This is a genomic window from Amycolatopsis sp. NPDC059657 (assembly GCF_042734395.1).
Taxonomy (GTDB): domain Bacteria; phylum Actinomycetota; class Actinomycetes; order Mycobacteriales; family Pseudonocardiaceae; genus Amycolatopsis.
This window is the reverse complement of record NZ_JBHWEB010000060.1, coordinates 1-56,345: the sequence shown is the minus strand read 5'-3', so window position 1 is coordinate 56,345 and position 56,345 is coordinate 1. Positions and strand designations below refer to the sequence as shown.

Sequence of the window (56,345 nt, the reverse complement as noted above, 5' to 3'; positions counted from 1 at the left end):
TCCTTTGCCCGCCCTCATCGCGGGCTGGCTTCGCGGGCAGGCAGGCGCCGAATCCGTCGACGTCCGCATCGTGGACGCCACCGCCACTCCGGCCCGCTGCGCCGAACTCGGCGAGCAGATCACGACCGAGCACACCGGCCTGCTCGTACTCGGCGACGGCTCGAACCGCCATGGGCCACGGTCACCCGGCAACGAGGACGGCCGCGCGCCCGGCTTCGACGAGGCGATCGCCGCGGCACTCGGGAAGGCCGACATCGAAGCGTTGAAAGCGCTGGACCCCGCGCTGTGCGCCGAGCTCGGCGTGGGCGGGCGCGTGCCATGGCAGGTGCTCGCCGGGCTCGCCGACGGCGCGACGTGGCGCGCGGAGCTGCTCTACACCGGCGCGCCGCACGGCGTCGGCTATCACGTCGCGGTCTGGGAGCGCGGGTGATCCGGCCGATCGCGGTGGTCGGCCCGACGGCCACCGGCAAGTCCGATCTCGCCGTCGACCTCGCGGCCGCGCTCGGCGGTGAGGTGATCAACGCCGACGCCATGCAGCTCTACCGCGACATGGACATCGGCACAGCCAAGATGACGCTCGAGGAGCGCCGCGGCGTCCCGCATCACCTCCTCGACGTGCTCGACGTGACCGAGACCGCGTCCGTCGCCGCGTACCAGCGCGAGGCGCGCGCGTGCGTCGAGAAGCTGCTCGACGCCGGTCGTGTCCCGGTGCTCGCGGGCGGTTCCGGTCTCTACGTCCAAGCCGTGCTCGACGATCTCAAGTTCCCCGGCACCGATCCCGCGATCCGCGCACGCCTCGAAGCCGAGGCCGAGGAGGCGGGCACCCCGGCGCTCTACGCCAGGCTCACGCGGGCCGACCCGGTCGCGGCCGAGGCGATCCTGCCCGGCAACATCCGCCGGATCGTGCGTGCGCTCGAGGTCATCGAGATCACCGGCGAGCCGTTCTCGGCGAACCTCCCCAAGCCGGGCCCGGCGCGCTACGACACGCTCATGATCGGCGTCGACCGTGACGTCGCCGAGCTCGACGAGCGCGTCGACCTGCGTGTCGAGCGGATGTTCGCGGCCGGGCTCGTCGACGAGACCCGCATGCTCGCCGAGCGTGGCCTGCGCGAAGGCAAGACGGCGTCACGCGCGCTGGGCTACCAGCAGGTGCTCGCGGCGATGGACACGGACGGTGACTACGAAGCGGCCGCACAGGCGACCGCGCTCGCCACCCGCAGGTTCGTCCGCAAGCAACGTTCCTGGTTCCGCCGCGACAAGCGGATCCACTGGTTCGGCGGTGCCGATCGTCACCTGGCCGACAGCGTGTTGACATTGGCAGGCAAGTAATCTTGCCCCCATGGGCGGCATCGCATTCCTCAAAGGGCACGGCACACAGAACGACTTCGTGCTGCTGCCCGACCCCGACGGCCGCCTGGACCTGACCGAAGCCAGGGTGGCAGCGCTGTGTGACCGGCAGCGTGGCCTTGGCGCGGACGGTGTCCTGCGCGTGGTGCGATCGAAGGCCATCGGAGAGAGCTCCGAGGGCGAATGGTTCATGGACTACCGCAACGCCGACGGCTCGATCGCCGAGATGTGCGGCAACGGCGTCCGCGTCTTCGCGCGCTACCTGGTCGACGAAGACCTGGTGACGGGCGACTTCATCGTCGGGACCCGCGCCGGTGACCGGCCGGTGCAGGTGCATCCCGACCGCACCGTCACCGTCCAGATGGGACCGGCGACCATCATCGGCGCCTCGGTGACCATGGTCGCGGGCAGGCCGTTCTCCGGTGTCGCGGTGAACGTCGGCAACCCGCACCTGGTGTCCGTGGTCGACGACGACGTCGACACGCTCGACCTGCGTGACCAGCCGGACTTCGACAAGGACTTCTTCCCCGAGGGCGTGAACCTCGAGTTCATCAACCCGCTCGGCGAAGGCGTGCTCAAGATGCGCGTGCACGAGCGTGGTGTCGGCGAGACGCGCGCGTGTGGCACCGGCACGGTCGCGGCCGTCGCGGCGCACCTGCACAACGCGGGCACCGACACCGGCGCGGCGACCGTCGAGATCCCCGGCGGTGTCGTGCGGGTGACCATCTCGAAGGGTGCTTCGACGCTGACCGGCCCCGCCGAGATCGTCGCCCGTGGTGAGCTGGACGAGAAGTGGTGGGCTAACGCATAGCCGGCTCTGGAATGTCTCGCAGCTTGCGAAGCGGTGAGAAGACCATCCAGAGCACGCTGACGGCCGCGATCCCGGTGCCCGTGATGACCGTTGCGCGGATCCCGATCACCTCGCCGAGCACACCGCCGATGAGCCCGCCGACCGGGAACATGCCCCACACGACGAACCGGATGCTCGCCGTCATGCGGCCGAGCATCCGGTCGGGGCAGACGGCCTGGCGGTAGCTGACATTCGCGACGTTGAAGACCACCAGGCCGTAGGAATAGATCCCGTACCCGGCGGCCGCGAACGCGACCCGCCAGCCCGGTTCCGCCAGCGCGACGAGCATCCCGCACGGCCACGTGCACAGGGGGACCAGCCAGATCGCCCGCACCTGGCCGACGCGCCGGTTCACGATGCCCGCGGTGACCGCACCGAGCACCCCGAAGGCCGAGCCGATCGCCAGCACCAGGCCGATCCCCGCGGCGGGCAGCCCGAGCGTGCGACTGAAGAAGATCATCATCATCGCGAGGAAGATCCCGTTGCCGATGCTGCCGCTCGCGGTCGAAATCGTGATGGCGCGCAGGATCCGCTCGCGGAAGACGAACCGCAGTCCTTCGGTGATCTGGACGCGCAGCTTGGCCTTCTCGTGCGGCGCGGGCGGTGGTTCGACGGCCCTGATCCGCAACAGGCACAGCGCCGAGCCCAGAAACCCGAGTCCGGTGGCCAAAACCGAGTTGGCCGCGCCCACCAGCTGGGTCAGCACACCGCCGAGCCCCGGCCCGGCCACCTGCGCCACCGACATGCTCGCCTGCAGCTTGGAGTTGCCTTCGAGCAGATGCTCGCGGCTGATCAGCGACGGCAGGTACGACTGGTACGCGACGTCGAAGAACAACGTGCCCGTGCCCGCCAGCAGCGCGACCACGATCAGCTGGGTGAGCGTCAGCGCGCCCAGCCACCACGCGACCGGGACCGACACCAGCAGTGCCGCCCGTGCGAAGTCCGCGGCCAGCATCACCGGACGCCGCCGCAGCCGGTCGACCCACACCCCGGCCGGCAGGCCGAGCAGCAGGAACGCCGCCTGCTCCGCCGCGGTGAGCAGGCCCATCTGGAACGGGGTCGCGGCCAGCGCGGTCACCGCCAGCAGCGGCAGGACGGTCACGCCGACCTGCTGGCCGAGTTGGCTGATCGTGTCGCCTGCCCAGAGCCTGCGGAAATCGGAGTGCCTCAGTAGAGCCATGATCTCTAGCCTGGCTTAACAAGCTCCGGCACGTCACGCAGTTTTCGAATAGGCGAGACAATCAGCCACAGCACCGCCGAGGCCTGCACCGCGGCGCCCGCGAACACCGCGCCGCGCACGCCGATCAGCTCGCCGAGCAGGCCGCCCAGCAGCCCGCCGATCGGCTGGATCCCGTAGACGAGGAAGCGGATGCTCGCGTTCATCCGGCCCAGCATCCCGTCAGGGCAGATCGACTGGCGGAAGCTGAGCTGCGCGACGTTGTAGACGACCACGCCGTACCCGAACAGCAGCAGGCCGAACGCCGCGAGGCCGATCCGCCAGCCCGGCGCGGCGAACGGCAGCAGCAGCTGACCGGGCAGGCTCACCAGCGAGACCAGCCAGATCGAGCGCACCTGCCCGATCCGCGCGATGCACCAGCGCGCGGTGAGCGCGCCCGCGACCGAGCCGATCCCGGCCACGGCCAGCAGCGCGCCGACCGCCGCGGGCGAAAGCCCGACCTCACGGGTCAGGAACAGCACGGTCACCGCGCCGAGCATCAGGTTGCCGAGGTTGGCCGTGCCGGTCGCGCAGGTGATCGGGCGCAGCAGTGGATTGCCGAACACGAACCGCAGCCCCTCGGTGATCCGCGGCCACAGTTTTTCGTCCTCATGGCGCACCGGCTCCGGCTCCACGGTCTTGATCCGCGCCAGGCACAGCGCCGAGCAGAGAAAGCCGATCCCGGTGGTGAGCACCGCGTTCGCCGCGCCGGCCAGCTGGACGAGCGCGCCGCCCAGGCCAGGCCCAGCGACTTGGGCCACCGACAGGCTGGACTGCAGCTTCGAGTTGCCTTCGAGCAGATGCTCGCGGCCGACCAGCGACGGCAGGTACGACTGGTACGCGAGGTCGAAGAACACCGTGCAGACGCCGGTGAGCAGCGCGACCACGATCAGCTGGCCGAGCGTGAGCACCCCGGCCCACCAGGCGATCGGCACCGAGATCAGCAGCGCCGCGCGCACGAAGTCGGCGCGCAGCATGATCGGGCGTCGGCGCCACCGGTCCACCCAGACACCCGCCGGCAGGCCGATGACCAGGAACGCGGCGGTCTCGGCGGCGGTCAGCACGCCCATCTGCATCGGGGTCGCGGCGAGCACCGTGGCCGCGAGCAGCGGGATGGCCGTCTCGCCGATCTTCTGGCCGAACTGGCTGAGCGTGTCGCCCGCCCACAGCCTGCGGAAGTCGGCATGCCGGAGTAAAGACATGCGTTCAGCCTGGCCGAGTGATTGGAAACTGTCAATCACTCGGGTTATGCTCGGTACCGTGGTGAAGGAACGGCGGCCGTCCACGGCGGCGGAGGCGAACGCGCTGGCGTCCGGAATACGCCTGCGCATCATCCGGTTGACCCTCACGGAGGCGTTGACCAACAAGGAACTCGCGGACCTGCTCGGCAAAGACCCGGCGACGACCCTGCATCACGTGCGCAAGCTCGTCGACACGGGCTTCCTGGAGCCGCAGCCGCCACGCAAGGGCACCCGTGGCGCCAAAGAGATCCCTTATCTGTCGACAGGGCTTTTCCGTGATCTGTCGAACGCCGGTCAGAGCCAAGTCGGTGAGGCGATGCTCGAGGCCTATCTCGCCGAGATCGCCGAGATCGACATCGCGGACGTCGACCAGACGGCAGGCGTGCTCCGGCTCGGCAAAGCCCAGCAAGAAGAGCTGATGAGGCGGATGCTGGAACTGGCCGAAGAGTTCCGTGACCGGCCGGTTGACCCGGACGCGGAACCCATGGCCATCTACATCGCGACTTACCCGGCCCGGACAGTGCCTCTTCACTAATGGATTCGGCACCCGCGTCGAATCGTGGGACAATTGAAGGACGATGACAGAACTGACACACGAAGACATGCTCGACGGAGACCCTTCCATCGGCGAACTGGAGCTAGAGGATCGCGCCTCGCTCCGCCGCGTCGCGGGGTTGTCCACCGAACTCGCGGATGTCACCGAGGTCGAGTACCGGCAACTGCGCCTGGAGCGCGTCGTGCTGGTCGGTGTGTGGACCGAGGGGACACCCGCCCAATCCGAGGCTTCGCTCGCCGAACTGGCGCGCCTGGCCGAAACCGCGGGCTCCGAGGTGCTGGAGGGCCTCGTGCAGCGCCGCATGCGCCCTGACCCGGCCACCTACATCGGGTCGGGCAAGGTACGCGAACTCAGGGACATCGTGGTGGCGACCGGCGCCGACACGGTGATCTGCGACGGCGAGCTGTCTCCCGGCCAGCTGCGCCAGCTGGAGGAGAAGGTCAAGGTCAAGGTGATCGACAGGACCGCCCTGATCCTGGACATCTTCGCCCAGCACGCGCGATCGAAGGAAGGCAAGGCCCAGGTCGAGCTGGCGCAGCTGCAGTACCTCATCCCGCGCCTGCGCGGCTGGGGTGCGGCGCTGTCCCGGCAGGGCGGTGGCGGTGGCGCCAACGGTGGTGTCGGCCTGCGTGGTCCCGGTGAGACGAAGCTGGAGACCGACCGCAGGCGCATCAGCAAACGGGTGTCGAAGCTGCGGCGCGAGATCGCCGCGATGGACACCATCCGCGAGACCAAGCGCGGGCGCCGCGTCGCCAACGAGGTGCCCAGCGTGGCCATCGTCGGCTACACCAACGCAGGCAAGTCCAGCCTGCTCAACGCGCTGACCGGCGCCGGTGTGCTGGTGGAGGACTCGCTGTTCGCCACGCTGGACCCGACGACCCGCCGCGCGGCGACGCAGGACGGCAGGACGTACACGCTGACCGACACCGTCGGTTTCGTGCGGCACCTGCCGCACCAGCTGGTCGACGCGTTCCGCTCGACGCTCGAGGAGGCCGCCAACGCGGACCTGCTCGTCCACGTCGTCGACGGTTCCGACCCGGCCCCGGAGGACCAGGTCAACGCGGTACGCGAGGTGCTCAACGAGATCACCCGCCGCCGCGCCGACCCGCTCCCGCCGGAACTGCTGGTGATCAACAAGGCCGACGCCGCCGACGAGCTCGCGCTCGCCAGGCTCCGCCACGTCATGCCGGGTTCGATCCAGATCTCCGCGCGCACCGGCACCGGTGTGCAGGAACTGGTCGAGGCGATCACGGACCGGCTGCCCCGGCCCGAGGTCGTCGTCGAGGTGGTCATCCCGTACGCGCGGGGTGAACTCGTCTCGAAGGCACACGCCGACGGCGAGATCCTCGAAGAGGAGCACCTGCCCGACGGCACCAGGCTGCGCGCCAGGGTCCGCCCCGAGCTCGCCGCCGCACTGCAGCAGTTCGTGACCGACGGCTCACCGGCTTAGGTCGTGTTTCTCGGCTCTGGTGCGTGAGAGTCGTGATCCAGGTTGTTCCTGGCGGTGCCGCCAGGGGCGACCTGGGCGCGGCTATCGCGTGCCCGATCCGAGAACCGCGACCTCACAGCGGTCCATACCGGATCCTCGGTACCTTGGTTTCACGATGAAGGTACTGAGGATTCCGGTGTGCGCCGGATTGTTGCTGTTCACAGCCGCTCCGGCGCTCGCCGCCGACGTGCCGGCGCCCGAGAACGTCTGCACCGTCAAGGACTCCCGGCTCAACGAGCTCTCGGGCCTCGTCTCGGACGGCAAGCAGTGGTACGCCATCAACGACGGCGGAACCAAGATCCAGGTGTTCGTGCTCGGCCGCGACTGCGCGGTCAAGAAGGTGATCAGCAACCCGACCGATCCCTTCGACGTCGAGGACCTGGCCCGCGCGTCAGACGGCACGCTGTGGCTGTCCGACACCGGCGACAACAAGAAGGCCCGCGAAACGGTCGCGCTGCACGCGGTGACGCCCGCGGGCAAAAGCACGCTCTACCGGCTCAGCTACCCGGACGGCCAGCACGACACCGAGGCGTTGCTGCTGGACAAGAAGGGCGTGCCTTATCTGATCACCAAGGACGTCCTCGGCGAAGCGAAGATCTACCGGCCTTCGGGGGAGTTGCAAAGCCCCGGCCCGACTCCGCTGGAGAAGGTCGGGTCTTTGAAGATCCAAGCGACCGACACGCCCGGCAGTCCGGTGGGATCTTTTGGATCGGTGCTGGTCACGGGTGCCGCGTCGAGCGCGGACGGCACGATCATCGCGGTGCGCACTTACACGGACGCGTATCTCTATTCGGCGCCGGACGGCGATGTCGTCGCCGCTTTGAAGCGGCAGCCGGTGCGAGTGCCGCTGCCGAATGAGAAACAGGGCGAAGCGATCGCTTTCGAGCCCGACGGGACTTTGCTTTCGGGCAGCGAAGGCGTCGGCGAGCCGATCCGCGCGATCGCCGGAGCCGCCGGGCTGGTCACGCCTTCTTCGGCTTCTTCGCCCGCGGGGGAGTCGTCCTCGTCGGCTTCCGGTGCGCCGGAGTCGTCCGGAGTGCCCGCGGGGCCCGCGATCGCGATCGCCGTGGCCGTCGCCGCGGGTGGCGTTTTCGGACTGAGTCGCTTGCGCCGCCGGAGGCATTGAGAGGTCGTGAGTGGTACGACCGGTTCTAACCGGCCATACCACTCACGAGCCCTGACCTGCTAAAGCCTGCGGAGGACCGCGACCACCTTGCCGAGGATCGTGGCGTCGTCACCGGGAATCGGCTCGTACGCCTCGTTGTGCGGCATCAGCCAGATGTGGCCGTCCTTGCGCTTGAACGTCTTGACCGTGGCCTCGCCGTCGATCATCGCCGCCACGATCTCGCCGTTGTCCGCGGTCGGCTGCTGCCGGACCACGACCCAGTCGCCGTTCGTGATGGCCGCGTCGATCATCGAGTCACCGGTGACGCTCAGCAGGAACAGCTCACCCTCGCCGACGATCTCGCGCGGCAGCGGGAAGACGTCCTCGATCGCCTGCTCGGCGAGCACCGGGCCACCGGCCGCGATCCGGCCGACCAGCGGCACGTACGCGGGCTTCGGCCCCGGCTGGATGTCTTCGTGCTGCTCGATCCCCATCGGGTTGTCGTCGTGCTGGGCCAGCACGCCGACCGCCCGCGGCCGGTTCGCGTCGCGGCGCAGATACCCCTTGCGCTGCAGCGCGCGCAGCTGGTGCGAGACCGACGACGTCGACGTGAGGCCGACGGCCTCCCCGATCTCGCGCACACTCGGCGGGTACCCGAAGCGGCTGACCCAGGCCCTGATCACTTCCAGCACCTGCTGCTGCCGAACGGTCAAGGTGTCGTCGACGTCGTAGACCTCGGGCATGGAGTGCACCTTGCCCACTTGCTTCTCCACCGCCCCGGCCTTCTTGTCGTCTGCCACTGCGTCGCCTCCCAGATGATCATCGCCGGCTCTCGCCGGACGCCGCCGAGCCTGTGCTGACCGGCGGTTTCGCACGCGGCCGCAGGCGGGAGCCCGGGCCGCGGATGTCCTGTCGACGACGTTAGCCCGCGCGGTAAAAGATATCAAACATCTGTTCGAGCGACACGCCGTGGCAACTCGATTTTGTCGGGGGTAGGTGGTAGACATTCGCCCAGGCGTTCGATAGAACGAGTGTTCGATCTTGGTGGCACACCAGCCACGACGCCGAGCAGTGGGACTGCGAGGAGGTTCCGGGATGTCGATTCTCGTGGGTGAAGGGCTGATCCGCTCCGCGGCGCGCAGGCCGGTCGCGGCGCCGGAGCGTGTCGCGCCGCCGAGGCGCCGCACGCGCAGGCTCGGTGAGACGCGCCGCCCGCCGACGCGAGCCAGGGTCGTCGCGGGCCGCAAGGCGGGCATCGTGGCCCCGTGCGCGCCGCGCCGGATCGCGGTGCGGTGGCCATGGCTGGTCGCACTGGCGGTCGCGGCCGGGCTCGGGGTAACCGGTTTGGGTGTTCTTGCGAACGGTGTTTCGCCGTCCGCGGTGCCCGAGCAGACCGTCACGGTGTCCGTCGCGCCGGGCGAAACACTGTCGGATATCGCCGCCCGGTTCGCGCCAGGCAGCGAGACCGGCGCGGTCGTCGACCGCATCAGGCAGCTCAACGACCTGCAAGACGCCGCGATCGTGCCGGGACTGCCGCTCACGGTCCCCGTCGCGCAGGGTGTCGTGCCCGCCAGGCCATGAGTGCCAGCGCACCTTCCGCGGCGAGTGCGGCACGCGCCGCGTCGCCCGATCGTGGCGGTTGCGCGCCGTTCGGCCCCGATCTACTGTGCACCGCTATATCTAGTAGTTACACGGCTGTAGTTGGTCCACAAGTTGGGGTAGAATCGGCAGCAGTTGTCCACAGCTCGTCGGTGTTCACCCACCGGATATCCACAGAACCATCCCCAGGGGCCGGTGCGCACGGCACCGCCCCCACCGGACACAATGTGGGTGTTCCCGGTGTTTCCGGCGACGACCGGCATGGAGTGGAAGGTGATCGGCGGATGAGGTGCCCGTTCTGCCGTCATGCGGACTCCAGGGTCGTCGACTCCCGTGAGGTGGATGAGGGACAGGCCATCCGGCGCCGGCGCTCCTGCGCCGAATGCGGCCGGAGGTTCACCACGTCGGAGACGATGGTGCTCGCCGTCGTCAAGCGGTCCGGCGTCACCGAACAGTTCAGCAGGGACAAGGTCGTCCGTGGCGTGCGCCGAGCCTGTCAGGGCAGGCCCGTCGACGACGACGCGTTGCAGCAGCTGGCACAGCGGGTGGAGGAATCGATCCGCTCCGCCGGGCTCGCGGAGATCCCGAGCCATGAGGTCGGCCTCGCCATCCTCGGCCCGCTCCGTGAACTGGACGGGGTCGCGTACCTCCGGTTCGCCAGCGTCTACCGCTCCTTCTCCTCGGTAGAGGATTTCGAGAAGGAGATCTCGGACCTTCGCCAGGCGATGGCAGGTTCGGCCGAGCCGAACGACGGCGAGAAGAACGCGGGCGGCGACTAACAGGTCGTTTCACGCCGCGCGGGGAGCGAGGAAACCCATGACCGAGACCCCTCTGTCCGACAACATGGGTGCCGGCGTCAAGCCCGGCAAGGAACAGGGCAAGCGCGGGCTCAAGGTCCAGCGCGTGTTCACCACCGAAGGCGTCCATCCCTACGACGACGTCAGCTGGGAAAGCCGCGACGTCGTCATGACCAACTGGCGCGACGGCACGGTCAACTTCGAGCAGCGCGGCGTCGAGTTCCCCGACTTCTGGTCGGTCAACGCCACCAACATCGTCACCAGCAAGTACTTCCGCGGCGCCGTCGGCACCCCCCAGCGCGAAAAAAGCCTCAAGCAGCTCATCGACAGGGTCGTCAAGACCTACGTCAAGGCGGGCACCGACCACGGCTACTTCACCACCGCCGCCGACGCCGAGATCTTCGACCACGAGCTCACCTGGATGCTGCTGCACCAGGTCTTCAGCTTCAACTCCCCGGTATGGTTCAACGTCGGCACCGCCTCGAAGCAGCAAGTCTCGGCGTGCCAGCCATACGACGCGCTGGTCACGACTCCCGCTGGCTCGATCCCGATCGGACAGCTCGTAGAGCAGGACGCGGTCGGTACCAAGGTATTCGACTCCCATGGCCTCACGACGGTGGTCGCGACGAAAGCCAACGGTGTCAAAGAAGTTCTTCGCATCATGACCAAATCAGGGCATACGCTCGATGTGACGGCCGATCACCTCGTCTGGCGAGCGACCGGAACCAGCACCGGCCGTTTCGTCCCCGCAGGCGAATTGCGGGTGGACGACAAGCTTGAATGGCATCGTGCCGCGTCGTTCGGAGAATGCGAAATCGACCAGAAGGACATCGCCGAAGCCGCACTCGCGGGCTGGCTGCAGTCCGATGGTTTCGTCGGTCAGTACACGGGGACGAATCGATCTCTCACGATCGAGGCCATGACAGTCAACGATGCCGAGCTGGCCTGGGTGTGCGATGCGCTGGACCAGGTGTTCCCCGAGGTCCATCGGCATGAGCGCGAAGTCGCGACTCAAGATTCCACTCTGGATTGCCGCAGGACGAGGCTTTACGGGAACGCGCTCGAACCGTTCGTGAGCCGCTGGGGTCTTCGAGCTCGCGGGTGTGACATGGAAGTGCCGGCCTTCCTGCACACAGCTCCGCTGCCTGTCGTAGCGGCCTACCTGCGAAGCATCTTCCAGGCCGAGGGTTACGTTTCGCGGCGGGAGCGATCCACTTTAGTCGCGCTCGACATGATCGGCGAAAAGCTGGTGCGTGGCTTGCAGGCTCTGCTCTCCCGCTTCGGTATCTTCGCGCGAGTGGGTCACAAGACGGATCCGCGCCCGGACCGGCACGACCTGTGGGGCATCCGTATCCAGAATGCCGGAGAGCGCCGCATCTTCGCTGATTCCATCGGGTTCATTGATCCGGTCAAGACGGCCAAGCTGGAGGCTTCATTCGAGATTCCCGGCCGGGCGGCGCTGGACGTCAAACGACTGGAGATCGCAAGCATCGAGAGTCGCGGCGAAATGGCCGTCTACGACATCCAGACGGAATCCGGCGAGTACCTGTCGTCGAATCTTCGAGTCCACAACTGCTTTATCCTCGCCGTCGATGACACGATGGAGTCAATTCTCAACTGGTACCGCGAAGAAGGCCTGATCTTCAAAGGCGGTTCGGGCGCGGGCCTCAACCTCTCCCGCATCCGCTCCTCCCGCGAACTCCTGACCTCCGGCGGCACCGCCTCTGGCCCGGTCTCCTTCATGCGCGGCGCCGACGCCTCCGCGGGCACCATCAAGTCCGGCGGAGCCACCCGCCGCGCCGCCAAGATGGTCGTTCTCGACGTCGACCACCCCGACATCGAAGAGTTCATCCAGACCAAGGCCCGCGAAGAGAAGAAGATCAAGGTACTCCGCGACGCCGGCTTCGACATGGACCTCAGCGGCGCCGACATCTCCTCGGTCCAGTACCAGAACGCGAACAACTCGGTCCGCGTCTCGGACGAGTTCATGCGCGCCGTCGAATCCGGCGGCGGCTTCGGCCTCCGCGCCCGGCTCACCAACGAGGTCATCGACACCGTCGACGCCCGCCGGATCTTCCGCTCGATGACCACCGCAGCCTGGGAATGCGCCGACCCCGGCATCCAATACGACGGCACGATCAACGATTGGCACACGTGCCCCGAATCGGGTCGTATCACCGCATCGAATCCATGTTCCGAATATCTTCATTTGGACAATTCTAGTTGTAATCTCGCATCGCTCAACTTGCTGAAGTTCGTCAATTCCGATGGCACTTTCGACGCGCCATTGTTCGTGAAGGCCGTCGAATTCGTCATCACGGCGATGGACATTTCCATCTGCTTCGCGGACTTCCCGACCGAGTCGATCGGCGACACCACCCGCAAGTTCCGTCAGCTCGGCATCGGCTACGCGAACCTCGGCGCACTGCTGATGGCGCTCGGCCACGCCTACGACTCCGATGGCGGCCGCGCGCTCGCGGCCTCGATCACGTCCCTGATGACCGGCGTTTCCTACCGTCGCTCGGCGGAACTCGCCGGAGTCGTCGGCCCCTACGACGGCTACGCCCGCAACGCCGAGCCGCACCAGCGCGTCATGCGCAAGCACGCCGCCGCCAACGACGAGATCCGCACCCTCCACGCCAACGACGCCGCGGTCCGCTCGCTGGCCACCGAAGAATGGAAACGCGGAATAGAGATCGGCGCGCAAAACGGCTGGCGCAATTCGCAGGCCAGTGTATTGGCACCGACCGGGTGTTTGACCGCGGACACCATGGTGACCACCGATCGTGGGCTGGCCAGGCTGTCCGAGCTTGGCGATCTCTATGGCGACCGCTGGCAAGACATCGAGCTCGGCGTCGGCACCGATGAGGGCCCGCGAGTTGCCACGAAGTTCTTTGTGAATGGGGAAGAACCCACCCGTCGTATCGTGACGAAGGGCGGCTATCGGCTCCAAGGCACGCTCGCGCACCGTGTGAAGATCCTGGATTCGGAAACCGGTTCCTGGGTGTGGCGGCGGCTCGCGGACATTCAGGAAGGCGACGTGATGCCGCTCCAGTTGAGCGGCATGGTCGGAGAACTCCGTACGATTCCGCTGCCGGTTTTGGATCAGGCTTACTATACCGGCGACCGTGCGCTTCGCGCCCCGGAAGTGGTGGACGAAGACCTGGCCGAGCTTGTCGGCTACTTCATGGGCGACGGTAGCCTGCATGCCAAGGGTATCCGCCTCTGTGTCGCCAACACGGACCTCGATGTAGTGGACCGCTTCCGTGTGCTCTCCAAGGGATTGTTCGGCGTTGAGCCGGTCGTTCGCCCTTGCGATGGCTATCAAGAGGTCACACTGCAGTCTGTGCGGCTGGCGCGGTGGTGGCAGGCGGCTGGTTTCGCGAAGGACCTTCCCGGGGTTGATCACACGGGAAAGGGCTGGACACCAAGGATTCCGGCGGCGATCCGCGAGACTAACACTCCGGCTATCTATGCCGCGTTCTTGCGAGGCTTGTTCGAAGCGGACGGAACTGTGCAAGAAGGCGTGCCGAGCCTTTCGACGTCCTCGGAGCTGTTCGCTGAGGATGTCCGAACCCTGTTGCTCGCCTTGGGAATGGTTACCACCACACGGGTGACCACGAGCGGCTGGGGCGGCCCGCAGTTCCAAGTTCGGCTACGCAATGTCGATCATGCGATGACCTTCGACGAGGTCATCGGGTTCGTCGGTGAGCGCAAGGCCAAAGCGCTCGCCTGCGTTGAGCCACGAGGCTCAGCAAAGGGCGACCGGATCCACCTGCCAGCAGAGGTCTGGGACGAACTCGTACCGGTCGGCCACCAGTACCGCGGGTTGGTCGTGCAATCGCTCCGCAAGAGCGGTGGCGTCGCGAGGATGCTCGCCCGCAGGATTTTCAGTGAATCTTTCGATGCCAGGCTTTGTCATGCCTTGGGGTATCTCTTCGAGCCGGTCGCGTCCAATGAGGATGGTGGTATCCAGCCCACCTTCGACCTCTCGGTGCCGGAAAACCTCACCTACGTCGCGAACGGGTTCGTCAGTCATAACACCATCGGTTTCATGATGGACTGCGATACGACGGGAATCGAGCCAGACTTTTCCTTGGTGAAATTCAAGAAGCTCGTCGGCGGCGGTTCGATGCAAATTGTGAACCAAACCGTTCCCCGCGCGTTGACAGCTCTCGGCTACCCGAATGAGCAGGTCGAGGCGATCATCGAATACGTCGCGCAGAACGGCCATGTCGTCGACGCCCCCGGCCTCAGGCCGGAGCACTACGAGGTGTTCGACTGCGCGGTCGGCGAGCGCTCCATCAAGCCGATGGGCCACGTCCGGATGATGGCCGCGGTCCAGCCGTTCCTGTCCGGCGCGATCTCCAAGACCGTCAACATGCCCGAGTCGGCGACGGTCGAAGAGGTCGAGGAGATCTACTTCCAGGGCTGGAAGCTCGGTCTCAAGGCGCTCGCCATCTACCGCGACAACTGTAAGGTCGGCCAGCCACTCTCCACCGGCAAGAAGGAAAAGCAGGAGGAGCAGCCCGCCGCCGAGTTCCGCCCGGTCCGCAAGCGCCTGCCGAAGCGCCGCCCCAGCCAGACGGTGTCCTTCACCGTCGGCGGCGCCGAGGGCTACCTCCACGCCGGGTCCTATCCGGACGACGGCCTCGGCGAGATCTTCATCAAGCTCGGCAAGCAGGGTTCCACACTGGCGGGCGTGATGGACGCCTTCTCGATGTCCATTTCGGTCGGTCTCCAGTACGGAATCCCGCTGGAGTTCTACATCTCGAAGTTCTCCAACCTCCGCTTCGAGCCGGCGGGCATGACCGACGACCCGGACATCCGCATCGCCACCAGCGTCCTCGACTACCTGTTCCGCCGCCTGGCCCTGGACTTCCTGCCGTACGAAAAACGCGCCCAGCTCGGCATTTTCACCGCCGACGAGCGCACAGCCCAGGTCGAAACCGACTATGGGACACCCGCCTCCGAAGGCGTGGACCTCGAGGACCTGCGCACCAGTGTCGAGGCGACCCAGCCCCGTCAGATCGAGGAGGCCGCCCACAGCACGGCCGAGCTGATGGAGTTGCACCTCGGCAAGGCGGCCGACGCGCCCTTGTGCATGACCTGCGGAACCAAGATGCGCCCGGCCGGTTCGTGCTACGCCTGCGAAGGATGCGGCGCGACCTCCGGCTGCAGCTGATCCGGGGTCGTGAGTGTTGCCGACGGTTCTAGCTGACCGGTCCTTGGTTGCCCACCGTTGGGGCTCGGCGCGAGTGGAAGGTTTGCTCCGTTGGGTGCAGGAATCCTTCCACTCGCTCGACGTACCCCCTCTTGTCACCCAGAACGCGGCCTGGTGAGTGGGAAACAGGTCGTTCAACGCCTCAAAACCCACTCATCAACCACACAAACGCCGCGCTCATCACCCGGACCGACCCCAGCCAGTTCTTCGTGCTGGCTGGGGTCGTGAGGTGTTGCGTGACTGGTGAGCCATGCGTCGCGGGCATGGCGGGTATGCGGATTGGTCGCTGGTGGGGCAGGCCTGCACGCGCGAGGATCAGCGCATGCGTTTTGGATTGTTCGGCATCAACAATGGTGCGCTCGCCACGAATCCCGCCGATGCGATACGGGTGGCCGTCGCGGCGGAACAGGCAGGCTGGGAAAGTGTCTGGGCCAGCGAGCACTACGTGCTCCCCGACCCGCCTGTTCCCGCGGCACCGCTGCCGCCCGATGCCCTGATACTCGACCCCTTCGTCGCGCTCTCGAATGTCGCGGCGCATACGAAGAACCTGTCGCTGGGGACGGGAGTACTCGTCCTGCCACTGCACAATCCGTTGATACTGGCCAAGAAGGTCGCCTCGCTGGACCGGGTCTCGAATGGACGATTCCAGCTGGGAGTCGGGGTCGGCTACCTCGAACCCGAGTTCCGGGCGCTCGGGGTCCCACTCGCCGGCCGTGGTGAGCGGACGGTCGAATGTCTCGACGCGATGGAAGCGGTGTGGGCCGGTCTCGATTTCAAGGGGCATCACGTCGAGTTCGCGCAGGTGCGGGCCGAGCCGAAACCGGTGCAGGCGCACGTTCCGGTGCACTTCGGCGGGCATGTCGCGGCGTCGTTCCGGCGGGCCGTGACGCGCGGGAGGGGCTGGTACGGGTGGTCGCTCGATCTGGAGGCGGCCGGGAAGGCGATCGCGGAGGTGCGGAAATTCGACCGGCCCGCCGAGTTGGGGCCGCTGGAGATCTCCGTGACGCCGCCGCCCCGAGACCGTATCGATAAGGCTGTCGTCGACGCGTATGCCGAGCTGGGTGTGACCAGGCTCGTCCTGGTGCCGCGGTGGGCGCAGGTCGGCTCGGTGCTCGAATTCGTGGATGACGTGGCGGCCTTCTTCTAGTAGTGGCAGGCTGCTTGGCGTGAGCACTCTGGTCAACGGTGGCACCGGGACACTCGGCCGGGAGGTCGTGAGCAGGCTCGTCGGCGCGCGTGTGCTGAGCCGTCGCGGGCCGTTGCCCGTCGCAGCTACTCGAACGGTCAGGGCTGGGCGTGACGATCCTGCGGGCCGGGGTGATGACATGGGCGGGCCTGAAGATCAAGACGGGGCGGTCACCTTGTCCGTGGGCAGGCCGTGGGCAAGGTGACCTTCGCCGAGTTCACGCGCGAGCGAAGTCCATGATCCAGTTCGTCTCCCAGGTTTTCTCGCCGTCGGCCGAGAACGCCTGTGCCCAGCGCGGGGCCTCGCCGACCGTCCAGGTGTAGCGCACGCGGACGGGGCGGCCGTCGTGCTCGTCCTCGCCGTAGAAGAGGCCGACGCCGTCGGTGAAGCCGCCGTGCACCGGTGGCTGGAGAAGACCGGTGCGGCTGTTGGCCCAGTAAATCGACCATTGGCCGGTTTCCGGAGCGAACAGCCGCAACGTCATGCCGGAGAAACCCTTGGTGGGAAAGGAGATCTCGTCGAAGTTGCCCGCTCCGCCGAAGACGGTGTGGCAGGTGGACGTGGCGGGGAACTTGTCCCACTCGTCGCTGCCGGTGAGGGGTTTGACGAGCCGCCGGTTGACGACGGTCCAGGTGCCGAGGAAGAAGTCGAAGTCGTTCACCCGGTGATCATGGGCCCACTTCACTGACACCCTATGTCAGCGAAGATGCCATATCTCGCAACGTCGCGGCGATACGGTCCGGGCTGATGCCGAGTTGCTCGGTCTGGAAGCGGAACACCTCGGGCGCCAGTGGGGCGAGCAGAGTGTCGGTCAGGGCGTCCGGGTCCGGTTTGCCCGCCGCGACGAGCAGTGAGCGGACGTGTGCTCGCCAGAATCCGTAGGCGCCGGTGGTGAAACGAGACTGGCCGACTTCGCTGCCGAGCACGAGGTGGCCGTGCGTGCGGAGCAACTCGATCATTTCCGTGTAGAACGCGGCCAGGCGTTCCGGCGGTGGCGCGCCGGGGCCGAGCGGGGGTTCGCCGCGCATCAGTTTCTCCTGCAGCGCGCGTTCGTGCTCGTCGAGCAGGGCGACGGCGATGGACGCGCGGTCGGGATAGCGGCGGTAGAGCGTGCCGCGGCCGACGCCCGCCGCTTTCGCGATGTCGTCCATGGTCACTTCGGCGGCGTCGCGCTCGGCGAAGAGGATGGCGGCGGCGGCGAGCACCTTGGCTCGGTTCTTGGCCGCGTCGGCCCGTTCCGCTGACGGCATTTCTGGATCTTAAGGAATAACTGGACGCGATGTCCACTTGAAGCTACCGTCAGGGTAACTGGACACGACGTCCACTTCTGGGAGGAATCGCGATGACCCACTTGCTGCACCTCGACTCCAGCGCGCGCCGGGCCTCGTTCTCGCGTGAGCTCGGGCAGCGGCTCGTCAAGGGCTGGACCGGTGGCTATACCTACCGTGACCTGGCGAAAGACCCGGTTCCGCCGATCGGTGAGGCGTGGACCGAGATCTGCGACCGGCTGCTGGCCGAGCGCATCACCGACCCGGCGCGATACGCCGACGTCGTCACCACGCCGGAGCGGCGGGAGGCTTGGCGGATCGTCAGGCCGCTGCTGGACGAGTTCCTGGCCGCGGACGTCGTGCTCTTCGGCGCGCCGATGTACAACTTCTCGATCCCGGCCGCGCTGAAGGCGTGGATCGACCAGGTGACGTTCCCGAAGATGTCCTTGCGTGGCAAGGCTTTCGTGGTCGTCGGCGCGCGTGGCGGCTCGTACGCGCCCGGCACGCCGCGTGCGCCGTTCGACCATCACGAGCGTTATCTGCGTGACTTCTTCGCCGGGCACTACGACGTCGAGGATGTCACGTTCCTCAACGCCGAACTCACCAACGCGCTGGTCGACCCGAGGCTCGCCGGTTTCGAGGCCGCGCGCCTGGCCTCCTACGAGGCGGCGCGCGACCGTGCCGACGAGTGGGCGCTGTGATGGGCTGGCTCGTGCTGATGGCGGCCGGGCTGGTCGAGATCGCCTGGTCGCAGAGCATCAAACCGACCGAGAACTTCACCAGGCCGCTGTCGACCGTGCTGTGCGTGGTGCTCGGCGTCGCCGCCGTCTATCTGCTTTCGCGCGCGATGGACACCGTGCCGGTGGGCACCGCCTACGCGGTGTTCACCGGCATCGGTGCCGTCGGCGCGATCGTGCTCGGCGTGGTGGTCAACAAGGATCCGCTGGGTGCTGGACGGATACTCGCGCTGAGCCTGATCGTCGGCGGGATCGTGCTCGCGAAGGTCACTTCGTGAGCTGCTCCCAGAGGAATTCGAAGACCAGTGCCCATTTGAACGCGAGCTGCTCGTTGTCGGCCGCGCCGCCGTGGCCGCCTTCGATGTTCTCGTAGTACCGGACGTCGTAGCCCAGGTCGCTCATCTTCGCGAACATCTTGCGCGCGTGCCCTGGGTGCACCCTGTCGTCGCGGGTCGAGGTGACGAACAGGGTCGGCGGATAGTTTTGTCCACTGTGGACGTTGTGGTACGGCGAGTACTTCGAGATGTACTCCCATTCGGCTTCCTCGTCGGGGTCGCCGTACTCCGCCATCCACGACGCGCCTGCCAGCAGCTTGTGGTAGCGCTTCATGTCCAGCAACGGGACCTGGCTGACGATCGCGCCGAACAGCTCGGGGTAGCGGGTGAGCATGACGCCCATCAGCAGCCCGCCGTTGCTGCCGCCCTGGATGCCGAGCCGCGCGGCGGTGGTGATGCCGCGCGTGACCAGGTCGGCGGCGACGGCCGCGAAGTCCTCGTACACCTTGTACCGGTTGGCCTTGATGACCTGGGTGTGCCAGTCCGGCCCGTATTCGCCGCCGCCGCGGATGTTCGCGACCACGTATGTGCCGCCGCGCGCGAGCCAGCCGCGGCCGGTCACGCCGCTGTACGCGGGCAGCATCGCGGCTTCGAAACCGCCGTAGCCGGTCAGCAGCGTCGGCCCGTTCTCGCTGCCACGCGGGCGGACCACGAAGTACGGGATGCGGGTGCCGTCCGTGGAGGTCGCGAAATGCTGCTCGACCGACATGCCCTCGGCGTCGAACCGTGCCGGCGACTGTTTGAGCACCTCGATCTCCGCGCCGACCTGGCCGTAGCTCAAGGTCGCCGGGGTGAGGTATCCGCTGATGTTGAGCAGGTACTCGTCGCTGACATCCGGGTCGGTGTCGAGGATCTCCGCGGTGCTGAACGTCGGCGCGCCCGCGAGCGGCTCCGAATCCCACGTGCCGTCACGCGGCGTCAGTACCCGCAGTTCGGTCTTGACGTCCGAAAGCGTTGCCAGCAAAAGGTGATTGCGCGTCCACGCGTGGTATTCGAGCGAGGTGTGCGCGTCCGGCTCGAACAGCACGGTGAAATTCCGGTCGCCCGCGCGGAAAGCCTCGAATTCGATACCCAGCAACGCACCTGCGGGATGGTCGCCGCCACCGACGCTCCACGGCGAGCGGGTGCGCACGAGCAGCCACTCGCGGTAGATCGACGTCTTCGCGTCTTCCGGGACGTCGATGCGCTCCAGCCGGCCTTCCGGGGTGCGCAGGTAGCGCTCCGCCCGGTAGAAGTCGATGCTGCGGTGCACGAAATCGCGCTGGTAGCCCTCGGTCGGGTCGTGGTAGCCGGTCACCGAAACGTCGTCGGGCTTGCCCTCGAACACCGTCTCCGCCTCGGCCAGCGGCGTGCCACGGCGCCACACCTTGGTGATTCGCGGGTATCCGGAGCTGGTCAGCGAGCCGTCGCCGAAGTCGGTGCCGACGTAGACCCGGTCCGCGTCGATCCAGCCGACGCTGCTCTTCGCCTCGGGCAGCTCGAATCCGCCTTCGACGAACGCGTGCGCGTCGAGGTCGAACTCACGGACCACGGTCGCGTCCGCGCCGCCGCGCGACAGCTCGAGCAGGGCGAGCCGGTAGTCCGGCCGCAGCACGGTCGCGCCCTGCCAGACCCAGTTCTCGCCCTCGGCTTCGGCGAGCGCGTCGATGTCGAGCAGCAGTTCCCAGTCCGGCTTGTCCTTGCGGTATTCCTCGAGCGTGGTGCGGCGCCAGAGTCCGCGCGGGTGGCTGGCGTCCTGCCAGAAGTTGTAGAGGAACTCGCCGCGCCTGCGCACGTACGGGATGCGATCGTCGGCGTCCAGCGCTTCGCGGATTTCGTCACGCAGCGTGCTGAAGCGTGCGGCCTCCGTGAGTTCCGCCGTCGTCGCGGCGTTGTGCTCGCGCACCCAGTCCAGTGCCTGGTCTCCGCTCACGTCTTCCAACCACAGGTACGGGTCCTCTTCGTTCATGCCCCTAGTCTGTCATCGGCGGCGTTCCCTTTTCGTGATCGTGGTCGAATCGGGCGATCCGTATGCTTGACTTTCGACGCCGGAGTCGGGGGACGTACCGGTGTGTCATTGTCACGGGGGAGTAATGAGTCTTTCGGGGAACGAGCCTGCCGAGGGAGCCCGGCCGGAACCACCACCGCCCACGGTGGTCGCCGAGTTGCCTCGCGCCACCTATGCGCCGCTGGTCTCCGATGACTACCTGGCGTGGGCGCCGCCCGCATACGCGCAGCCGAAGCGTGGCGGGCTCTCGACCGGCTCGCGCGTCATCATCGGGCTGTTCAGCGCCGCGCTCCTGTTCGTCGCGGGCGCCGTCGTCGTCGACGCGTCACGCACGGTGAGCGGGCACGCGCTGCCCGCGCCCGACGCCGAGTCCGAGCTCGCGAAGTCCAAGGCGGGGGAGAAACCGGGCGCGAAGGTCGGCAAGGTGCTCGAGACCGACAAGAACCCGATTCTCGGCGAGGGTGTCGCGCTGACGACGGTCACCTGCACCCTGCCGCAGATCAGCAAGAACGACGCCGAGCTGCTCGCCTTCTACAAAGCCGCGCTCGTCTGCCTCGAGGAGGCGTGGAAGCCGGTGCTGGACCAGGTCAACGAGCCGCATATGGGCGTCAACCTGGAGATCGAGCTGCCCGCGTCGAGCCGCTGCGGCGAGGCGCCGGACAGCAAGAAGGCCATGGCCTACTACTGCCCCGGCGACCTCACCATCTACCTGCCGCGCGAGTGGATGCTCAGCGCCGTCGGCACCAACAAGGGCGCGCACCTCGCGACACTGGCGCACGAGTACGGCCACCACGTGCAGCACGAGAGCGGCATGCTGGCCGCGATCAGCGACCAGATGACCACCAAGGACGAGTCGAGCCCCGACGACAAGCAACGCGTCCGCCGCATCGAGCTCCAGGCGAACTGCTTCGGCGCGCTGTTCATCGCGGCCGCCGCCGGGCGCGGTGGCATTTCGGCGGCGACCGCCAACTCCGCGGTCGCCGACTACGGCAACACCGGCGACAGCGACACCCACGGCAGCCGGGTCAATCAGGGCAAATGGGGGCGGATCGGGTTCTCCGAGAAGAAGACCGCGGCGTGCAACACCTGGTCGGCTTCGGAGAGCGCGGTCAGCTGACCCAGCCGGGGTCGCGGCCGAGCAGGCCGAGGAACCGGTCAAGACCGGAAGCGGCGGGCGGAGTCGGCACGACCGGGGCGAAACTTCCGCCGGGTTCGCGTTCCGTCGGGATGTTCGCGACGAACCGGAGCGCTTCCTCAAGTGCTTCCCGGTCGGGTTCGTAGGGCTGGCCGAGCGCGCGTGCGATGTCCCAGCCGTGCGCGACCGAGTCGACCAGGTGCATCCGCAGCGCGATCTCGGCGGGGAAAGCGCCGAATTCACGGATGGTCATGGTCGGGGCGGGCCCTTCGTCGAACGCGGTGAGCGCGTCTTCGACCGAGCGGGTGTAGGACGCGAAGGCGTCATCGCCGAGCGTGCCGCCGTCCCAGCCGGGCGCGGACCCTTCGCGCGCGGCGGTGGCGAAGGCGTGGTTTTCGCTGATCTGGTGGCGGAGCAGCTCGGCGAGATCCCAGCCCGCGCAGGGGGTGGGGCGGCCGAGGTCCGCCTCGGTGGCGCCGGTGAGGAGCTTGTCGATGACTTCGAGTGAGCGGCGATCCAGGTCTCGGATATCCATGCCGTCGACGCTAATGCCGGAGATCGGCCCAGCAGAGAGCCAAAATCAGGCCGATCGAAGTGGGCCAATCTACGATGGGCCCGGTGGACATCCACATCGAGTTCGAATCCGGCCGTGGGCGGCGCGACGAGATCTACCGGCAGCTGCGGGCCGCCATCCTCGACGGCAGGCTGCGTGCCGGTGATCCGCTGCCGCCGACCAGGGAGTTGGCCAAGCGCGTCGAGGTCTCGCGCAACACGGTCAGCGCCGCGTACGACCGGCTGACCGCGGAAGGCTTCCTCGACGCGCACGTCGGATCGGGCACCTTCGTCCGTGAAGGCGCCGGGCGCGTCGACCGCCCGGAGCCCAGCTCGCCTGCCTCACTGCGGCCGGTCGAGGTCTGGGACGCCGTGCCGGACGCGCCGCGCAGCTTCGTGACGACGGCGGAGTTCGACTTCCGGGCGGGCGTTCCCGATGTCCGCCGGTTCCCGTTCGACACCTGGCGGCGGCTCGTCGCGAACCAGCTGCGCGAGTCCGCCTCCGATGTGCTGACCTACGGCGACCCGCAGGGGCACCCCGGACTGCGCGCGGCGATCGCCAGGCAGGCCGGGCTTTCACGCGGGGTCCGCGCCGAGCCGGACGACGTGCTCGTGACCGGTGGCGCGCAGCAGGCGATCGACCTGGTGGCGCGGGTGCTGCTGCGGCCGGGCGAGCACGCTGCCGTCGAAGATCCCGGCTACCCGCCGCCCCGGCTGCTGTTCGAGACACTCGGGGCGCGGGTGCACGGGGTGCCCGTCGATGACGAAGGCCTGGTCGTCGACGCGATCCCGGCCGGGTGCCGTCTGGTTTACGTGACGCCGTCGCACCAATACCCGCTCAGCACCGCGATGTCGTTACGGCGACGGCTCGCGCTGCTCGACTGGGCCGAACGCCATGACGCCGCGATCATCGAAGACGACTACGACACCGAGTTCCGCTACGCCGGGCGGCCGCTGGAACCGTTGCACAGCCTCGATTCCGCCAACCGGGTGCTCTACCTCGGATCGTTCTCGAAGGTGCTCGCGCCAGGGCTGCGGCTCGGCTTCCTGATCGCGCCGCCGTCGCTGCGCGCCGCGCTCACGAAAGCCAAGTCGCTGACCGATTGGCAGACGTCGAATCCGATCCAGGCCGCGCTCGCGCAGTTCATGGACGAAGGCGGTTTCGCACGGCACATCCGCGCGAGCCGGCGTGAATACGAGGCCCGCCACAATCTCGTCCGCCAGGTGCTCGAGCGGGATTTCGCCGGGCTGCTGATGCCGATCCCGTCTTCGGCGGGCCTGCACATCAGCGCGTTCGCGTCCGCCGACATGCGCCCGGTCGTCAAGGCGGCGCGGCGCGGCGGGATCCGGCTGTACTCGCTCGAGGGCTTCACGGCACGGAAGGACGAGGTTCGCGGACTCGTCTTCGGCTACGGCGCGATCCCGCTCGACCGGATCGAACCAGGGTTGCGCCGGTTGCGCGGACTGATGGGGGAGCCGCGGCCAAGCCTCTGACCTCGGTGTCCGCTTCGCGACTTTCGCACCCGGCCATCTGCCCATAACCTGGTGTGAACTGGCTCACGAGAACCGGGAGGATCGCGATGCGCATATCCGATGTGTTGCGGAGCAAGGGCGCGGCGGTGGCGACGGTATTGCCGGAAACGCTCGTGACCGAGTTGCTGCGCAGACTGGCGGACAACAACGTCGGCGCCATGGTCGTGGTGGGCGTGGACGGGATCGCGGGCATCGTGTCCGAACGGGACGTGGTGCGGCGGCTGACCGAGTACGGACCGGAGCTGCTGTCGATGCCGGTCTCGGCGATCATGACCACGATGGTCGCCAGCTGCCGCCCCGAGGACTCGGTCGACTCGCTGTCGGCGCTCATGACCGAGAAGCGGATCCGGCACGTGCCGGTGGTCGTCGACGGCAAGCTGGTCGGCATCGTCAGCATCGGCGACGTCGTCAAGATCCGCATGCAGGAGCTGGAGCAGAGCCAGGAGCAGCTGCAGGCCTACATCTCACAGGGGTAAGCCGCCCCAGCCGACGAGCACGGCGCTGATCTCGTCGCGGATGCGCTCACGCGCGTCCGCACGAGGCACGCCGGACATCAGCAGGTCGTCGTACGGCGTGTCCTCATGCCGGATCGAGGCGATCACCGCGAGCCGGACCGCGTTCTCGTCGAGCGCGCGGCCTGCCGCGGTCCGTCCGACACGTCCGCTGCCCCGGGTTCCGGCGTGCTCGGCGATGGACCGCGCCCGGTCTTCGGGGCAGCCGGGGAACGACCGGACGATCGCCATTGCCATCGCGGCCTGGAACTCGACGTCCTGCACCGCGCGCCGTTCAGCGTCGCGCTCACGCCGTCGTGACCGGACCTCTTCGTCGGCGAAGCACTGGCTTTCGGCGGCTTCCAGCGCGGCCTGCTCTATCAGGATGCCTTGGCGCTCATAGCGTTTGCGGCGCTTGTTAAACCGCATCACCAGCGCCGAGAGCGTGCTCTCCTTCTTGGCGCGCCGGGACAGTGCCGCGTTGCCCGCGGGCAGGAACAGCAGGTGGTTGAAGTCCGCGCAGGTCAGGCACAGCGGTTTGCCGTCCTCCATGTAGAGGAATTCGCCCTCCGCGCTCGGCATCCGGCAGCTCGCGCACGTCCACTCGTTCAGCGGCGAGATGACCACGAGATCGGGCGCCTTGTTCTGCCGTGCCTCAAGCTGTTCACGCCGTTTTTCCGTCAGGTCCGGCGAAAGCCAGTGCCGTTGGAAGGCGCGCTCGATCGATTCCTCGGCGCTCGCCGTGAAACGCAGCTGGTGATGATCGCGCGTCGCCGCGAGATAGGCCGTGTCACTCGGCCGCAAGCCCTGCTGCCGCGCCCATTCGTTCAAGTGCTCCAACGCTTCGGCGAGCTTGGGCGTGTCGACGGCGATCGCCGAGTCGAGGTGGCGCAGCCTGCCCTGGCGCCATTCCTCGACGCGCGCCGACTTGAGCCAGCCGAGGCTGCAGACCACCGTCACGGGTGCGACGAACTTGTTGCGCGCCAAGCATTCCTCGGCCGCAGTGACGACACGGGTGCGCAGCTTGCTCATTCGTGCCAGCCGCTCAGTTCGACCCCCTTGCCGACGGTGACCCGGAACGCCAGCGTCACCTCGGCCGTCGCGCCGGGCGCGACCGTGAGCTGCCAGGTGAGCTCGCCGAGCTCGGTCGACTCCGACGGCTCCGGCGACGTGCGGACGTCGCGGACCTCGATCGCGTCGTCGCGGGACACCGGGACCTGGTCCAGCACGGTGATCTTCGCTTCGCGCGGGCCGTGGTTGGCGATGGTCGTGCGGTACTCGGCCTCGCGCCGTTTCGTGCCGGACAGCGTCGCCTTGCCCGCGCTGCGGCGGACGAGCTTGCGCTCGACGCGGACCCGGTCGTCGACGCCGAGCGCCAGCTCGATCTCCTCACCGGGAGCCCACGGGTCGAGCCAGGTGGTTCCGACGAATTCCGCGTCGTGGAAGATCGAGGCGTTGCCGGGCCGCAGTGTGTGCTCCGAGGTGTTGACGACGACGGCGCGCAGGTACGCCTCCTCCGCACGGACCGGCGCGGTCACGTAGCCGAGCGTCGACTCCGGTTCGAGCACGGCCACGGTCGTCCGGTGAGCCGAGCCGTCCGAAGGCACCGCGACCGGCCGCGACGGCCGGTATGTCGCCGCGGCCACGCCCTGCTCGACGGTCGCCGTGCTGTAGGCCATGTCCGCGGCCTTCTCCATCCGCGCGCCCGCCGGCGCGGCGCCGCCGAAGCCCCGCATCGGCCCGGCGGCAGCGGCCAGCGGCACGATCGGCTGCACGCGGTCGAGGAACCACGGGTCGAGTTCGGGCACCGAAACCGTCGCGGCCGGGCGCGCGGTGGACAGCGCGAGGTCGCACTCCGGCCAGTCTTCGCCGGTGCTCTGGCTGATCAGGCCATGCCAGGTGAGCGTGACCTCGTCACCGCGCACCCGCACGTCGTAGGTCGACTCCCAGCTGGCGCCGAAGACCACATAGGACAGTTCGAGGGTGATCTCGCCGGTCTCGGCGGACGGCTCCAGGTCGACCGTGACCCGGATGGTGTCCGGCGTTCCGCTGTGGCGCGCCTGCATTTCCCGGTCGAGCGCGGCCATCGCCTCGTCGAGCTCGGCGTGCTTCACCGCGAGCTCCCGGCGCCGCTGCAGCACTTCGCTGAGCTGCTCGGCGATCGCGTCGCCGACGCCCGCGACCCGCTCGGGCCCGGCCTTGCCGTTCGCGAGCGCCTTCGCGAAGGCGACGCCGCTGCGGCGGTTGAGCGAGGCGAGCAGGTCGGCGCGCGACTGCTCGACCGTTTCGGCGTCGGCCAGCTCGTCGAGGTCGGCCTGGAGTTCCTTGCGCCGGTCCAGCAGCTCGCGGATCGCGTCCTGGATCGGTTCGGCGTGGCGTTCTGTCGACACGTCGACACCCACGATCGACGCGGGCCCGGTGCCGTTGACCCGCACCGACTCGGGGGCGAGGCCCTGGGGTAGCCCGGTGAACACGAACCGGCCGTCGAGCGCGGCCGTCGCCCGCCTGGTGATCCTGGCCTGCTGCGGGTAGACGGTGACGGCGGTGATCGGGGCTTCCAGCTCGGTGGGCATGGCGCCGACCTTAGTAGGTTGACACTGCGAAGGTGCCCCGGAAGGGTCGGGCGAGGTGTCATCCGGCCCGATTTGCCTTGGGGGTTCTGTGAGAACCATGTCCGTTCTCGTCGCCGCCGCGGTGGCGTTGCCGCTGCTTTCCGTTGCCGCGCAAGCGGATCCACCGCCCGCTCCGGTATTTCAGGACGGCCAGGCGCAGCCGGTGTTCTCCGCCACCGACGTGGTGCGCGACGACGTCTGGGTGACCGCGCCGGTCGACAGCGACCACAACGGCAAGGACGACCTCGTGCACACCGAGGTGGTGCGCCCCAAGGCCACCTTGCAGGGCATGAAGGTCCCGGTCGTCTACCAGGCGAGCCCGTACTACGCGGGCGGCAACGACGTCGCCAACCACAACGTCGACGTCGAGCTCTACGAGCCGGGACGCCCGCACGGCCCGGCGGGCCCGCGCGTCAAGGCCAACGGCGTCGGGCCCGCGGCCATCACCTGGCGCTACGAGCAGTACTTCGTCTCGCGTGGTTTCGCCGTCGTCTACGGCGAGTCGCTCGGCAGCGGCAAATCCACCGGCTGCCCGACCACCGGCGACGTCAACGAGACCATCGGCGCGAAGGCCGTCGTCGACTGGCTCAACGGCCGCGCCACCGCGAAGGACGCCACGGGCAAGGCCGCCAAGGCCGACTGGAGCACCGGCAAGACCGGCATGATGGGTGTGTCGTACAACGGCACGCTGCCCAACGCGGTCGCCAGCACCGGCGTCCGCGGCCTGGAGACGATCGTCCCGATCGCCGCGATCTCCAGCTGGTACGACTACTACCGCAACGACGGCGCGACCGTCGCGGCAGGCGGGTTCCAGGGGGAGGACGCCGACGTGCTCGCCGAGTACGTCTACACCCGCGCCGACCGGGCGATCTGCCGCCCGGTGATCGACCAGCTCGTCAAGGACCAGGACCGGATCACCGGCGACTACAGCCGCTTCTGGGACGTCCGCAACTACCGCAACGACGCCGCCAAGGTGCGTGCCTCGGTGCTCGTGGTGCACGGCCTCAACGACTGGAACGTCAAGACCAGCCAGGCCGCCGAGTGGTACGAGCTGCTCAAGCGCACTGGTGTCGAGCACAAGATCTGGCTGCACCAGTCCGGCCACGCCGACCCGTACAACCTCCGCCGCGACGCCTGGCTCGTCACGCTGAACAAGTGGATGTCGCACTACCTCTACGGCGTCCAGAACGGCATCCAGAACGAGCCGAAGGCGACCGTCCAGCGCGAGGACCTCTCGTGGACCGACGAGGCCGAATGGCCCGCGCCCGGCACCTCGGACGTACGCGTGTACCCGTGGTCCGGCGGTGCGTCGAAGGGCACCATCGACACCCGCAACCCGATGCCGGGCAAGCCCGTCGTCGAGAAGCTCGCGGATGACTCGAGCAAGACCGTCGAGCAGCTGATCGACCTGCCGAGTTCTGGCAACCGCCTGCTCTACTCGACGACCGCGGCCAAGCAGGCCGTCCGGTTGTCCGGCACCGCGAAGGTCGACCTGGCGATCGCGTTCGACCGCCCGGCGGCCAACGTCACGGCGGTACTGGTCGACCGGGGCCCCGACGGCAAGTCCCACGTCATCAGCCGGGGCTGGACCGACCCGCAGAACTACACCGACCCGGCGGTCACCCTGCCGATCCGGCCGGGCACCACGTATCACGTCGAGGTCGGCCTGATCGCCAAGGACTACGTGCTGGCCGCCGGCCACAAGCTGGAGTTCGCGCTCCTTTCGAGCGACCACGACTACACGCTGCGCCCGAAGCCGGGCGCGGGGCTCGCCCTCGACCTGGGCCGGACGTCGATCACGCTCCCGGTCACCGGCGGCAAGCAAGCACTGCGCGCGGCCTTCTGACGGGCTCGTGAGTGGTATGGCCGGTTCTAACCGGCCATCCCACTCACGACCTCTGACCTGGGCAAATGGGGTCGTGAGTGCTCCTGACGGTGCTAACCGTCGGCAACACTCACGACCCCATTTCGCGCGTCTCGGGTGGTCGCTCATTCACGAAGACCTGGGTTTGTACGGAAAATGTAGTCGTGGGCGTTTCGCTGGGGGTCCGTTCAGCCACACCGCTCACGGAGGTACCAGCCCATGTCCAGGTTGCGACGTCTCGCGGTGCTCGCCGCGGCCGCGATCATGCCCGCGCTCGGCATCACGCTCGCTTCGACCGCGACGGCCTCCGCCGCGCCGAACTTCCAGGTTCCGTTCAAATGCGGGGTCACCGTCACGGCGGCGACCTTCTCCGGGCACAACCCCGCCAACTCGGTCGACTTCCAGAAGAGCGGGATCACCGGGATGCCGGTGCTCGTCGCCGCGCCGGGCACGGTGACCAGGGTCGAGAACCTGGGCGGCGCGAGCTACGGCCGCTGGATCGAGGTCGACCACGGCGGCGGCTGGCGTACCCGGTACGCGCACCTTTCGCGCCAGGACGTCTCGGTCGGGCAGTCGCTGGGCGCGGCCAAGCAGATCGGCCTCGCGGGCGGGACCGGCAACGTCAGCGGCCCGCACCTGCACTTCGAGGAGAACCTCAACGGCGTCACGCAGAAGGCCGTGCTGAACGGGGTCGCGGTGCCCTACTACGCCCACAAGGACTTCACCAGCAAGAACGGCTGCGGTGGCAACCCGTACACCCCCGAAGAGGCCTGCGGCGACGGTTTCTCGGTGATCGACCAGCAGAAAGTCGGCACCTCGGGCACGACCTACCTGCTCTACAACGCCTCGACCAAGCAGAACTGCGTGACCACGCTGAAGTCCGTCTCGCTCGGCACCGCCAGCCCGGTCTCGGCGTTCCTCGAGGTCCAGGGCTCCGCGAGGGTCACCGACAGCGGCAACTTCACCTACTACGCGGGACCGGTGAAGAAGGCGGCGGGCTCGACCTGCGTCAAGTGGGGCGGCTCGGTCGGCTCGTCCACCTACGAGAGCCCGTTCGAGCACTGCGGCTAGCGAGCCGCACAGGATAGCCCACCCCACCGACAGAAAATCAACTTCAAGATCATCCGGACCCGGGTTGTCCCCACCCGCCCCCGTTGTCCACAGATTCCCCATGCCTCCACCACGCGACCATTCCCCGTCGCATGGTGGAGGCATGGTCACCTCAGCGATCCCCCGCCCCACCCGTCCCGTCATCAGGCTCAAGGACCCGGGCACCCTGCTCGCGGCCCTCCCGTACCTGCTCGGCTTCCACCCCGAAGACTCGGTGATCCTCATCGGCCATCGGGCGCCGCGGCCCGAACGCATCGGCCTGGTGCTCAGAGCCGACCTGCCGCCACCCGAACACCACGCCGACCAGGCGGCGCAGCTGGCCGCCACGCTCGCGTCCTCAGGGGACGCGGGTGCCACGATCGTCGTGGTCGGGAGTCATCCGGCCTCGCCACCGGACGGCCGGCCGCCGCATGTCGAACTCGCCGAAATGCTGCGGGAAGAGCTCTTCGCGGCCGGGCTGGCCGTGTTCCACCTGATGTGGGTGCCCGAGATCAGCTCAGGCGCCCCCTGGCAGTGCTACGTCGACTCCGAGTGCGGAGGGACGCTGCCCGATATCGAGTCCACGGTCGCCGCCGCTGCCGTCACGGCGAGCGGCAAGGTCACCCACCGCAGCCGTGCCGCGCTGGAACGCTTGCTCGATCCACCCGACGAGGTGGCCATCGAGCGAAGACGGGCGCTGCTGGCCGAGCCACCGGAGTACGAGGACCTGACCGTCGACCCCACCGAAAGGGGTTTCGCGGTGGTCAGAGCCGGATTGCTGCTGGCCGACCAGCGGGACCTGCGGCTGGACGATGCCCAGGTCGTCAGCCTCGCGAGGGCGCTGGCAGACCCGAACGTCCGGGACGCTTGCCTCACCACGGCGGTCTCGCCTGGCAGCCGGACAGCCAAGGCGGCGGAACGGCTGTGGCTGGCGCTGGTGCAGGCGCTGCCCTCACCCGAGTACGTGGATGCGGCCTGCCTGCTGGCCTACGCGGCGTACGTGCGAGGCGACGGCGCCTTCGCGAGAATGGCGGTGGAGCGGGTCCGCGCGACCGTGCCGGACTGCGGCCTGGCCGAACTCATGCTGACCGCGCTCGACCACGCGTACCCACCGGACCAGATGGCCCTGCTCGGCAGGCTCGACGGGTTTCCCGATCTGAGCCTGCCGGAGGACACGTCCTAGCCCTTGGCCGCCCGCCGCGCCTGGGCGAATTCCCAGGCGTCGCGGGCGATGCCGATCAGGTCGGTGCGCTCGGGCTTCCAGCCGAGCTCCTCACGGGCCTTGTCGCTCGCCGCTACGAGCACGGCGGGGTCGCCGGCGCGGCGCGGCGCGACCTCGGCCGGGATGTCGAGGCCGGTGGCCTCGCGGCAGGCGTCGATCACCTGGCGCACCGAGAAACCGGTGCCGTTGCCGAGGTTGTAGATCCGGTGCTCGCCCTCGGCCGCGTGCCGCAGCGCGAGCAGGTGCGCGTCGGCGAGGTCGACCACGTGGATGTAGTCGCGTACCGCGGTGCCGTCGTCGGTGGGGTAGTCCTCACCGAAGATCGAGATGTGCGGCCGCTCGCCGGTGGCGGCCTGGAAGACCAGCGGGATGAGGTGCGTCTCGGTGGTGTGGCGCTCGCCGTACGCGCCGTAGGCGCCGGCGACGTTGAAGTACCGCAGGCTCACGGCCGCGAGGCCGTGCGCCCTGGCATAGGAGGTGATGGCGTGATCGATGGCGAGTTTGCTGGCGCCATAGGTGTTCGTCGGGTCGGTGGCCGCGGTCTCCGCGATGGGGGACTCCTTCGGCTCGCCGTAGGTGGCCGCGGTCGAGGAGAAGACCAGCCGGGGGGTGCCGTGCTTGCGCATGGCGTCGAGCAGGCGGATGGAGGTGATCACGTTGCCGTGCCAGTACTTCGCCGGGTCCTGCATGGACTCGCCGACGAGCGACTTCGCCGCGAAGTGCAGCACACCGTCGAATCCTTCGCCCAGCAGGGTTTCCGCCGTCTCCGCGGCGTCGCCCTCGATGAACCGGGCCTGCGGGTGCACGGCGTCACCGTGCCCGGTGGAGAGGTCGTCCACGACGGTGACCTCGTGCCCGGCCTCGATCAACCGGGCGGTGCAGACGCTGCCGATATAACCGGCGCCGCCCGTCACGATCAGTTTCAGGGCCTTGCTCTGGTCGGTCACATTCGGGCCTTTCTCATCAAGGGTGCGCGAGTGGGCCATAGTCTCCCCTCACTGCGACGTTCGACGACGCACGGGGGTTGCCTCAAGCCCGGGTGGTTCCCGGCGGCACCGCCAGGAACCACCCGCGAGTCCGCGGGCCTAGATGACCGAATCGCGCCCGGCGCCGCGCGAAGGCACGGCCACGAACGCCCGCGGCTTCCGGTAACCCGCGGCCTCGAAAGCGCTGACACAGGCTGCTTCCACACTGTCCACATCGGACTCGCGGACCAGCGCGATCGCCGAGCCGCCGAAACCGCCGCCGATCATGCGCGCGCCCAGCGCGCCCGCCTTCCTGGCCGAGTCGACCGCGAGGTCGAGTTCGGGGCAGGAGACGCGGTAGTCGTCGCGCAGGCTTTCGTGCGAGGCGTCGATCAGCGGGCCGATGTCGGCGAGCCGGTCGGCGCGGAGCAGCTCGACCACGTCGAGCACCCGCTGGTTCTCGGTGACCACGTGCCGGGCGAGCGGGACGAGGTCGGCGGGCAGTTTGTCCAAAGCGGACGGCAGCCCGTCGAGCGTGATGTCGCGCAGTGCCTTGACGCCCAGCTGCTCGGAGGCCAGCTCGGTGCCGCGGCGGCGTTCACCGTAGGCGCCGTCGTTGTGCGAGTGCTTGGTGCGCGTGTCGATGACGAGCACCGCCAGCCCTGCGGTGGCGGCGTCGAACGGGACCTGCTCGCTCTCGCCGGTCCGCACGTCGTGGAAGAGCACGTGCGCTTCGGTGCAGCAGAGGGAAGCGGTCTGGTCGAGCAGGCCGGTGGGCGCGCCGACGAAGTCGTTCTCGGAGCGCTGGACCCAGCGGGCGACCTGATGCCTGGTCGGCGTGCCTGGCGCGGCACCGTCGAGTTCGACGCCGGACAGGCCCAGCAGGGCCAGCGCGACAGCGCATTCGAGCGCGTGCGAAGACGAAAGCCCGGCGCCGGAGGGCACATCGCCCGCGATCACCAGGTCGGCGCCGCGGTCGAAACCCTCGTCGCGCAGCACCCAGGCGACCCCGGCCGGGTACGCGGCCCACCCGTCGATCCGGCCCGGTTCGAGGCTCGGGATCTCGAGCGGCCCGGTTTCCTGGATCTTGCCGTCGGAGCCGAGCGTCGCGACCGTCAGCACCTGGTCGTCGCGCCGCGACGCGGCCGCGGCCAGGCGGTGCGGGAGCGCAAAGGGCAGCACGTAACCGTCGTTGTAGTCGGTGTGTTCGCCGATCAGATTGACGCGGCCCGGTGCCGACCACACGCCCTCCGGCGCGCGGCCGTGCACCGAACGGAACGTCTCCGCGGCTTCGGCGGCGGGGCTCACCTGGCCTGCGCCAGCACGGCGTGCAGGACCGAGGTGGCCACCGCGACGGTGTTGTTCTCGCCGGAGATCTCGATGGTGGAGCCGGTTCCGTTCGCCTTGGCGACCGTCACGGTCCGCCCGGGGAGCAGCCCGACCGACTTGAGCTCGGTCATCAGCGCCTCGTCGAGCTGGAGGTGCTCGGCGATTCGCCGGATCTCCACGTCGCCGCCGCCCGCGCGGGCGAACTCGTCGAGCCGGACCAGGTCCGCCTCGGCCGGGGGAGCGGGCTCGCCGCCCTCGCCGAGCTTGTCGAGACCGGGGATCGGGTTGCCGTAGGGCGAGGTGGTGGGGTGATCGAGGAGCTTCACGAGCTTGCGCTCGACGGCCTCGCTCATCACGTGCTCCCAGCGGCACGCTTCGGTGTGCACGTGCTCCCACTCCAGGCCGATCACGTCGACCAGCAGGCGCTCGGCGAGCCGGTGCTTGCGCATCACGGCGATGGCCAGCTCGCGGCCGTGGTCGGTGAGCTGGAGGTGCCGGTCGTCGGCGACGATCACCAGGCCGTCGCGCTCCATCCGGGCGACCGTCTGGCTCACGGTGGGGCCGCTCTGCTGCAGGCGTTCCGCGATCCGAGCGCGCAGCGGGACGACACCCTCTTCTTCGAGCTCGTAGATGGTACGCAAGTACATCTCTGTGGTGTCGATGAGATCGTTCACGCTGTCCCCTTCGTCCGCGTTGCTTATCGTAGTCGCTTGACCCGAGCGCGGCGGCAGCCATGGGGTTAACAAGCTCCGAGGCGGAAAAAGTCCGCACTACCTGGCCGGTTGACGGCCGATGGGGAGAAGATGGCCGCATGCTTCCCTTGATCACCACAACGGCACTCTCCGTGATGCTCGACGGTCCGCCGGAGGGCCGTCCGACGCTGCTCGACGTGCGCTGGCGGCTGGGCGGACCTCCCGGTATCGAGGCGTATCAGGCCGGTCACCTGCCGCAAGCCGTGTATGTCGACCTCGACACCGCGCTCGCGGCCGCGCCGGGCGAAGGCGGGCGGCACCCGCTGCCCGAACCCGGGCAGCTGCAAGCGCATCTGCGCGCGGCGGGTGTCCACGAAGGTCACCCGGTCGTGGTCTACGACGACGCGGACGGGTCGATCGCGGCTCGCGCCTGGTGGCTGCTGCGGTGGGCAGGGCACACGGAGGTCGCGGTGCTGGACGGCGGATTCGCGGCTTGGCAGGCCGAAGGAAAGCCGGTCACCACCGAGGTTCCGGTTCCGGAGCCCGGTGACATCGAGGTCCGGCCGGGGCAGATGCCGGTGCTCGACGCCGACGAAGCGGCCGAACTGGCCCGCGAAGGCGTTCTGCTCGACGCACGCGCGCGCCCGCGTTACGCGGGTGAGGTCGAGCCGATCGACCCGGCGGCCGGCCACATCCCGGGTGCGCTGAACGCCCCGTTCAGCGCGCACGCGGCGGAAAACGGACGCTGGCGCACGCCGGACGAGCTCAAGGCGCATTTCGCCGAACTGGGTGTCACCGAGTCCGGAAATGTCGGTGCCTACTGCGGATCGGGCGTCACCGCCAGCTCGGTCGTGCTGGCGCTCGAAGTCGCGGGGCACCCTGGCGCGGCGCTCTACACCGGTTCCTGGTCGCACTGGTCCCGTGACCCGAAGCGCCCGGTCGCCACCGGAGACGCCCCCGGATGATCGGCGCGACGGGTGGTCGAGGGCACTAAAGTGCGGGGTATGCGGGCACCGGCGGTCGTGTGGGACTCCTCTCTGCTGGGTTACGACCTGGGCGGCGAACACCCGTTCAATCCCGTCCGGCTGGAGCTGACCATCCGGCTGGCGACCGAGCTCGGGGTGCTCGACGGGGTCCCGCTGCTGGTGCCCGATCCCGCCACCGACGACGAGCTGCGCCGGGTTCACACCGACGAGTACCTCTCGGCCGTGAAACAGGCGCCGCTCGCGGGCTGGGACGTCGGCCACGGGCTGGGCACCGAGGACAACCCGGTGTTCAGCGGCATGCACGAGGCGTCCGCGCTCGTGGTCGGCTCGACCATGCTCGCCGCGCGCAAGATCGCCGAGGGCGAGGCCACCCGTGCGGTCAACATCGCGGGCGGGCTGCACCACGCGATGAAGAACAACGCGTCCGGCTTCTGCGTGTACAACGACTGCTCGGTCGCGATCTCGTGGTTGCTGGACAACGGGTTCGACCGGGTGGCCTATGTGGACACCGACGTGCACCACGGCGACGGCGTGCAGACGGCGTTCTACGACGATCCGCGGGTGCTCACCATCTCGCTGCACCAGCACCCGTTCACGCTGTGGCCAGGCACGGGCTTCTCCGGCGAGACCGGCGAGGGCGCGGCCGAGGGCACGTCGGTCAACCTCCCGCTCCCGCCGCGCACCAAGGACGCGGGCTGGCTGCGTGCGTTCAGCGCGGTCGTGCCCTCGCTGCTGGCCGGGTTCCGGCCGCAGATCCTGGTCACCCAATGCGGTGTCGACTCGCACGACGAGGACCCGCTCGCCGACCTCGCGCTGTCCGTCGACGGCCACCGCACGATCTACCGGCTGCTCCGCGAACTCGCCGATGAGCACGCCGGCGGGAAATGGCTGGCCGTCGGCGGTGGCGGTTACCAGCTGATCCGGGTGGTGCCCCGCTCGTGGACCCACCTCATCGCCACCGTGCTCGACCGTGACGTGGCACCCGAAATCCTGCTTCCGCCGGACTGGGTGAGTACCGTGAAAAGGGCCGCGCCCCAAGCCGAGATCCCGGCGGCGATGACCGACGGCGCCGACACCACGTTCAAGGAGTGGGGCGACGGCGAGGACGACCCGGTCGACATCGCGATCCGGGAAACCCGCCGCGCCGTGTTCCCGTCGCACGGCCTGGATCCCGACGATCCGAGGGACTGACCCGATGAGGCTGGACCGATGAGCGCCGACGAACATCGCGACCCGTTCGACTATCCCCGGCACTGGGAAGCCGACGTCCTGCTGAGCGACGGCGGCACCGTCCACTTGCGACCGGTGATCCCCGACGACGCGGACGGTCTCGTCGCGCTGCACGGCAGGCTCTCCGAGCGCAGCCGGTACTTCCGCTACTTCGGCGCGTATCCGCGCATCCCGCAGCGCGACCTCGAACGCTTCTCGGTCGTCGATCACCACGACCGGGTCGCGTTCGTCGCGCTGCTGGGTGACGAGATCATCGCCGTCGGCCGCTACGAACGCCTCGACGACGGCCCGTCCGCCGAGGTCGCCTTCGTGGTCGACGACGCGCACCAAGGCCGCGGCCTCGGCTCGATCCTGCTCGAACACCTCGCGGCCGCGGCCGCCGAATGCGGGCTCAGCCGGTTCGTCGCCGAGGTGCTCGCCGAGAACTCGCCGATGGTCCGCGTCTTCCGCGACGCCGGTTATCAGGTCAGCCGCGAGATCGAGGAAGGCGTGCTGCACCTCGAATTCGGCATCGACCCGACCGAGGAGTCGCTGGCCGTCGCCCGCTCACGTGAGCAGGCCGCCGAGGCGCGCAGCGTCTACAACCTGCTGCACCCGCGTTCGGTCGCGGTCATCGGCGCGTCGACCGATCCGACCAAGATCGGTTACGTCGCACTGACGAACCTGCTGTCTGCCGACTTCGCGGGCACCGTCTACCCGGTCAACCCCGAGCACCGCTCGGTGCGCGGCGTGCGTGCCTACGCGTCCGTTGTGGACATCCCCGATCAGGTCGACCTCGCCGTCGTCGCCGTGCGCGCCGAGGTCGTCGAGTCCGTTTTGGACGGTGCGCTCGCCAAGGGTGTCAAGACCTTGCTCATCGTCTCCGGCGGGTTCGCCGAGGCGGGCCCGCTCGGCCTGCACGCCGAACTCCGCCTCGTCGGCGAGGCCAGGGCGCACGGCATGCGCGTGGTCGGCCCGAACGCGCTCGGTGTGCTCAACACCGACGGGAACGTCCGCCTCAACGCGACGCTCGCCCCGCGCCTGCCCGCGCGCGGGCGCACCGGGTTCTTCTGCCAGTCCGGCGCGCTCGGCACGGCGATACTCGCCGACGCCGAAGCACGCGGCCTCGGCCTCTCGACGTTCGTGTCGGCGGGCAACCGCGCCGACGTCTCCGGCAACGACCTGTTGCAGTACTGGGAAACCGACCCCAACACCGACCTCGTGCTCCTCTACCTCGAGTCGTTCGGCAACCCGCGCAAGTTCGCCCGCCTCGCCAGGAGACTCGCCCGCACCAAGCCGATCGTGGCGGTGAAATCCGGCCGCCATGCCATCCGCCCGCAGCTCGCCGCGACTTCGATCGAGGTCGACGAGGCCAGTGTGCAGGCGTTGTTCGAGCAGACCGGTGTGGTCCGCGTCGACACGCTCGCCCAGCTCTTCGACACCGCGCTCGTGTTCGCACACCAGCCGCTCCCCGCCGGGCCGCGCGTCGGCATCGTCGGCAACTCCAGCGCCATCGGCCTGCTCGCCGCCGACACCGCCCGCGCGCAAGGCCTCAAGCTCGCTTTCGACCCGGTCGACGTCGGCCCGCAGGCAGGCCCGGAAGAGTTCGCCGCCGCCGTGCGCGAGGCGCTGAACTCGCCCGAGACGGACGCGCTGGTCGTGGTCTTCGTGCCGCCACTGGCGATTCCCGGCACCGCGTTCGCGCGCGCACTGCGTGAAGCGGTCGTCGAACTGGCCAGGGACAAGCCGATCGTCTCCACGTTCCTGGCCGCCGAAGGCGTCCCGGCCGAGCTGGCGGTGCTGTCGGAGGACGGCGCGCCCACCCGCGGTTCCGTGCCCTCGTACTCCAGCCCCGAGCGCGCGGTCAACGCGCTCGCCCGCGTCGTCCGCTACGCCGCCTGGCGGCAGCGCCCGCAGGGCAGTCTCGTCCGCCCGGCCGGCCTGCACGTCGAAAAGGCGCAGGACATCGTCCGCGAAATCCTCACCGCCGAAGACGGCAAGACCACCCTGCTGAGTGACGAGGACGTGGTGCGATTGCTCGGCTGCTACGGCGTCGACGTCGTCCCGTTCAGCGTGGTGTCCACTGAGGACGAGGCCGTCTCGGTGGCCGCGGGGCTCGGCTACCCGGTCACGCTCAAGGCCGTCGACGAACGCCTGCGCGGCCGTCCCGACCTGGCGGGCGTCCGGCTGGACCTGGGCTCAGAAGACGCCGTCCGCACCAGCTACCGCAACCTCGTCGAGGTCTCCGGCGAGGAGGACGTCTACGTCCAGCGCATGGCGCCCAAAGGCATCTCCTGCGTCATCGGCCTGCAGGATGACCCGTCCTTCGGCACGCTGGTCTCGTTCGGGCTGTCCGGCCTCGTCAGCACCCTGCTCGGCGACCGCGCGTACCGGGCGGTGCCGGTGACGGACATGGACGCCGCCACCCTCGTCCGCGAACCCCGCACCGCGCCGCTGCTCACCGGCTACCGCGGCGACGAGCCCGCGGACCTGGCCGCTCTCCAGGACCTGGTGTTGCGGGTGGCCGCGCTGGCCGAGGACAACCCCGAGATCCGCTCGCTCACCCTCGACCCGATCCTCGCCTCGCCCGACGGCGCGTTCGTCGCGAACGCCCGCGCGGTGCTCGGCCCGCCGCCGTCCCGCCCGGACACCGGCCCGCGCAGGCTGCGCCCGATCACGGCGCCGGACTAAGCCCGTGGGATGAGTCCGGGGTTCAGTTCCCGGTCCGATGTGGAGCAGCCGTGATCCGGCGATTCTTGCCGCATGACAACGATCGCCCGGCCCGCCATCCTCCCGATCGACGCCACCGAGGCCGCCCGCTTCCCCGGCCGCTGGGCAGGCGGCGTATCGATGATCCTCGGCCCGCTGCTGATCCTCACCGGCGTCCTGCTGCGCAGCGGCTACGAGTTCTTCTACCCGCATCAGCTCGCGGCCTACGCGGAGCAGCCGACACTGATCTTCGCGTCCTACAGCGCGTTCCTCGCGGGCACCATGCTCTTGTGGCCCGCGATCGTCACGCTCGCCCGGTCCATCGGCGCGGTGAAGCCGGGCCTGGCACTCTGGGGCGGGATCTTCACCGTCTTCGGCTTGTTCGCCAGGACCTTCCACGCGGGTATCGACCACCTGGCGTTCCAACTGGTGGACGTCCAGAACGTGGACTCGGCGACCAAGGCCGTCTCCGGCGCGTACGGCGCGGTCCACATCGTCAGCACGCTCTCGTTCGCGATACTGGCGGGCTGGATCATCCTGGCCATCGGCGCCTACCTGTCGCGCACGCTCGGCCTCGTCCAGTCGATCGCGCTGGGTTTGATGGCCGCGCTGCCGCTCGGCGTGCTCAAGGGCACCACGGTGCTGGGGATCGTCGCCGTCGCGGGGCTGTGCGTCGCGCTCGTGCCGCTCGGGGTCAAGACCTTGCGTGAAGGCCCGAAGCCTCGGCCGGGCTCGATCGCACGCTGGTCAGTGCTGATCGTCGCCGCCGCCGGCGCGATGTTCCTGCTCGGTCAGGCGGGCTGACGCAAAAAAAGCGGGTGCGCCCCCACGAGGGGAGCGCACCCGCTTTCGGTTCAAGCGAAAATCAGATGGCAGTCACGCCGGTGGCCTGGGGGCCCTTCTGGCCCTGACCCACCTCGAACTGCACGCGCTGGTTCTCCTCAAGGCTCTTGAAACCGTTGCCCTGGATCTCCGAGTAGTGCACGAACACATCGGCGCCACCGTCGTCCGGCGCGATGAACCCGAAGCCCTTTTCGGAGTTGAACCACTTCACGACACCCTGAGCCATCTTTACTTCTCCTAGATCAACTGCGGAATAGCGGGAGGTCGCTGTCCCGAACGAGAACTACTCCGCAGGTGGGAGAATCACACGCCCGCAACCGGTCTCGCGAGCGTGGAGCACACGAACACAAAACTCAGACGACCGAGGTAAGTCCAGCACACCTGAAGTTCGGGCGCAACCACGACTCACCGCTGTGCGGAAATATACCGTGCCAGTTTTCCCGCCAGTCGGGCGCGGTCCCCGGTGACCGCGAACTGCGGCCTGGCCTGCCCCCGGTCGCGCCCGCCGATGACTTCCGCCACGAAGAGGGCCACTTCCGCGGGCTCGGGGACGAGGTCCTCGCCGCCGAAATACGCCGCCCGATCGGGTTCGGCTTCGACGGCGACCGCCCAGCCGTGCCGTTCACTCCAGATCAGCATCAGATCCCGGTCCGGCCGGTCGTTACGCCGTTTGCTGAGCCCGACGTACGCCGTCGCCGTGTCGCTGACCTCGTAGGTGACGGCCTCGCGTGCCACGTCGACGGCCGATGCCACCTCGCTGACATAGCCTTTGAGCCCGCTGACCACGGTCTGTGCGTTCATGACAGAGACCTAGGCCTCCAAGCCGAGCATCGCGAGCAGGCGGACGCGGTCGTCGCCGTCCGTCGCGTTCTTCGTCACACGGATGGCCGCCCTGGTCCGCATCACGTCCTCGTGGTCGCGTGCGGCGACCCGTGCCTTGGCGAAGTGGCCCTGCTCGTGCGTCCTGGATGTCGGCTGTGACCGGGTCATGTGATCCCTTCGAAGGCGCCAATGAGCTGCGTCAACGCTACAGCACCCGTCTCGGCCCACCCCCGGCGTAACGAAGGTCACTTCTTTTCAGTGCTGGGTGGCGAGCAGTGACCCGAGCGCGCGGAGGTGGGAGATCCCGCTGCCGAGCGTGAACTCGAGGCGCTTCGCGGCGGCGAAGTAGCGGTGCAGCGGATGGTCGACGTCGATGCCGACCCCGCCGTGGACGTGGACGGCGGTGTGGGCGACGCGATGCCCGGCCTCGGCGGCCCAGAACTTCGCGGTCGCGACGGTCTCGGCGGCGCCCTGCCCGCCGTCGAGCACCTGCCAGGCCGCTTGCCACAGCGTCAGCCGGACGGCGTCGACGTCCATGTAGGCCTCAGCCAGCCGCTGCCGGACCGCTTGGAATGACCCGATCGGGTGGCCGAACTGCCGCCGTTCGCGTGCGTACGTGGCCGTGAGCTCCAGCGCGCGCTCAAGCACGCCGAGTTGCTGCGCGCACACGCCGACCGTGCCCCGCAGTCGGACCCACTCCGGCGAGCCGGGGAGCGGCTCGGCCCGGACCTCGTCGAGTTCGAGCAACGCGGCGTCGGCGTTGTCGATGGTCTGCTGCGCGGAGACGGTGACGCCCGGCGCGGACCGTTCGACCAGGAAGAGCCGGTCGGACGCCGCGACGAGGAAGCCGTCCGCGAAGGCGCCGAACGGCACGGCCGTCTGTGAACCCGAGAGCACCGATCCGGAGGCGGTGAAGCCGTCGAGCGCGGCCGCCAGCGTCTGCTCACCTCGCAAGACCGGCACGACCCACTTCTCGGTCAACCGGCCGTCGCCCGCTTCGGCCACCGCGGCGGCCGCCATCACGACGCTGGTCAGGTACGGCACCGGCGCGACCGCCCTGCCGATCTCGATCAGCACCGAGCACTGCTCCAGCAGCCCGAAACCGCCGCCGCCCGCCGAAGACGGCAGCGCCGCGTCGACGATGCCGGAGCGCGCCAGCGTCGCCCACAGCGCCGCGTCGAACCCGCCGGTGCCGTGCGGCTCCCAGGTGGTCACCCGGTCGGCGAGGATTTTGCGTGTCAGGGCGCTCAGATCGCTCTGGGCTTCGGTGAGGGAAAAGTCCACTGGAGTCCAATCTGCGGCGCGCAGCGCCTCCGTTGAGGGTGGTGGTGGGCGACGGGAGGGGTCCTATCGGGTGACGGGGAGGCCGAGCGCGGTCGCGGCGATGATGTCGCGCTGGACCTCGTTCGTGCCGCCGCCGAAGGTCAGGATCAGCGCGGACCGGTGCAGCCGTTCGATCCGGCCGCGCAGCAGCGCGCCTGGCGAGCCCTCGCGGACGACCGCGCCGGCGCCGAGCACCTCCATCAGCAGCCGGTAGGCCTCGATCGCGAACTCGGTGCCGAACACCTTCGTCGCCGACGCGTCCGCCGGGCCGAGATCGTCGGCCGACGCGATCTTCCAGTTGCGCAGCTTCAGGTACTCCGCGCCGGCGTGCACCCGCGCGAGATGGGTCCGCACCCATTCCTGGTCGATCACCCTGCTGCCGTCGGGGAGCTTCGCCGAGCGGGCCCACTCGAGCACCTCGCCGAGCGAGGTCTGGATCGGCGCGGAGGAGGTCAGCGCGACGCGTTCGTGGTTGAGCTGGTTGGTGATCAGCGGCCAGCCCTCGTTCTCGCCCGCGATCCGCGCGTCGACCGGCACCCGCACGTCCGAGTAGTACGTCGCGCTGGTGCCGGGACCGGCGACCGTGCGGACCTTCGTCCACGAGAAGCCTTCCGCCGTGGTCGGCACGATGACGATCGACAGGCCCTTGTGCTTGCGCGCCTCGGGATCCGTGCGCACCGCGAGCCATACGTAGTCGGCGTATTCGATCAGGCTCGTCCACATCTTCTGGCCGTTGATCACGTACTCGTCACCGTCGCGGACCGCGCGGGTGCGCAGCGACGCCAGGTCGGTGCCCGCCTCCGGCTCGGAGTAGCCGATCGAGAAATGCAGCTCGCCCGCGGCGATGCGCGGCAGGTAGAACGCCTTCTGTTCCGGGGTGCCGAACCGCATGATCGTCGGGCCGATGGTGTTGACCGTCAGGAACGGGACCGGCACACCGGCGGCGGCCGCCTCGTCGGTGAAGATGAGCTGATCGAACAGTGGCCGCGCCTGCCCGCCGTACTCCTCGGGCCAGCCGATCGCGAGCCAGCCGTCCCGGCCGAGGTCGCGGACGATCTGCTTGTACACCAAGCCATCCCCGTACTCCGCGCGTCCGCTGCCCAGCGCCTCGCGGCGCTCCGGGGTCATCAGCCCGGCGAAGTACGAGCGCAGCTCGTCGCGGAGCTTCTGCTGCTCCGGCGTGTAGTCGATCCGCATCCGTTACCTCCACGCGCCGCCGCTCGTTATGGCGGGCATGCCGCCACCGGTACTACTGTAGAACCTGTTCTAGTTGTACCAGTACGGCCGGACTGGAGGAAGCGTGGAGATCGGTGTCGATCGCGACCTGTGTGAGGCCAACGCCGTCTGTGTCGGGCTGGCGCCGGAGGTCTTCGATCTGGACGACGACGAGGAGCTGGTCATCGATCAGGCCGCGGCCAAGTCTGAAGTAGAACGTGTTTCCGCTGCGGTGCATGGTTGCCCCAAGAACGCGCTGTTCATACGCGATTAAGTGGACCTTGCTATCAACGAGAACAGATTCTAGTGTGGGTGCCGGACTGCGAGGAGGCATCCCGGGTGAGAGCGGCCGTACTGAACGCGATCGGTGACGACGAGCTGGAGTTGCGCGACGACGTGACCACCGTCGACCCCGGTCCGCGCGAGGTCCGGATCCGCGTGCGCGCTTCGGGAATCTGCCAAAGCGACCTGTCCGCCATGAACGGCACCCTGCCCGCGCTCGCGCCGGGCGTGGTCGGCCACGAAGGCGCGGGCGAGGTGCTCGAAGTCGGCTCGGCGGTGGACCATCTCGTCACCGGCGATCACGTCACGCTGTCCTTCGTCCCGCCGTGCGGTTCCTGTTCGAGTTGCCTGCGCGGCGAGCCTTACCTCTGCGCGGTGCACGCGATCGCCGCGTTCACCACGCCGCGTTTCCGCGTCGGCACCACGCCCGCCTTCGGGTACGCGGGACTCGGCACCTTCGCCGACGAGGTCGTCCTCCCGGCTTGCGGCGCCGTCAAAATCGACCAGGACGTGCCGTTCGAGACGGCCGCGCTCATCGCATGCGGGGTGCTGACCGGTGTCGGCGCCGTCCTCAACACGGCCAAGGTGCCGCCGGGATCGACGGTCGTGGTCATCGGCTGCGGCGGTGTCGGCATCTCGGTCATCCAGGGCGCGCGGATCGCGGGCGCCGGCGTGATCGTGGCCGTCGACCCGGTCGAGGCCAAGCACGGCAACGCGCGCCGGTTCGGCGCGACCCACGCGACCACCCCCGAGGGCCTGGACGAGATCAGGCAGCAGGTCACCGGCTTCGAGGGCTTCGACTACGCCTTCGACGTCGTCGGCCACCCGCCGACCATCCGCTCCGCGTGGGACAGCGTGCGCCGGGGTGGCTCGGTCGTGATCGTCGGCGCCGGCCGCGGCGACGCCATGGTCGAGTTCAACGCGCAGGAACTCTTCTTGCACGACAAGAAGATCCTCGGCTCGTTCTACGGATCGTCGCAGGTGCACCGCGACACCGGCCGCATGCTGAAGCTCTGGCGCGCCGGGCTGCTCGACCTCGACGGCATGATCTCGCGCCGCATCGGGTTCGAAGACATCAACAACGCACTCGGCGTGCTGCGACAGGGTGGCACGGACGTCATACGCCAGGTGGTGACCCTCAAGTGAGTCTCGAAGGTAAAGCCGCGATCGTCACCGGAGCCGGTGCCGGACTGGGCAGGGCCGAAGCGCTCGCACTCGCGAGAGCGGGCGCGAGCGTGGTGGTCAACGACCTGACCGGCGCGGACGGCACGGTCGAAGAGATCGAAGCCGGCGGGGGCAAAGCCCTTGCCGTGGCCGGTGACATCTCGCAGCGATCCACCGCGGACGCTTTGCTGGAAGCAGCCGTCGAGCACTTCGGTGGCTTGCACATCGTCGTCAACAACGCGGGCGTGCTGCGCGACCGCATGCTGTTCAGCATGTCCGACGAGGACTGGGACACCGTGCTGAACGTCCATCTACGCGGGCATTTCCTGGTGTCGCGCAACGCCGCCAAATACTGGCGCGACAAGTCCAAAGTGGACGGGGAGCCGATCTATGGCCGTCTGATCAACACGGCGTCCGAGGCGTTCCTCATCGGTTCACCCGGTCAGCCCAACTACTCGGCCGCCAAGGCGGGCATCGCGGCGCTCACCGTGTCGGCGGCCAGGGGACTGGCCAAGTACGGCGTCCGCGCCAACGTGATCTGCCCCCGCGCGCGGACCGCGATGACCAAGGACGTCTTCGGTGACGCACCCGAAAACGGCGTGGATCCACTTTCGGTCGACCATGTCGCCCCCTTCGTCGCTTTCCTGGCCTCACCGGAGGCAGGCGAGATCAACGGGCAGGTCTTCGTCGTGCACGGCGGCATGGTCCTGCTGCTGACCCCGCCGTCGATCGAAAAGCGGTTCGACGCCGGCGCCGACATCAGCGGCTACTTCGCCGGACGTGATCCGAAGCGGATGTTCGCGGCCGACGACGTCCTGGCCGAAACGACTTGACGAACGGTCACTTCGTCAAGTCGACGACCTTCTCCACCGGCTGAAACGGTGCTCGTACCACTGACTGAGGAGCTGATGTGATGGGCAGGCTCGACGACAAGGTCGCGTTGATCACCGGGGCGGCCGCGGGCCAGGGCGAGGCGGCGGCACGCGCCTACGTCAAAGAAGGCGCGAAGGTACTGCTCACCGACGTCAACGACGGCGACGGCAAGCGGGTCGCCGACGAGATCGGCGCGCTGTACCAGCATCTCGACATCGGCTCGGAGGAGGACTGGGCCGCCGCGATCGACCGCGTGCTGACCGAGTACGGCAAGGTCAACGTGCTGGTCAACAACGCGGGCATCCTGCACTTCTCCGAGCTCGGCAAGACCTCGCTCGCCGACTACGAGCGCGTCATCAGGATCAACCAGACCGGAACGTTTCTCGGGATGCGTTCGGTCGTTGAACCGATGACGGAGGCCGGCGGCGGCTCCATCATCAACGTGTCCTCTGTGGAGGGACTGGCGGGTATGCCGTATCTCATCGCCTACACCGCGAGCAAGTTCGCGATCCGCGGGATGACCAAGGTGGCGGCGATGGAACTCGGCGCGAAGAACATCCGGGTCAATTCGGTCCACCCCGGGATGATCGAGACGAACATGGTGGCCACCGCGACGGGCGCCGAAGTGGACCTGCGCCGGTTCGCGAAGAAGGTCGCGCTCGGCCGGATGGGTCAACCTGAGGAGATCGCCCAGATGGTGGTATTCCTCGGCAGCGACGACAGTTCTTACTCCACCGGCGCCGAATTCGTCGCCGATGGCGGCGCCACGGCCACACATGCCCTCAAATTCGCCTAAGGTAAACGCCGCTAACTAAACCGGCGGGACAGCATGCGCAAGACTCGCGACGACGCGGGAAACCTTGGTGGCACGGAGGTTCGATGAGCGAGACCGTCAAGGTCACGGGAACGGCCGCGCTCACTCAGGTCGGGCGCCTGGCCACGCTCTCGTGGGAAGTGCTGCGCGCGATGTTCCGCCGCCCTTTCCAGGTGCGGGAATGGATCGAACAATGCTGGTTCTTCGCCAGCGTCACGATCCTGCCGACGGCCTTGGTGGCGATCCCGTTCGGCGCGGTCATCGCGTTGCAGCTCGGCTCGCTGACCCAGCAGATCGGCGCGCAGTCGTTCACCGGCGCGGCCAGCGCGCTCGCGATCGTGCAGCAGGCCGCGCCGCTGATCACCGCGCTGCTGGTCGCCGGTGCTGGTGGCAGCGCGGTCTGCGCGGACATCGGCGCGCGCAAGATCCGCGAAGAGATCGACGCGATGGAAGTGCTCGGCGTCAACCCGATCCAGCGCCTGATCGTGCCGAGGGTGCTGGCGGCGATCGTCGTTTCCGTGCTGCTCAACGGCTTGGTCAGCGTCGTCGGTGTGCTCGGCGGGTACTTCTTCAACGTGGTCATGCAAGGCGGCACGCCCGGCGCGTACCTCGCCAGCTTCAACGCGCTCGCGCAGCTGCCCGATCTCTGGATCAGCGAGATCAAGGCGTTGCTGTACGGCTTCGTGGCGGGTGTGGTCGCCGCCTTCCGCGGGCTCAACCCGTCAGGCGGGCCGAAGGGCGTCGGTGACGCGGTCAACCAGGCCGTGGTCATCACGTTCCTGCTGCTGTTCCTGATCAACGTCGTGCTGACCGCGATCTACCTGAAGATCGTGCCGGCGAAGGCGTTGTGATGGCCACCGACCGCACACTGGAGATCATCGCGAGGCCGGGAGCGAGCCTCGAAGGCTTCGGCGAGCAGCTCTCGTTCTACTTCCGCGCGCTGGCGTGGGCGCCACGGACCATCCGCCGCTATTCCAGGGAGACGCTGCGGCTGCTGACCGAGGTCATCTTCGGCACCGGCGGGCTCGCGGTCATCGGCGGCACGCTCGGCGTGATGATCGGGATGACCATGTTCACCGGGCTCATCGTCGGCCTGCAGGGCTACGCCGCGCTGAACCAGCTCGGGACGGCCGCGCTGACCGGGTTCATCTCGGCCTACTTCAACACGCGTGAGGTCGCGCCGCTGTCCGCAGGGCTCGCGCTTTCGGCGACCGTCGGCTGCGGGTTCACCGCTCAGCTCGGCGCGATGCGGATCTCCGAGGAGATCGACGCGCTCGAGGTGATGGGCGTGCCGAGCCTGCCGTACCTGGTCACGACGCGCGTGCTGGCCGGGGTCGCCGCGGTGATCCCGCTGTACGCGGTCGGCCTGCTCAGCTCGTATCTCGCTTCACGGCAGATCACGGTGTGGCTCTACGGCCAGTCCGCCGGCACCTATGACCACTACTTCTCGCTGTTCTTACCGCCTGAAGACGTGCTCTGGTCGTTTCTCAAGGTGATGGTGTTCGCGACGATCGTGATCCTGTCCCATTGCTACTACGGCTTCACCGCGAAGGGCGGCCCGGCAGGGGTGGGCATCGCGGTGGGCCGCGCGGTGCGGACGTCGATCGTGGTCATCTCGGTGCTCGACTTCTTCCTGAGCCTGGCCATCTGGGGCGCGACCACGACGGTGAGGATCTCGGGATGAACCGCGGGATCCTGCTCAAGCGGCTGCGGCATCAGGTGCTGGGGCTCGCCTTCCTGCTCGTGGTCGCGTTGTTCTTCGTGGTGACCATCGGGTTCTACAAGAAAGTCTTCACCACGGTCGAGAACGTGACGCTGGAGACCGACCACATCGGCAACCAGATGCGGGTCGGCGCGGACGTGAAGATCCGGGGGATGATCGTCGGCGAGGTCAGGACGATCCAGGCGTTCGGCGACCACGCGACGCTCGGGCTCGCGCTGCAGCCGGACAAGATCGGCGTCATCCCGCAGAACGTCTCGGCCAGGTTGCTGCCGAAGACCCTGTTCGGGGAACGGTATGTGGCGCTGCAGGTGCCGGAGAAACCCGCACGCCACATCGCCGACGGTGACGTCATCCCGCAGGACCGGTCCAGCTCGGCGATCGAGCTGGAGAAGGTACTCGGTGACGTTCTCCCGTTGCTGCAAGCGGTTCAGCCGCAGAAGCTGTCCAGCACTCTGACGGCCGTTTCGACGGCTTTGGACGGCCGGGGCAAGCAGCTCGGCGAGACGCTCGTCCAGCTTTCGGACTATCTCGGCAAGCTCAACCCGTCGCTGCCGGATCTGAAGGCCGACATCACCGGGCTGGCGAACGTGTCCGATGTGTACACCAAGGCCGCGCCGGATCTGCTGGAAGCCTTGGCGGACCTGACCACCACCACACAGACCATTGTGGACAAACGGCAGGGGCTCGACGATCTGTACGCCACCGTCACCACCGCCTCGGTCGACCTGTCGACTTTCCTGGATGTGAATAAGGACAACCTCATCCGGCTCACCACGGCCGTCCAGCCGACGCTGGACGTGCTCGCCAAGTACGCGCCCGAGTACCCCTGCCTGTTCCGTCAGCTCGCCGAGTCCGTGCCGGACGCCGAGCTCGCCTTCGGCAAGGGCACCGCGCATCCGGAGGTCAGCCGGGTGACGATCGAATTCACCTCCAGCCGCGGCAAGTACCTGCCGGGTGTCGACGAGCCGAAGTGGCAGGACAAGCGCGGCCCGCGCTGTTACCCGAAGGTGCCGAGGCCGGGGAAGTGGCCGCAGTACCCGCCGGACGGCGCGATCAAGGACGGCTCGACCAAGCCCGCGCCGCCGCGCTCGCCGACCGGGTTCCCCGGCGGTGGGTCCACTGTGGTCGGTTCGGCCGACGAACTCGCGTTGATCAACCTGCTGACCGCGCCCGCAATGGGTGTTTCGCCGGAAGCCGTGCCCGGCTGGGGAAGCTTGCTGGTGGGGCCGCTGTACCGCGGCGCGGAGGTCGAACTGAAGTGAACCGGACGCTGCCGTCGCTCATCAAGATCCTGATCTTCGCCGCGGTCACCGTGCTGCTGACCGGGATTCTCGGCGCGACCATCGCCAACACCAACTTCGGCGTCACCTCCGGCTACCTCGCGCGGTTCACCGACGCGTCAGGGTTGCAGGAGGGCGACGACGTCCGCATCGTCGGCGTGAAGGTCGGCCAGGTCGGCGAGATCAAGGTGGCACAAGGGGAACCGAACCACGCGGAGGTCCGGTTCGCGATCCAGTCGGCGTACAAACTGCCCGAGTCGGTGACCGCGACGATCAAGTACCGCAACCTCGTCGGGCAGCGGTATCTGGCGCTGAACACCGACGTCGACGACGGCCGGGTGCTGCCGGAAGGCGGGACGATCCCGCCGGAACGCACCAAGCCGGCGTTGAACCTCACGGTGCTGTTCAACGGGTTCAAGCCGCTGTTCCAGGCGCTGAACCCCGAGGACGTCAACAAGCTGTCCTACGAGATCATCCAGGTCTTCCAAGGCGAAGGCGGCACGATCGCGAGCCTGCTCGCGCACACCGCCTCGGTCACCACGACGATCGCCGGGCGCGACAAGGTGATCGGGCAGGTCATCGACAACCTCAACACCGTGCTCGGCACGGTCAACCAGCACGCGCCGCAGCTCGGCGACCTGATCGACCAGACACAGCGGCTGGTCAGCGGGCTCGCCGAACAGCGCAAGCCGATCGGCGAGGCCGTCTCCGCGCTGGGCGAGCTGACCGTGACCACCTCCGGCCTGCTCGCCGACGCGCGGCCGGCGTTGAAAGAGGACATCACGCAGCTCGGCAATCTTTCGGACAATCTCAACGACTCCGGGCAGCTCATCGATCATCTGCTGCAAGTGCTGCCGTCGAACCTGCAGAAGTTCACCAGGACCTTGAGCTATGGCAGCTGGTTCAACTACTACCTGTGCGGGATCAACGGCCGGATCGGTATCTCGGCGCTGAACATCCAGCTGCCGATCGTGCCGATCCCCGGCACCCAGCGGGCCGAGAGGTGCGGACCGTGAAACCACTCAAGCAGCGCAACCAGGCGGCGGTCGGCGGGGTGACCCTCGTGCTGCTGACACTGGTCGTGATCGCCACCTACTTCTCGGACAGCATCCCATTGTTCGGCAACGGGACGACGTACGCGGCCTACTTCGCGGAGTCCGCCGGGCTCTCGCCGGACAACGAGGTGGAGGTCGCCGGGGTCAAGGTCGGCCAGGTGACCTCGGTTTCCCTGGCGGGCAAGAAGGTGCTGGTCAAGTTCCGGGTCAAGGACACACGGGTCGGCGACACGAGCACGGCGTCGATCGAGATCAAGACCTTGCTCGGTGAGAAGTACTTGGCGCTTCAGTCTTCGGGGTCCGGCAACCAGGACCCGAACGTCGCGATCCCGTTGCAGCGCACACGGACGCCGTTCGAGCTGCAGGACGCGTTCAAGCAGCTGTCGAGCACGGTCGGGGACATCAACACCCAACAGCTCGCGGACAGCTTCAACGTTCTTTCGGACAGCCTCAAGGACAGCCCGCAGCATATGAAGGACGCGCTGACCGGGCTTTCGTCGTTGTCGAAGACGGTGTCGTCGCGCGACCAGCAGCTCAAGCAGCTGCTGGCGAACACCAGTGGCGTCTCGAAAACGCTGGCCGACCGCAATGCCCAGCTGCAGCGGATCATCAGCGACGGAGACCTGCTGCTCGCCGAACTGCAGAGCCGCAAGGACGCGATCAGCGCGCTGCTCAAGGGGACGCAGCAGCTTTCGGCGCAGTTGTCCGGGCTGGTCGCCGACAACCGGCAGCAGCTCAAACCGACGCTGGAGAAGCTCGGCAAGGTGACGGATGTGTTGCAGCGCAACCAGGACAACCTCGCGCACAGTCTCGCGCTGATGGCGCCGTTCGCCCGCGTCGGCGCGAACGCGACCGGCAACGGCCGCTGGTTCGAGGGGTACCTGTGCGGGCTGCTGCCGCCGACGATCACGGCGCTCGGCCTGCACATCAACCCGGAGGGCTGCACGCCGCCGATCGCCGCGCCGAACCAGGGGGTGGGCGGCCGATGACCATCGACACCCGCGCCCGCCGCAGCGTGTACACCTACCTCGCGTTCGCCTGCGTGGTCGCGCTCGTGCTGACCGGTGGCCTGTGGTTCGTGCTGCGGGAGCAGGGCGGGACCCGGCTGAGCGCGTATTTCGGCAAAACCGTCGGCCTGTACGCGGGCTCGTCGGTGCGCGTGCTCGGCATCAAGGTCGGCGAGATCACCGCGGTGACGCCGCAGGGCGCGGCCGTGCGGGTCGACATGCGCGTCGATTCCGGAGTGGACATTCCCGCCGACGCGGGCGCCGTGGTCGTCGCGCCTTCGCTGGTCAGCGACCGGTACGTCCAGCTCACGCCCGCATACGACAGCGGGCCCGTGATGGCGTCGGGGACCGTGATCGGCAAGGAGCGCACGGCGACCCCGGTCGAGCTGGACGATCTCTACACGAGCCTCGACAAGCTGTCGAGCAGCCTGGGACCCAATGGTGCCAACAAGAACGGCGCGCTCTCCGGCGCGCTCGACACAGCGGCGGCCAACCTCGACGGCAACGGCGAGAACCTCAACAGCACGGTGACCAGGCTGGCCGAGCTGGCGAAGACGCTCGACGGCTCCAAGGACGACCTCTTCTCGACGGTGGAGAACCTGAACTCGTTCACCCACGCACTGTCCGAAAGCGATCGTCAGCTCAACTCGTTCTACACACGGGCCGCTCAGGTGACCGGCTTCCTGGCCGAGGACTCGGCGGACGTCGGCGCGGCACTGTCGTCGCTGGCGTCTTCACTGGGCGAGGTGCAGGGGTTCGTCGAGGAGAACAAGGACCTACTGGCGTCCAATGTAGACAAATTGACCGGGCTGACGAAAGTGCTCGTCGACCAGCGTGCCGCGCTCGCCGAGGTGCTCGATCTCGCGCCACTAGGCGCGACCAACTTCATCAACTCCTACGACGCGGCCTCCGGCACGATCGCGGTGCGCGACAACCTGAACGAGCTGACGCACCCGCCGGTGCTCACCCTCTGCAGGCTGATCAGCGCGGGCACACCGAAGGAAGTCCCTGACGTCGTCGGCAACCTCTGCAAGCAACTCGCGCCCGTGCTCGACGGAACACTGAAGCTGCCGTCCGTTCCCCAGGTCATCTCATCGCTGACTCAGGGGCAGATGCCGCCGCTGCCGTTGCCGCTCGCCGATGTGCTCTCGCAGCTGTCGGGAGGTGCGCCGCGATGAAACGGATCGCCGGAGTGCTCGCCGGGGTGCTGACGCTCGCCGCATGCAGCAGCGGCGGTTTTTCCGGGCTGTACAACACTTCACTGCCGGGCGGCGCCGACCTCGGGGAGCACCCGTACCGGATCACGGCGCAGTTCTCCGACGTGCTCGACCTGGTGCCGCAGGCGAGCGTGAAGGTCAACGACGTCGCGATCGGCCGGGTCGAGAAGATCGAACTGTCGCCGGACACGCACTCGGCCTTGGTGACACTGCTCGTCAACGGCGATGTTCCGCTGCCGTCGAACGCCGGTGCCGAACTGCGGCAGTCCAGCCTGCTGGGTGAGAAGTTCGTCGACCTGCATCCGCCGCGCACCGAGCAGCCGACAGGCAAGCTCGGCGAGGGTGCGCGGATCCCGCTCGCGCGGACGAATCGCAACCCCGAGGTCGAAGAGGTGCTCGGCGCGTTGTCGCTGCTGCTGAACGGCGGCGGTGTCGAACAGCTGCAGAAGATCAGCCATGAGCTGAACGACGCATTGGCGGGCAACGAGCCCGAGATCCGCGCGCTGCTGGCCCATGTGGACCAGCTCGCGACCGAATTGGACGGACATAAAGGACAGATCATCCGCGCGATCGACGGTCTCGACAAGCTGTCGTCCACTTTGGTCGCCCAGCAGGGAAATCTGACCACAGCGGTGGACAATCTCGCGCCAGGTCTCAAGGTCGTCGCCGATCAGCGTGACGAACTGGTGGGCATGCTGCAGGCGTTGAACCGGTTGTCCACGGTCGCGGTCGACACGGTCAAGAAGAGCGGTGACCAGCTCGTCGACAATCTGAGGACGTTGCAGCCGACACTGCAGAAGCTCGTCGAGTCCGGCCAGAACCTGCCGAACGCGTTGCAGATCCTGCTCACGTATCCGTTCCCCGACTACGCGGGCAATGTGGTCAAGGGTGACTACGCGAACGTCGAGGCCACCGTGGACCTTCAGCTGGACACCCTGCTGGAGAATCTGAGCAGCTCCTCGCAGCCGTTCCTGCCGATTCCCGGCCTGTCCGGATCGGGCCCGGTCACGCCGGGTGTGCCGCAAATCCCGTTGCCGCTGCCCGCCACCGATCCACTGGGCGACCTGCTCAAGGGCCTGCTCGGGGGTGGCCGATGATCACCAGGAAGCATCGGGTCCAGCTGCTGCTGTTCGTGCTGCTGGCCGTGTCCACAGTGGTCTACACGGGCGCGAACTACGCGGGCCTCGACCGGCTCTTCGGCGCGCGAGGTTATGTCGTCACGGCTCAGCTGGCCGACTCCGGCGGCATCTTCGTGAACTCCGAGGTCGCTTACCGAGGCGTCGCGGTCGGCAAGGTGGCGTCGATGACGTTGACCCCGCAGGGCGTCAACCTGGAGCTCGACATCGACTCGGACGCGCCACCTATCCCGGCGGACACCCGCGCGGTGGTGGCGAACCGGTCCGCGGTGGGCGAGCAATATGTCGACCTGGAACCCCAGCACGAAAACGGGCCGTACCTGAAGGACGGCTCGGTGATCACGCAGGCGCAAACGTCGATCCCGCTTTCGCCGGACACGGTGCTCAGCAGCCTCGACAAGCTGGTGTCCAGCGTGCACCCGGAGTCGCTGCGCACGGTGGTCGACGAGACGTACAAGGCGTTCGCCGGCGCGGGTCCCGAACTCCAGAAGCTGTTGGACAGCACGGGTTCCTTGACTTCCGTGGCCACCCAGTACCTGCCGCAGACGCAAGGCCTGCTCGCGGACGCGAAGGTCGTGCTGGACACCCAGCAACGCCAGTCGGCGAACATCACGTCGTTCGCGTCGGGCCTCAAGACCATCACCGAGCAGCTGAAGAAGTCCGACCCGGACCTGCGCAAGGTCATCGACGACGCGCCCAAGCTGAGCCGTCAGATCAGTGACGTGCTGGCCACCTCGGGCTCGGACCTGGGCATCGTGATCGCGAACCTGCTGACCACCGCGCAGATCACGTCCTCGCGCACCGGCGCGGTCGAAGAGCTGCTCGTGGCCTACCCGATCATCTCGGCCTTCTCGCCGTCGACCTCCGGCGACGGCACGGGGCACCTCGGTGTCGTGCTGAACTTCTTCGACCCGATCTCGTGCACCAAGGGTTACGAAGGCACGAAACAGCGCCCGGCCAACGACCTCACCGAAGCCCCGGTGAACGTCAAGGCCTACTGCGCCGAGCCGCCGGGTAGTCCCACTGGCGTCCGAGGCTCCCAGAACGCGCCCTATGCCGGGAAGCCGGCGCCGTTCCCTGATAAGCCTTCTCAACCGGCTCCCACGGCTCCGCAGCTCCCCGGTGTACTCGGGCTCGCGACAGCGGGCCGCCCTGCTGGCGTCGGCCCGCTACTGGGGCTGCCGAGGTGAGGCTTCTGGTCGTGCTCACGGCACTGGCCGTACTCGCCGCGGGCTGGTTCGGCTGGTCATGGTGGTCCGCGGCGCACGACGACGGCGTCTCGCTCGCGCGTGACCGTGACGCGGTCGCGGCGGCGGCGTCGACGGAACTGGTCGTGCTGAACACGATCGACCATCGCACGGCCGCGGCCGACATCGACAAGTGGATCGCCGTCACGACCGGCCGCCTGGGCAAGGATCTCGCCACCGACCGCCAGACCCAGGTCGACCGGGCGGTCTCGACGCAAGCGGTCGCTTCCGCGGTGCTGAAACAGGCCGCCGTGACCGAGGTGAACCGGGCCGCGGGCACCGCGCGGGTCATCGCGGTCTTGGACGTCCTCGTCGGCACCGGCGGCGCCGCACCCGCCCCCAACGTGTCGAGGCTGAACGTCGACCTCGAACGAACCGGCGACGGCTGGAAGGTCTCGGCGATCCAGGCGGCGGCGAAATGAACCGCGCGTTTCTCTTGGCCGCCCTGGTCTTGTTCGCGGGCTGCGCGGGTTGGTTCGCCTTCGAGGCCGCGTCGGTGCGTTCGGTCGGCAACGAGGCCCTCGTCGACGCCCGCGCGACCGCCGAAGTCATCGACCAGGTCGGCTCGGGCGTGAAAGCCGTGTTCTCCTACGACTACGCGAACCTGTCCCGCACGGACCGCGCGGCCACGGACTTCCTCGCCGACCCGGCCGCGACCCACTACCGCGCCGACTTCGCGGCCGCCCGCACCCAAGCCGAAGCGGGCAAACTGGTCCGCACGACCACGATCCGCTCGATCGGCGTCCAGACTTTGCGCGGCGACGACGCCACGTTGCTGTTGTTCCTCGATCAGCAAACCCTGCACACGGAATCGAATCAGCAGGAATCCACGGCCGCCCAGCTCGCCGTCACCGCCCACCGCACGGACGGCCGCTGGAAAGTGACCGCCCTCAACCCGCTTTAGGTCGTGAGTGGTATGGCCGGGTAACTAGTCAGGTCTCTGTCGCGTGGTGGTCGTCGTTCTGCGATGATCACCGCGTGACCGGGAGTGAGCGTCCGTCGTATGACGAGCTTGCTGC

The 56,345-nt window shown here is 68.3% G+C and carries 54 protein-coding genes (1 of these 54 running past the window's edge); 37 read left to right on the top strand and 17 right to left on the bottom strand.

All coding sequences use genetic code 11. The annotated features are described in order from the left end of the window. The 3 genes in view from ACFV15_RS28650 to dapF are tightly spaced (at most 10 nt apart) and all read left to right on the top strand, a layout consistent with a single transcriptional unit that may run on beyond the window. Positions 1-430 carry the 3' portion of a class III extradiol dioxygenase subunit B-like domain-containing protein gene (locus ACFV15_RS28650; protein ID WP_378353910.1) on the top strand. Its footprint begins 260 nt before the window's first position, so 430 of the gene's 690 nt are visible here — the last part of the coding sequence; the start codon falls outside the window, past its left edge; it ends in the stop codon at positions 428-430. Then, the gene (miaA, locus tag ACFV15_RS28645) at positions 427-1,329 is read left to right on the top strand and encodes a tRNA (adenosine(37)-N6)-dimethylallyltransferase MiaA (protein WP_378353909.1); all 903 of its coding nucleotides are present in this window, start codon (positions 427-429) and stop codon (positions 1,327-1,329) included. The genes ACFV15_RS28650 and miaA overlap by 4 nt, the downstream gene beginning before the upstream one ends. Positions 1,330-1,339: 10 nt before the next feature. Continuing rightward, positions 1,340-2,158: a diaminopimelate epimerase gene (gene dapF / locus ACFV15_RS28640; protein WP_378353907.1), complete on the top strand. Its 819-nt coding sequence runs from the start codon at positions 1,340-1,342 to the stop codon at positions 2,156-2,158. On the opposite strand, the gene ACFV15_RS28635 is transcribed toward dapF, so the two are convergent. Further along, the gene (locus tag ACFV15_RS28635) at positions 2,148-3,377 is read right to left on the bottom strand and encodes an MFS transporter (RefSeq protein WP_378353905.1); all 1,230 of its coding nucleotides are present in this window, start codon (positions 3,375-3,377) and stop codon (positions 2,148-2,150) included. The genes dapF and ACFV15_RS28635 overlap by 11 nt on opposite strands. 5 nt (positions 3,378-3,382) lie before the next feature. Then, the gene (locus ACFV15_RS28630; protein ID WP_378353903.1) at positions 3,383-4,615 is read right to left on the bottom strand and encodes an MFS transporter; all 1,233 of its coding nucleotides are present in this window, start codon (positions 4,613-4,615) and stop codon (positions 3,383-3,385) included. A gap of 58 nt (positions 4,616-4,673) precedes the next feature. On the opposite strand from ACFV15_RS28630, the gene ACFV15_RS28625 reads away from it, so the two are divergent. From ACFV15_RS28625 to ACFV15_RS28615, 3 genes are all read left to right on the top strand, one after another. Next, on the top strand, positions 4,674-5,189 hold the full coding sequence (locus ACFV15_RS28625) for a helix-turn-helix domain-containing protein (RefSeq protein WP_378353901.1): 516 nt from the start codon (positions 4,674-4,676) through the stop codon (positions 5,187-5,189). A gap of 43 nt (positions 5,190-5,232) precedes the next feature. After that, the gene (gene hflX, locus ACFV15_RS28620; RefSeq protein ID WP_378353900.1) at positions 5,233-6,660 is read left to right on the top strand and encodes a GTPase HflX; all 1,428 of its coding nucleotides are present in this window, start codon (positions 5,233-5,235) and stop codon (positions 6,658-6,660) included. 154 nt (positions 6,661-6,814) lie between these two features. Next, a complete protein-coding gene (locus ACFV15_RS28615) occupies positions 6,815-7,825 on the top strand; it encodes a hypothetical protein (RefSeq protein ID WP_378353898.1) in 1,011 nt (336 codons plus the stop codon). 59 nt (positions 7,826-7,884) lie between these two features. Here the strand turns inward: ACFV15_RS28615 and lexA are convergent, their stop codons facing one another. After that, positions 7,885-8,547, bottom strand: coding sequence for a transcriptional repressor LexA (gene lexA / locus ACFV15_RS28610; protein ID WP_378353916.1), 663 nt, complete (start codon positions 8,545-8,547; stop codon positions 7,885-7,887). A gap of 352 nt (positions 8,548-8,899) precedes the next feature. On the opposite strand from lexA, the gene ACFV15_RS28605 reads away from it, so the two are divergent. The 5 genes from ACFV15_RS28605 (at position 8,900) to ACFV15_RS28585 (ending at position 16,815) form a co-directional block, all read left to right on the top strand. Further along, a complete protein-coding gene (locus ACFV15_RS28605; protein ID WP_378353896.1) occupies positions 8,900-9,385 on the top strand; it encodes a LysM peptidoglycan-binding domain-containing protein in 486 nt (161 codons plus the stop codon). Positions 9,386-9,687: 302 nt separating this feature from the next. Continuing rightward, positions 9,688-10,182 carry a transcriptional regulator NrdR gene (gene nrdR / locus ACFV15_RS28600; RefSeq protein ID WP_370942974.1) on the top strand — a complete coding sequence of 165 codons (495 nt, stop codon included), beginning with the start codon at positions 9,688-9,690 and terminating at the stop codon, positions 10,180-10,182. 37 nt (positions 10,183-10,219) lie between these two features. Beyond that, a complete protein-coding gene (locus ACFV15_RS28595) occupies positions 10,220-15,385 on the top strand; it encodes an adenosylcobalamin-dependent ribonucleoside-diphosphate reductase (protein WP_378353894.1) in 5,166 nt (1,721 codons plus the stop codon). Positions 15,386-15,746: 361 nt separating this feature from the next. Continuing rightward, positions 15,747-16,571 carry a TIGR03619 family F420-dependent LLM class oxidoreductase gene (locus ACFV15_RS28590; protein WP_378353893.1) on the top strand — a complete coding sequence of 275 codons (825 nt, stop codon included), beginning with the start codon at positions 15,747-15,749 and terminating at the stop codon, positions 16,569-16,571. A gap of 19 nt (positions 16,572-16,590) precedes the next feature. After that, positions 16,591-16,815 (top strand): hypothetical protein, encoded by a 225-nt coding sequence (locus ACFV15_RS28585; RefSeq protein ID WP_378353891.1) that lies wholly within the window; start codon positions 16,591-16,593, stop codon positions 16,813-16,815. Positions 16,816-16,827: 12 nt separating this feature from the next. Here the strand turns inward: ACFV15_RS28585 and ACFV15_RS28580 are convergent, their stop codons facing one another. Together ACFV15_RS28580 and ACFV15_RS28575 are read right to left on the bottom strand one after the other, a co-directional pair. Continuing rightward, positions 16,828-17,271 carry a hypothetical protein gene (locus tag ACFV15_RS28580; RefSeq protein ID WP_378353889.1) on the bottom strand — a complete coding sequence of 148 codons (444 nt, stop codon included), beginning with the start codon at positions 17,269-17,271 and terminating at the stop codon, positions 16,828-16,830. Positions 17,272-17,302: 31 nt separating this feature from the next. Further along, complete coding sequence (locus tag ACFV15_RS28575; RefSeq protein WP_378353888.1) at positions 17,303-17,860, bottom strand: TetR/AcrR family transcriptional regulator; 558 nt, start codon at positions 17,858-17,860, stop codon at positions 17,303-17,305. 92 nt (positions 17,861-17,952) lie between these two features. Between ACFV15_RS28575 and ACFV15_RS28570 the strand changes: the two genes are divergently transcribed. Both ACFV15_RS28570 and ACFV15_RS28565 read left to right on the top strand, forming a co-directional pair. After that, a complete protein-coding gene (locus ACFV15_RS28570; RefSeq protein WP_378353886.1) occupies positions 17,953-18,579 on the top strand; it encodes an FMN-dependent NADH-azoreductase in 627 nt (208 codons plus the stop codon). Then, positions 18,579-18,893 (top strand): DMT family transporter, encoded by a 315-nt coding sequence (locus ACFV15_RS28565; protein ID WP_378353914.1) that lies wholly within the window; start codon positions 18,579-18,581, stop codon positions 18,891-18,893. Before ACFV15_RS28570 ends, ACFV15_RS28565 begins: the two co-directional genes overlap by 1 nt. Here the strand turns inward: ACFV15_RS28565 and ACFV15_RS28560 are convergent. Continuing rightward, the gene (locus ACFV15_RS28560) at positions 18,883-20,898 is read right to left on the bottom strand and encodes a prolyl oligopeptidase family protein (protein WP_378353884.1); all 2,016 of its coding nucleotides are present in this window, start codon (positions 20,896-20,898) and stop codon (positions 18,883-18,885) included. The two genes, ACFV15_RS28565 and ACFV15_RS28560, sit on opposite strands and share 11 nt — an antisense overlap. A 124-nt stretch (positions 20,899-21,022) precedes the next feature. On the opposite strand from ACFV15_RS28560, the gene ACFV15_RS28555 reads away from it, so the two are divergent. Then, positions 21,023-22,054, top strand: coding sequence for a neutral zinc metallopeptidase (locus tag ACFV15_RS28555; RefSeq protein WP_378353882.1), 1,032 nt, complete (start codon positions 21,023-21,025; stop codon positions 22,052-22,054). On the opposite strand, the gene ACFV15_RS28550 is transcribed toward ACFV15_RS28555, so the two are convergent. Beyond that, on the bottom strand, positions 22,047-22,607 hold the full coding sequence (locus ACFV15_RS28550) for a TIGR03086 family metal-binding protein (protein ID WP_378353880.1): 561 nt from the start codon (positions 22,605-22,607) through the stop codon (positions 22,047-22,049). The genes ACFV15_RS28555 and ACFV15_RS28550 overlap by 8 nt on opposite strands. A gap of 83 nt (positions 22,608-22,690) precedes the next feature. Here ACFV15_RS28550 and ACFV15_RS28545 point away from each other — a divergent pair, with 83 nt between their 5' ends. Together ACFV15_RS28545 and ACFV15_RS28540 are read left to right on the top strand one after the other, a co-directional pair. Continuing rightward, positions 22,691-24,118 carry a PLP-dependent aminotransferase family protein gene (locus ACFV15_RS28545; protein ID WP_378353878.1) on the top strand — a complete coding sequence of 476 codons (1,428 nt, stop codon included), beginning with the start codon at positions 22,691-22,693 and terminating at the stop codon, positions 24,116-24,118. A gap of 86 nt (positions 24,119-24,204) precedes the next feature. Continuing rightward, complete coding sequence (locus ACFV15_RS28540) at positions 24,205-24,633, top strand: CBS domain-containing protein (RefSeq protein WP_378353876.1); 429 nt, start codon at positions 24,205-24,207, stop codon at positions 24,631-24,633. On the opposite strand, the gene ACFV15_RS28535 is transcribed toward ACFV15_RS28540, so the two are convergent. Then, the gene (locus ACFV15_RS28535; RefSeq protein WP_378353874.1) at positions 24,622-25,680 is read right to left on the bottom strand and encodes a DUF2293 domain-containing protein; all 1,059 of its coding nucleotides are present in this window, start codon (positions 25,678-25,680) and stop codon (positions 24,622-24,624) included. The two genes, ACFV15_RS28540 and ACFV15_RS28535, sit on opposite strands and share 12 nt — an antisense overlap. Continuing rightward, positions 25,677-27,221, bottom strand: a complete 1,545-nt coding sequence (locus ACFV15_RS28530) for a mucoidy inhibitor MuiA family protein (protein ID WP_378353872.1) — start codon at positions 27,219-27,221, stop codon at positions 25,677-25,679. Before ACFV15_RS28530 ends, ACFV15_RS28535 begins: the two co-directional genes overlap by 4 nt. A gap of 97 nt (positions 27,222-27,318) precedes the next feature. Between ACFV15_RS28530 and ACFV15_RS28525 the strand changes: the two genes are divergently transcribed. From ACFV15_RS28525 to ACFV15_RS28515, 3 genes are all read left to right on the top strand, one after another. Next, the gene (locus ACFV15_RS28525; RefSeq protein ID WP_378353870.1) at positions 27,319-29,106 is read left to right on the top strand and encodes a Xaa-Pro dipeptidyl-peptidase; all 1,788 of its coding nucleotides are present in this window, start codon (positions 27,319-27,321) and stop codon (positions 29,104-29,106) included. A 237-nt stretch (positions 29,107-29,343) separates the two neighbouring features. Next, positions 29,344-30,195, top strand: coding sequence for a M23 family metallopeptidase (locus tag ACFV15_RS28520; protein ID WP_378353869.1), 852 nt, complete (start codon positions 29,344-29,346; stop codon positions 30,193-30,195). A 142-nt stretch (positions 30,196-30,337) separates the two neighbouring features. Next, positions 30,338-31,396 (top strand): DUF4192 domain-containing protein, encoded by a 1,059-nt coding sequence (locus ACFV15_RS28515; protein WP_378353867.1) that lies wholly within the window; start codon positions 30,338-30,340, stop codon positions 31,394-31,396. On the opposite strand, the gene galE is transcribed toward ACFV15_RS28515, so the two are convergent. From galE to ACFV15_RS28500, 3 genes are all read right to left on the bottom strand, one after another. Then, positions 31,393-32,382 carry a UDP-glucose 4-epimerase GalE gene (gene galE / locus ACFV15_RS28510; protein ID WP_378353865.1) on the bottom strand — a complete coding sequence of 330 codons (990 nt, stop codon included), beginning with the start codon at positions 32,380-32,382 and terminating at the stop codon, positions 31,393-31,395. The genes ACFV15_RS28515 and galE overlap by 4 nt on opposite strands. Before the next feature lie 138 nt (positions 32,383-32,520). After that, complete coding sequence (gene galK / locus ACFV15_RS28505; RefSeq protein ID WP_378353863.1) at positions 32,521-33,708, bottom strand: galactokinase; 1,188 nt, start codon at positions 33,706-33,708, stop codon at positions 32,521-32,523. Next, a complete protein-coding gene (locus ACFV15_RS28500; RefSeq protein WP_378353861.1) occupies positions 33,705-34,403 on the bottom strand; it encodes an iron dependent repressor, metal binding and dimerization domain protein in 699 nt (232 codons plus the stop codon). Before ACFV15_RS28500 ends, galK begins: the two co-directional genes overlap by 4 nt. A gap of 137 nt (positions 34,404-34,540) precedes the next feature. Here ACFV15_RS28500 and ACFV15_RS28495 point away from each other — a divergent pair, with 137 nt between their 5' ends. From ACFV15_RS28495 to ACFV15_RS28480, 4 genes are all read left to right on the top strand, one after another. After that, a complete protein-coding gene (locus ACFV15_RS28495; protein ID WP_378353859.1) occupies positions 34,541-35,386 on the top strand; it encodes a sulfurtransferase in 846 nt (281 codons plus the stop codon). A gap of 39 nt (positions 35,387-35,425) precedes the next feature. Further along, positions 35,426-36,598: an acetoin utilization protein AcuC gene (locus tag ACFV15_RS28490; RefSeq protein ID WP_378353857.1), complete on the top strand. Its 1,173-nt coding sequence runs from the start codon at positions 35,426-35,428 to the stop codon at positions 36,596-36,598. A gap of 18 nt (positions 36,599-36,616) precedes the next feature. Continuing rightward, the gene (locus ACFV15_RS28485; RefSeq protein ID WP_378353855.1) at positions 36,617-39,307 is read left to right on the top strand and encodes a GNAT family N-acetyltransferase; all 2,691 of its coding nucleotides are present in this window, start codon (positions 36,617-36,619) and stop codon (positions 39,305-39,307) included. A gap of 72 nt (positions 39,308-39,379) precedes the next feature. After that, positions 39,380-40,129 carry a hypothetical protein gene (locus ACFV15_RS28480; protein WP_378353853.1) on the top strand — a complete coding sequence of 250 codons (750 nt, stop codon included), beginning with the start codon at positions 39,380-39,382 and terminating at the stop codon, positions 40,127-40,129. Positions 40,130-40,190: 61 nt separating this feature from the next. Here the strand turns inward: ACFV15_RS28480 and ACFV15_RS28475 are convergent, their stop codons facing one another. From ACFV15_RS28475 to ACFV15_RS28455, 5 genes are all read right to left on the bottom strand, one after another. Next, on the bottom strand, positions 40,191-40,394 hold the full coding sequence (locus ACFV15_RS28475; RefSeq protein WP_378353851.1) for a cold-shock protein: 204 nt from the start codon (positions 40,392-40,394) through the stop codon (positions 40,191-40,193). 179 nt (positions 40,395-40,573) lie between these two features. Further along, positions 40,574-40,969, bottom strand: a complete 396-nt coding sequence (locus tag ACFV15_RS28470; protein ID WP_378353850.1) for a DUF6292 family protein — start codon at positions 40,967-40,969, stop codon at positions 40,574-40,576. 9 nt (positions 40,970-40,978) lie between these two features. Beyond that, entirely contained in the window at positions 40,979-41,158 is a 180-nt protein-coding gene (locus tag ACFV15_RS28465; protein ID WP_378353848.1) for a hypothetical protein, read from the bottom strand. Positions 41,159-41,245: 87 nt separating this feature from the next. Then, positions 41,246-42,274, bottom strand: a complete 1,029-nt coding sequence (locus ACFV15_RS28460; RefSeq protein ID WP_378353847.1) for an acyl-CoA dehydrogenase family protein — start codon at positions 42,272-42,274, stop codon at positions 41,246-41,248. Positions 42,275-42,337: 63 nt separating this feature from the next. Then, on the bottom strand, positions 42,338-43,510 hold the full coding sequence (locus ACFV15_RS28455) for an acyl-CoA dehydrogenase family protein (RefSeq protein WP_378353845.1): 1,173 nt from the start codon (positions 43,508-43,510) through the stop codon (positions 42,338-42,340). A gap of 103 nt (positions 43,511-43,613) precedes the next feature. Here ACFV15_RS28455 and ACFV15_RS28450 point away from each other — a divergent pair, with 103 nt between their 5' ends. The 14 genes from ACFV15_RS28450 (at position 43,614) to ACFV15_RS28385 (ending at position 56,230) form a co-directional block, all read left to right on the top strand. After that, positions 43,614-43,802 carry a ferredoxin gene (locus ACFV15_RS28450; protein WP_378353843.1) on the top strand — a complete coding sequence of 63 codons (189 nt, stop codon included), beginning with the start codon at positions 43,614-43,616 and terminating at the stop codon, positions 43,800-43,802. A 65-nt stretch (positions 43,803-43,867) separates the two neighbouring features. Further along, positions 43,868-44,956: a zinc-binding dehydrogenase gene (locus ACFV15_RS28445; RefSeq protein ID WP_378353841.1), complete on the top strand. Its 1,089-nt coding sequence runs from the start codon at positions 43,868-43,870 to the stop codon at positions 44,954-44,956. Then, positions 44,953-45,807 carry a 3-oxoacyl-ACP reductase gene (locus ACFV15_RS28440; protein WP_378353840.1) on the top strand — a complete coding sequence of 285 codons (855 nt, stop codon included), beginning with the start codon at positions 44,953-44,955 and terminating at the stop codon, positions 45,805-45,807. The genes ACFV15_RS28445 and ACFV15_RS28440 overlap by 4 nt, the downstream gene beginning before the upstream one ends. A gap of 80 nt (positions 45,808-45,887) precedes the next feature. Beyond that, on the top strand, positions 45,888-46,643 hold the full coding sequence (locus ACFV15_RS28435; RefSeq protein WP_378353838.1) for a glucose 1-dehydrogenase: 756 nt from the start codon (positions 45,888-45,890) through the stop codon (positions 46,641-46,643). Between the two features lie 83 nt (positions 46,644-46,726). After that, positions 46,727-47,512, top strand: coding sequence for an MlaE family ABC transporter permease (locus tag ACFV15_RS28430; RefSeq protein WP_370942943.1), 786 nt, complete (start codon positions 46,727-46,729; stop codon positions 47,510-47,512). Further along, positions 47,512-48,345 (top strand): MlaE family ABC transporter permease, encoded by an 834-nt coding sequence (locus ACFV15_RS28425; protein WP_378353835.1) that lies wholly within the window; start codon positions 47,512-47,514, stop codon positions 48,343-48,345. Before ACFV15_RS28430 ends, ACFV15_RS28425 begins: the two co-directional genes overlap by 1 nt. Further along, the gene (locus tag ACFV15_RS28420; protein WP_378353833.1) at positions 48,342-49,646 is read left to right on the top strand and encodes an MCE family protein; all 1,305 of its coding nucleotides are present in this window, start codon (positions 48,342-48,344) and stop codon (positions 49,644-49,646) included. The genes ACFV15_RS28425 and ACFV15_RS28420 overlap by 4 nt, the downstream gene beginning before the upstream one ends. After that, a complete protein-coding gene (locus tag ACFV15_RS28415) occupies positions 49,643-50,680 on the top strand; it encodes an MCE family protein (RefSeq protein WP_378353831.1) in 1,038 nt (345 codons plus the stop codon). The genes ACFV15_RS28420 and ACFV15_RS28415 overlap by 4 nt, the downstream gene beginning before the upstream one ends. Further along, positions 50,677-51,708: an MCE family protein gene (locus ACFV15_RS28410; protein ID WP_378353829.1), complete on the top strand. Its 1,032-nt coding sequence runs from the start codon at positions 50,677-50,679 to the stop codon at positions 51,706-51,708. The genes ACFV15_RS28415 and ACFV15_RS28410 overlap by 4 nt, the downstream gene beginning before the upstream one ends. Further along, positions 51,705-52,904 carry an MCE family protein gene (locus tag ACFV15_RS28405; RefSeq protein WP_378353828.1) on the top strand — a complete coding sequence of 400 codons (1,200 nt, stop codon included), beginning with the start codon at positions 51,705-51,707 and terminating at the stop codon, positions 52,902-52,904. Before ACFV15_RS28410 ends, ACFV15_RS28405 begins: the two co-directional genes overlap by 4 nt. Further along, positions 52,901-54,040: an MCE family protein gene (locus tag ACFV15_RS28400; protein WP_378353826.1), complete on the top strand. Its 1,140-nt coding sequence runs from the start codon at positions 52,901-52,903 to the stop codon at positions 54,038-54,040. Before ACFV15_RS28405 ends, ACFV15_RS28400 begins: the two co-directional genes overlap by 4 nt. Beyond that, a complete protein-coding gene (locus tag ACFV15_RS28395) occupies positions 54,037-55,269 on the top strand; it encodes an MCE family protein (RefSeq protein WP_378353824.1) in 1,233 nt (410 codons plus the stop codon). The genes ACFV15_RS28400 and ACFV15_RS28395 overlap by 4 nt, the downstream gene beginning before the upstream one ends. Positions 55,270-55,280: 11 nt before the next feature. Further along, on the top strand, positions 55,281-55,748 hold the full coding sequence (locus ACFV15_RS28390; RefSeq protein ID WP_378353822.1) for a hypothetical protein: 468 nt from the start codon (positions 55,281-55,283) through the stop codon (positions 55,746-55,748). Beyond that, a complete protein-coding gene (locus ACFV15_RS28385; RefSeq protein WP_378353820.1) occupies positions 55,745-56,230 on the top strand; it encodes a hypothetical protein in 486 nt (161 codons plus the stop codon). Before ACFV15_RS28390 ends, ACFV15_RS28385 begins: the two co-directional genes overlap by 4 nt. Positions 56,231-56,345: the final 115 nt, after the last annotated feature.

Coding starts and splice junctions, on each gene's coding strand:
- dapF (WP_378353907.1), top strand. CDS start 1,340: ATGGGCGGCATCGCATTCCTCAAAGGGCACGGCACACAGAACGACTTC.
- ACFV15_RS28635 (WP_378353905.1), bottom strand. CDS start 3,377: ATGGCTCTACTGAGGCACTCCGATTTCCGCAGGCTCTGGGCAGGCGAC.
- ACFV15_RS28630 (WP_378353903.1), bottom strand. CDS start 4,615: ATGTCTTTACTCCGGCATGCCGACTTCCGCAGGCTGTGGGCGGGCGAC.
- hflX (WP_378353900.1), top strand. CDS start 5,233: ATGACAGAACTGACACACGAAGACATGCTCGACGGAGACCCTTCCATC.
- ACFV15_RS28615 (WP_378353898.1), top strand. CDS start 6,815: ATGAAGGTACTGAGGATTCCGGTGTGCGCCGGATTGTTGCTGTTCACA.
- lexA (WP_378353916.1), bottom strand. CDS start 8,547: ATGCCCGAGGTCTACGACGTCGACGACACCTTGACCGTTCGGCAGCAG.
- ACFV15_RS28605 (WP_378353896.1), top strand. CDS start 8,900: ATGTCGATTCTCGTGGGTGAAGGGCTGATCCGCTCCGCGGCGCGCAGG.
- nrdR (WP_370942974.1), top strand. CDS start 9,688: ATGAGGTGCCCGTTCTGCCGTCATGCGGACTCCAGGGTCGTCGACTCC.
- ACFV15_RS28595 (WP_378353894.1), top strand. CDS start 10,220: ATGACCGAGACCCCTCTGTCCGACAACATGGGTGCCGGCGTCAAGCCC.
- ACFV15_RS28590 (WP_378353893.1), top strand. CDS start 15,747: ATGCGTTTTGGATTGTTCGGCATCAACAATGGTGCGCTCGCCACGAAT.
- ACFV15_RS28575 (WP_378353888.1), bottom strand. CDS start 17,860: ATGCCGTCAGCGGAACGGGCCGACGCGGCCAAGAACCGAGCCAAGGTG.
- ACFV15_RS28570 (WP_378353886.1), top strand. CDS start 17,953: ATGACCCACTTGCTGCACCTCGACTCCAGCGCGCGCCGGGCCTCGTTC.
- ACFV15_RS28565 (WP_378353914.1), top strand. CDS start 18,579: ATGGGCTGGCTCGTGCTGATGGCGGCCGGGCTGGTCGAGATCGCCTGG.
- ACFV15_RS28560 (WP_378353884.1), bottom strand. CDS start 20,898: ATGAACGAAGAGGACCCGTACCTGTGGTTGGAAGACGTGAGCGGAGAC.
- ACFV15_RS28555 (WP_378353882.1), top strand. CDS start 21,023: ATGAGTCTTTCGGGGAACGAGCCTGCCGAGGGAGCCCGGCCGGAACCA.
- ACFV15_RS28550 (WP_378353880.1), bottom strand. CDS start 22,607: ATGGATATCCGAGACCTGGATCGCCGCTCACTCGAAGTCATCGACAAG.
- ACFV15_RS28540 (WP_378353876.1), top strand. CDS start 24,205: ATGCGCATATCCGATGTGTTGCGGAGCAAGGGCGCGGCGGTGGCGACG.
- ACFV15_RS28535 (WP_378353874.1), bottom strand. CDS start 25,680: ATGAGCAAGCTGCGCACCCGTGTCGTCACTGCGGCCGAGGAATGCTTG.
- ACFV15_RS28530 (WP_378353872.1), bottom strand. CDS start 27,221: ATGCCCACCGAGCTGGAAGCCCCGATCACCGCCGTCACCGTCTACCCG.
- ACFV15_RS28525 (WP_378353870.1), top strand. CDS start 27,319: ATGTCCGTTCTCGTCGCCGCCGCGGTGGCGTTGCCGCTGCTTTCCGTT.
- ACFV15_RS28520 (WP_378353869.1), top strand. CDS start 29,344: ATGTCCAGGTTGCGACGTCTCGCGGTGCTCGCCGCGGCCGCGATCATG.
- ACFV15_RS28515 (WP_378353867.1), top strand. CDS start 30,338: ATGGTCACCTCAGCGATCCCCCGCCCCACCCGTCCCGTCATCAGGCTC.
- ACFV15_RS28495 (WP_378353859.1), top strand. CDS start 34,541: ATGCTTCCCTTGATCACCACAACGGCACTCTCCGTGATGCTCGACGGT.
- ACFV15_RS28490 (WP_378353857.1), top strand. CDS start 35,426: ATGCGGGCACCGGCGGTCGTGTGGGACTCCTCTCTGCTGGGTTACGAC.
- ACFV15_RS28485 (WP_378353855.1), top strand. CDS start 36,617: ATGAGCGCCGACGAACATCGCGACCCGTTCGACTATCCCCGGCACTGG.
- ACFV15_RS28480 (WP_378353853.1), top strand. CDS start 39,380: ATGACAACGATCGCCCGGCCCGCCATCCTCCCGATCGACGCCACCGAG.
- ACFV15_RS28475 (WP_378353851.1), bottom strand. CDS start 40,394: ATGGCTCAGGGTGTCGTGAAGTGGTTCAACTCCGAAAAGGGCTTCGGG.
- ACFV15_RS28470 (WP_378353850.1), bottom strand. CDS start 40,969: ATGAACGCACAGACCGTGGTCAGCGGGCTCAAAGGCTATGTCAGCGAG.
- ACFV15_RS28465 (WP_378353848.1), bottom strand. CDS start 41,158: ATGACCCGGTCACAGCCGACATCCAGGACGCACGAGCAGGGCCACTTC.
- ACFV15_RS28455 (WP_378353845.1), bottom strand. CDS start 43,510: ATGCGGATCGACTACACGCCGGAGCAGCAGAAGCTCCGCGACGAGCTG.
- ACFV15_RS28435 (WP_378353838.1), top strand. CDS start 45,888: ATGGGCAGGCTCGACGACAAGGTCGCGTTGATCACCGGGGCGGCCGCG.
- ACFV15_RS28430 (WP_370942943.1), top strand. CDS start 46,727: ATGAGCGAGACCGTCAAGGTCACGGGAACGGCCGCGCTCACTCAGGTC.
- ACFV15_RS28425 (WP_378353835.1), top strand. CDS start 47,512: ATGGCCACCGACCGCACACTGGAGATCATCGCGAGGCCGGGAGCGAGC.
- ACFV15_RS28420 (WP_378353833.1), top strand. CDS start 48,342: ATGAACCGCGGGATCCTGCTCAAGCGGCTGCGGCATCAGGTGCTGGGG.
- ACFV15_RS28405 (WP_378353828.1), top strand. CDS start 51,705: ATGACCATCGACACCCGCGCCCGCCGCAGCGTGTACACCTACCTCGCG.
- ACFV15_RS28400 (WP_378353826.1), top strand. CDS start 52,901: ATGAAACGGATCGCCGGAGTGCTCGCCGGGGTGCTGACGCTCGCCGCA.
- ACFV15_RS28395 (WP_378353824.1), top strand. CDS start 54,037: ATGATCACCAGGAAGCATCGGGTCCAGCTGCTGCTGTTCGTGCTGCTG.
- ACFV15_RS28385 (WP_378353820.1), top strand. CDS start 55,745: ATGAACCGCGCGTTTCTCTTGGCCGCCCTGGTCTTGTTCGCGGGCTGC.